Source organism: Micromonospora sp. NPDC005257 (assembly GCF_042872445.1).
In the GTDB taxonomy this organism is placed as follows: domain Bacteria; phylum Actinomycetota; class Actinomycetes; order Mycobacteriales; family Micromonosporaceae; genus Micromonospora.
In genome coordinates, this window is record NZ_JBIAKL010000001.1 from 172,055 (window position 1) to 229,725 (window position 57,671).

Consider the following 57,671-nt stretch of genomic DNA (forward strand, 5'->3'; position numbering starts at 1 on the left):
TCGTCCGCGAGCGGTGTGATCGAGCAGGTGTACCAGCAGGTGGCGGACGAGATGCGCCTGGTGATCCCACCGGCGCTCATGCATTCACCGTCCCCCCGGGTGCTGGCCGCCTACTGGACCCTCATGCGCGAGCCGGTGCTGGTCAGCGGCGCCGCCGACCGCGCCTCGAAGGAGGCCGCCGCCACCGCGGTCGCGGTCGCCACGATCTGCCCGTACTGCGTCGACATGCATTCGGTCAGCATGTACGACCTGGCCGGCGAGTACGACGCGGACCAGCTCGCCGCCGACCGCGTCGACGACATGCGCGACCCCCGGCTGCGCGAGATCAGCCAATGGGCGCGGGGCGCACAGGAGGCGCCCGACGGGCCCGGGATGCCGGCCTGGCTCACCCCCGCGCAGAGCGCCGAGCTCATCGGCACGGTGACCGCCATGCACTACCTGACCCGCATGGTGAACGTCTTCCTCTCCAACTTCCTGCTTCCGCCCGGCCTCACCGGGCGGGCGCGGCAGCGGATGAAGCAGGGGGTGGCCCGGCTGCTGCGCGAGACGTTGCGCACGCACCGCGAGCCCGGCCGATCCCTCGACCTGCTGCCGGACGCGCCGCTGCCCGCCGACGCCGGCTGGGCGGCGGGCAACCCGTTCATCGGCGGTGCGCTGGCGCGGGCCGCCGCGACGTTCGACGCGGCCGGCGAGCGGTGGTTGTCACCCGCCGTCCGCGCCGTGGTGCGCGAGCACCTCGACGGCTGGCGCGGCGCGGACACCGGAATCTCCACGGCCTGGTGCGAGGACCTGCTCACCCCGCTCGACCCGGCCGACCGCGCGGCCGGACGGCTCGCGCTGCTCACCGCGGTGTCCTCACACCAGGTGGGCGACGGGGTCGTCGCCGAGTTCCGGCGCCACCAGCCCGGAGACGAGGCGCTCGTGGAGGTCACCGGGTGGGCGGCCTTCGAAGCCGCCCGCCGCATCGGGGCCCGGCAGCGTCGTGCGGCACCCCGCACACCAGGAGACGCGCTGGACGGGAATCGCATAACACGATGAAGTCTCACCCACACAAAGCGTGAGGGAGTTTCTCGATGCCTGCAGTCCTAGGTTCGTTGCGCCGGATGGTCCTGACTCCGTCGTTCCGCGACGTGAGTTTCGCCGGGCGCGGATTTCCGGTCGCCCCCACCGACGCCACCCGCGCCCTCGAAGCCATCCCGCAGGCCGTCGTCTGCGGCTTCGAGTGGGGCATCGAACTGCGGGACCAGTGGGGCCTGGAGCGCCGGCTCGACATGGTCGACGCCGAGCTGCGCGGCTTCGCGTACGAGGGCGCGACGATGGCGTTGACCGTGCGGGACGCGATGGCCGGCGGCCGGGGAACCCGGACCCGGGAGCTGCTGCGCGGACCGGGCGTCCCGCACACGTTCCTCACCTACATCGGCATCGGGTTCGCGATGGCCCGGCTGCCCCGCCCGCTGTGGCGCGGCGTCCTGCCCGACCTCACCGGCACGCCCTACTTCCCGACCATGAGCTGGCTCGCCGTCGACGGCTACGGCTTCGACCGGGCCTACTTCGACACCCGCGACGTGGTGGACCGCCAGCGCCGTCCGGCGCCGTACCCGTGGCAGGGCCGCGCCGACTACTTCCCGCGCGCGGTCGACCAGGGCATCGGGCGGGCGCTGTGGTTCATCCACGGTGGAATCCCGCAGCACGTCGACGCCGCGGTGCGCGCCTTCGCCACCGAGCGGCACGCCGACCTGTGGAGCGGTGTCGGTCTCGCGGCCACCTTCGCGGGCGGCTGCGACGAGACCGGTCTGGGGGTGCTGCGACGGGCGTCCGGCGAGCACTGGCGGCACCTGGCACAGGGTGCGGTGTTCGCCGCCAAGGCCCGCGACTTCTCCGGCTTCGTGCCGGAGCACTCGGCGAGCACGCTGCACACGCTGACCGGCCTCACCGTGCCGGCCGCGGCGGCGCTGGCCGACGACATCAGCCTGACCCGACCCGACCCGACCGGCCCGCCCGACTACGAGTCCTGGCGGCAGCAGATCCGCGACCACCTCGATGCGCTCGCCCTCTCCCACCCCCCAGCGGAGGCCGTGACATGACAGCCTGGCACAACCTGCGACGGCGCGTCCTGACGCCGGACATCTCGGAGACCAAGGTCGCCGTCCGTGGCTTCCACGCCAAGTCGGCGGAGGCCGTCGACCGGCTGGAGACCGTCGGCAGGTCCTTCCTCACCGGTTACGGCGCCGCCGCGGCGACCGGCCGGCCGGCCGACGTCGAGGCCGAGCTCACGCAACTGCCCGAGCTCTACCGCGGCTTCGCCTACGAGGGCGCCGGGATGGCCATGGCCGTGCTCGACGGCCTGCCCACCGGACGCGGCGGGCACGTGCGGTCGCTGCTCGAAGGGCCGGGCGCCGACCACGTCTACATGGTGTACGTCGGGGTCGGCTGGGCGATGGCCCGCCTGCCGAGGTTCCGCTGGTCCACGCTGTACGGCCCGGACCCGCTGCTGCGCTGGCTGCTGCTCGACGGCTACGGCTTCCACCAGGCGTACTTCAAGACCCGCCAGTACGTCCACGAGCGGTACCAGGCGCCCCGGGTCCCGACCGTCGTGCCCGGTCCGGCGTGGCACACCAACCAGGTCATCGACCAGGGCATCGGCCGAGCGAGCTGGTTCGTCTGCGGCACCGACCCGGAGCGGCTCGCCGCGCTGTTCGCCACCTTCCCCGAGGAGCGCCGGCCGGACCTCTACAGCGGGGCCGGCCTGGCCGCCACGTACGCGGGCGGCGTCGACCGCGCGGAGCTGGAGTGCCTCGCCGAGGCGGCCGGCCCGTACCGGGGCCAGCTGGCCCAGGGGGCCGCGTTCGCCGCGCAGGCCCGGCTGCGCGCCGGTCTCGTCGTCCCGCACAACGAACTGGCCACCGAGGTCCTCTGCGGCACGGACGTGGCCACTGCCGCCGCCGCCACCGACCACGCCCGCGAGGGCCTGCCCGCCGACGGTGCAGTGCCCGCCTATGCGACCTGGCGTCAACGCATCGCCGACGCGTTCTCGGCACACACCGGGGTGGAACGGCCTCGCTGATCCCGTCTCGTGCGCCCGTCCGCCCGTCCATGTGAGGAGCCCCGATCGCCCATGTCCAGAATCGCGCTGGTGGGAATGGCGTGCCGATATCCCGACGCCACCACCCCCAAGGAACTCTTCGACAACGCCGTCGCCGGTCGCCGGGCGTTCCGCCGGCTGCCGGACGTCCGGATGCGGCTGGAGGACTACTGGGATCCGGATCCCCGTACCCCGGACCGCTTCTACGCCCGCAACGCGGCCGTCATCGACGCGTACGAGTTCGACCGGATCGCGTACAAGGTGGCCGGCAGCACGTACCGGTCCACCGACCTGACCCACTGGCTGGCTCTCGACGTGGCCGCCGGAGCCCTGGCCGACGCCGGCTTTCCGATGGCCGAGGGCCTGCCCCGTGAGCGCACCGGCGTGATCGTCGGCAACACGCTCACCGGCGAGTTCTCCCGCGCCAACCAGCTGCGGCTGCGCTGGCCGTACGTGCAGCGCACGGTGACCGCGGTGCTGCGCGAGCGTGGGTTCGCCGACGACGAACTGGACGCTCTCCTCGACGACCTGGAGCAGACGTACAAGAGCCCGTTCCCGGCGGTCGACGAGGACACCCTGGCCGGCGGCCTGTCCAACACCATCGCCGGGCGCATCTGCAACCACTTCGACCTGCAGGGCGGCGGTTACACGGTGGACGGCGCCTGCTCGTCCTCGTTGCTCTCGGTGGCCACCGCCTGCAAGGCGCTGGCCGACGGCGAGCTCGACGTCGCGGTGGCCGGCGGGGTGGACCTGTCGGTCGACCCGTTCGAGGTCATCGGGTTCGCCAAGACCGGGGCGCTGGCCACCGGCGAGATGCGCGTCTACGACCGCGGCTCGAACGGGTTCTGGCCGGGTGAGGGCTGCGGCATGGTCGTGCTGATGCGCGAGAGTGACGCGCTGCGCGGCAACCACCGCATCTACACCACGGTCGCCGGCTGGGGCATCTCCTCCGACGGGCGTGGCGGCATCACCCGGCCGGAGACCCGCGGCTACCACCTCGCCCTCAACCGGGCGTACGCCCGCGCCGGCTTCGGCATCGAGACCGTGCCGCTGTTCGAGGGGCACGGCACCGGCACGAAGGTGGGCGACTCCAACGAGCTGACCGCACTCAACCAGAACCGGCTGGCCGCCGACCCGGCCGCCGCGCCCGCGGTGATCGGGTCGGTCAAGGCGATGATCGGGCACACCAAGGCGGCGGCCGGTGTGGCCGGTCTGATCAAGGCGTCGATGGCGATGCACAACGAGGTCATCCCGCCCACCGTCGGCTGTGTCGACCCGCACGAGGTCTTCGAGTCGCCCAACGCCGCGCTGCGCGTCGCGCGTCGGGCCGAACCGTGGCCGGACGACCGCCCGGTGCGTGCCGGCGTGACCGCGATGGGCTTCGGCGGCATCAACACCCACCTCGTCCTGGACCGCGGCGAGCCGGTGCGCAAGGTGCGCTACGGCAGCCGTACGCGGGCCATCGCGGCCGGCGCCCAGGACGCCGAGCTGCTGCTGTTCGACGCGCTGACCCCGGCCGAGCTGCGCGAACGGTTGCAGCGGGTGGCCGACTTCGTGCCGTCGATCAGCTACGCCCAGCTCAGCGACCTGGCCGCGACCCTGCACGGCGAACTGCGCGAGCTGCCCTGGCGGGCGGCGGTCGTGGCGCACACCCCGTCCGACGCGACGAACCGGCTGAAAGCAGTGGTCGCCGCCCTGGACGCCGGTGAGCCGCAGCTGTTCGCCGACGGGGGGCGTACCTGCTTCGGGCAGATCGGGGACGGGGAGATCGGCTTCCTGTTCCCCGGGCAGGGCTCCGGCAGGGGCACCAGCGGTGGCGCGCTACGCCGGCGCTTCGCCGAGGCCGAGGAGGTCTACCGCGCCGCCGCGCTGCCCCGCAGCGGCGACATGGTCGCCACCGAGGTGGCCCAGCCGCGCATCGTCACCGGCTCGATCGCCGGCCAGCGCGTGCTGCGGACCCTCGGCCTGGAGGCAGTCGTGGCGGTCGGGCACAGCCTCGGCGAGCTGACCGCTCTCCAGTGGGCCGGGGCGATGGACGACGAGACCGTGCTGCGCCTGGCCGCCCTGCGCGGCCGCACCATGGCCGAGCACAGCTCCTCGGGCACGATGGCCGGCCTGTCCTGCGGGCCCGAGCAGGCCGAGCGGCTGATCGCCGGGCTGTCCGCGGTCGTCGGCGGGCACAACGGCCCCGGACAGACCGTGATCAGCGGCAGCGTCGAGGCCGTCGAGCAGGCCTGCCGGCGGGCCGAGGAGGCAGGTGTCGCGGCGACCCGCCTCGCGGTCTCCCACGCGTTCCACTCGTCGCTGGTCGCCGAGGCCGCGGACGCCTTCGGCGGCCTGTTGCGCCGGGAGTCCTTCGGCACACCCGACCGGCGCGTGGTCTCGACGGTGACCGGTGAGGAACTGCCCACCGAGACCGACCTGGCCGACCTGCTCACCCGGCAGATCACCGAGCCGGTGCTGTTCGCCCAGGCGGTCGCCGTGGCCGCCAAGAACGTCGACCTGCTCATCGAGGTCGGCCCCGGCCGGGTGCTCAGCGGCCTGGCGAGCGGTGTGGTGGACGTACCGGCGGTCGCGCTGGACACCGACGACGAGTCGTCGGTCGGCCTGCTGCGGGTGCTCGGAGCGGCCTTCGTGGTGGGGGCCACCGACGTCGACCCCGCGCTGTTCCACGGGCGGCTGGTGCGCCCGCTGGCGGTGGGCACGGAGTTCCGCTTCTTCGAGAGCCCGTGCGAGGCCGCGCCGCAGGTGCCGGCACGCAACCGCGGCGGGATTCCGGCGGCGCCGTCCGGCACGCCGGAGGCGCAACCCGCGCCCGGCCCGGCCGGTGAGTCGGTCGCCGACCTGCTGCGCCGGATGACCGCGGAACGGGCGGAACTGCCGCCCGAGCTGGTCGACATGAACAGCCGCCTGCTCGACGACCTGCACTTCAGCTCGATCACCGTGGGCCAGATGGTGAACCGGGTGGCGCAGAGCATCGGCATCCCGCCGAGCCGCACGCCCGCCAACTTCGCCACCGCCACCCTCGCCGAGCTGGCCGAGGCCCTCGAAGGGCTGCGCGGGTCGGAGACGGTCGCGGGCGCCACCGAAGCCGCGCCGGTCGTCACCGGCGCCGCCGACTGGGTGCGGTCCTGGCGGGTCGACCTCGACGAGCGCGACGTGCCGGCGGCGGCCGGCGTCGAGCAGCGCGGCAGCTGGCAGGTGCACGCCCCGGCGGAGCACCCGCTGGCCGAGCCGCTGCGGGCCGCGCTCGAGCGCGGCGACGTCGGCGGCGGCGTGCTGGTCCTGCTGCCGACCGACTGCGAGGAGGCGGATCTGGCCGAGGCGCTCGCCGGGGCCCGGGCCGCGGTGACCGGCGCCTCCGGTGGCCGGTTCGTCCTGGTGCAGCACGGGCGGGGCGCGGCAGGTCTGGCCAAGACCCTGCACCTGGAGGCGCCGCACATCCGCACCACGGTCGTGCACATCGCGCCGGAGCCCGACGCGGTGGACCGGATCGTCGCCGAGGTCGCCGGCACCACGAGCTTCACCGAGGCGTGGTACGCGGCCGACGGCACCCGCCGCGTGCCGGTGCTGCGCCCGTTGCCGGTGAGCCCGGCGCGTACCGAGGCGGCGCTCGACGGGTCCGACGTGCTGCTGGTGACCGGCGGCGCCAAGGGCATCACCGCCGAGTGCGCCCTGGCCATGGCCAAGGACAGCGGCGCCCGGCTGGCCCTGCTCGGCCGCTCCGACGCGGCCACCGACCCGGAGATCTCGGCGAACCTGGCCCGCATCGCCGAGCAGGGCGTCACCGTCCGGTACGCGCGGGCCGACGTCACCGACCCGGCCCAGGTACGCGCGGCGGTCGATTCGCTCACCGCGGAACTCGGCGGTCCGGTGACCGCGGTGCTGCACGGCGCCGGGCGTAACGAGCCGACCGCCCTCACCGGCGTGAACGAGGACATGGTCCGCCGCACGCTGGCACCCAAGGTGGACGGCCTGCGCAACGTCCTGGACGCCGTCGGCGGCGATGGGCTCAAGCTGCTGGTCGCGCTCGGCAGCATCATCGGCCGGGCGGGTCTGCGCGGAGAGGCGCACTACTCGATCGCCAACGAGTGGCTCGACGACCTGGTCACCCGCTACGGCACGGACCACCCGGACTGCCGCACCCTGGTGCTGGAGTGGTCGGTCTGGTCGGGCGTGGGCATGGGCGAGCGGTTGTCAGTGGTCGAGACGCTGGCCCGCGAGGGCGTCACCGCCATCACCCCGGACCAGGGGCTGGCGATGCTGCGCCGGCTGCTCGACGACCCGTCGGTGCCGTCCACCGTGGTGATCAGCGGCCGTACCGAGGGCATCCACACGGTCGAGCGGGAGAGCCCTCCGCTGCCGCTGCTGCGCTTCGTGGACCGGCCGCTGGTGCGCTACCACGGCGTCGAGCTGGTGGTGGAGACGGAGCTGAACGCCGGCACCGACCCGTACCTCGCCGACCACCTGCTCGACGGCAACCTGCTGTTCCCGGCAGTGCTGGGCATGGAGGCGATGGCCCAGGTGACTCGGGCCCTGACGGGCTGGACCGGAGCGCCGACGATCACCGACGCCCGGTTCGAGCGGCCGATCGTGGTGCCGCCGGGTGGCAGCACGACGATCCGGATCGCCGCGGTGCGCACCGACGACGACGCGGTCGACGTGGTGATCCAGAGCGAGGAGACCGCGTTCGCGGCCGACCACTTCCGCGCCCGGCTGCTCCGGCGCGACACCGGCCCGGCCGGCGGCGCCCCGGACCAGGTCGGCGAGGGGATGCCGCCGGTGGCCCTCGACCCGGCCGCGGAACTCTACGGCGACGTGCTCTTCCAGGGCGGCCGGTTCCAGCGGCTGCGCGGCTACCGGCGCGCGCAGGCCCGGGACGTGGACGTCGTGGTCGAGGCGCTGCCGCAGACCGACTGGTTCGCCGCCTTCCTGCCCGGCGCGCTCGTGCTCGGCGACCCGGGGGTACGGGACACCCTCATGCACGGCAACCAGGTCTGCGTGCCGGACGCGACGCTGCTGCCGGTACGGGTGGACGAGCTGCACCCCGCCGGTGACCGGCTCGACCGGGCCGGTGAGCTGCGCTACTGCGCCACCGAGCGCAGCCGGGACGGCGACACCTACGTCTACGACATCGCCCTGCGCGACGCGGACGGCTCGGTCATCGAACGCTGGACCGGGCTGCACCTGCGGGCGGTACGCAAGCGCGACGGGCGCGGCCCGTGGGCGCCGGCACTGCTCGGGCCGTACCTGGAGCGCACGATCGGCGACCTGACCGGCATCCGGGCCGCGGTGGTGGTCGAGCCGGACGACCCGGGCGACGACACCGGCGACCACGTCGGCACGCGGCGGGTGCGCACCGGCCGCGCGGCCGGGCGGGCCGTGAACCGCCCGGTGAACGTCCGGTACCGCCCGGACGGGCGGCCGGAGATCGACGGTGACCTGACGCTGACCGCGGCCCACGGCGCCGGTCTCACCCTGTGCGCCGTGGGGGAGGGGCAGCTCGGCTGCGACGTCGAGCCGGTCACCGCCCGGACGGAGGACGACTGGCACGGGCTGCTCGGCCGGCACCTCGACCTGGCCCGCCTGATCGCCGATACGTGCGCCGAGCCGCTGGACGTGGCGGCCACCCGGGTCTGGTCGGCGATCGAGTGCCTGCGCAAGGCGGGCGCCTCGGCCGACGCCCCGATCACGCTCGCCGGAACCGAACGCGCTGGCTGGGTCACCCTCGCCTCCGGCGGCATCCGCATCGGCGCCCTGGCGGCGACGGTACGCGGCGGCGGCGTCGAGCCAGTGGTCTTCGCCGTACTCGCAAAGGAGGGCCAGTGAACTACTTCGAGTATCGCCACACCGTGGGCTTCGAAGAGACCAACCTGGTGGGCAACGTCTACTACGTCAACTACCTGCGGTGGCAGGGCCGGGCGCGCGAGCTGTTCCTCAAGGAGCGCGCCGCGGAGGTGCTCGCCGATCTGCAGGACGACCTGAAGCTGTTCACGCTCAAGGTGGACTGCGAGTTCTTCGCCGAGATCACCGCGTTCGACGAGGTCTCCATCCGGATGCGCCTGGTCGAGCTCGGCCAGACCCAGCTGCAGTTCGGCTTCGACTACGTGCGGCTCAACCCGGGCGGCGGCGAGACGCTCGTCGCCCGGGGGATGCAGCGGGTGGCGTGCATGCGCGGCCCGAACAACCGGACCGTGCCGTCGCGGGTGCCGGAGGCGCTGGTGCGCGCGTTGGAGCCGTACACCCACCAGTTGGCGAGGGCCCGCTGATGGCCGAGCTGCAGACCGAGCGCGAACCCGTGCCGCAGGTGCAGGACACCGCCCTGCTGCGGCGTACCTTCGGCTCGTTCGCGACCGGCGTGACGGTGGTGACGACCGGCGGCGACGAGCCGCACGGCATGACGGCGAACAGCTTCACCGCGGTGTCGCTGGAGCCGCCGTTGGTGCTGGTCTGCGTCGACCGCAACGCCAACATGCACAGCGCCATGGTGCGGGCCGGCACCTTCGGGGTGTCGGTGCTCAGCGCCGGTCAGGAGAGGGTGGCCCGGCACTTCGCAGGACGCCGGCCGATCGGCGCCGCGGAGTTCGCCGACACCGACTGCCTGCGGGGCGCCTGGTGCGACGCCCCACTGATCGCCGGCGCGGCCGCCCACTTCGAGTGCGAGCTGTGGCGCACGTACGACGGTGGCGACCACAGCATCTTCGTCGGCCGGCTGCTCAGCATGGCGGGTAGCAGCGACGAGGACGTACTGGTCTTCCTGCGCGGCCGGTTCGGCCGGATCGAGTGCGACGCGGCCGACCGGAGGGCGGCATGACCGCCGCTGTCACCCCGGCCGACACCCCGTCGCGGGGGCGCGCCCTGCCGGGGCCGTCCCGGCGGGCGGCGCTGCGGCTGCTCGCCCAGATGAACCGCGACCGGCTGGCCATGATGACCGGCGCCGCACGGGAGTACGGCGACGCCGCCCGGCTGCCGGTCGGGCACAAGGCGCTGTACTTCTTCAACCACCCCGAGACAGCGAAGCACGTGCTGGCCGGCAACGCCGCCAACTACCGCAAGGGCATCGGCCTGGTGCACGCCCGGCGTGCGCTCGGCGACGGCCTGCTCACCAGCGAGGGCGAACTCTGGAAGGAACAGCGCAAGGTGATCCAGCCGGCCTTCCAGAGCCGGCGGATCGCCGAGCAGGCCGGGGCCGTCGCGGCCGAGGGAGCCCGGCTGGTCGACCGGTTGCGGAGCCGGATCGGCGCCGGCCCGGTGCAGCTGGTCGACGAACTCACCGGCCTGACCCTGGGTGTGCTCGGCCGCACGCTGCTCGACGCCGACCTGCACGAGTTCGACGGCATCGGCAACGACTTCGCCCGGGTACAGGACCAGGCCATGTTCGAGCTGGAGACGCTCAGCATGGTGCCGATGTGGATCCCGCTGCCGCACCAGATGCGGTTCCGCAAGGCCCGGCAACGCCTGGAGGTCGTCGTCGAACGCCTGGTGGCCGAGCGACGCCGGCGGAGGACCGACGCCGACGACGTGTTGTCCCGGCTCATCGTGTCGGCCGACCGCGAGGCCGACCCCCGCACGGGGCGGATGCGCCTGCGCGACGAGTTGGTGACGCTGCTGCTGGCCGGGCACGAGACCACGGCCAGCACGCTGAGTTGGAGCCTGCACCTGCTGGATCGGCACCCGCAGGTCTGGCAGCGGGTGCACGACGAGGCGGTCGAGGTGTTCGGCGGCCGGGCGCCCGAGTACGACGACCTGCGGCGGCTGACCTACACCTCGGCCGTCATCTCCGAGGCCATGCGGTTGTTCCCGCCCGTCTGGCTGCTTCCCCGGATCGCGATCGAGGACGACGTGGTGGGCGGCTACCGGGTGCCCGCCGGAGCGGACGTGCTCGTCTCGCCGTACACCCTGCACCGCCACCCGGCCTTCTGGCCGGAGCCGGACCGGTTCGACCCGGAGCGTTTCCTCGGCGACGCCGGGACGGACCGGCCGCGGTTCGCCTACATCCCCTTCGGAGCCGGCCCCCGCTTCTGCGTGGGTAACCACCTCGGTCTGCTCGAGGCGGTGCTTGTGCTCGCCCTGCTCTGCCGCGACCTGCGGCTGACCGGGCTTCCCGGCCGACCGGTCGTCGCCGAACCGATGTTGTCGCTGCGCATACGCGGTGGACTGCCGGTGACGGTGCAGGCCGCCTGACCCTGAATGGAGAGCCCCTTGTCAACGCCCACGATCGGACGGCCACGGCGCATGTTGCCGGCCCTGTTCGCGATCCTGCTGGTCGCCGGCCTCTACACCATCGCCCGCGCGCCGTCCGCCTCAGCCTCGGAGCGGGCCGAGGTCTCGTCCCGCTACCAGTTCACCGAACTCCCGATCGCCCTCCCGCCGGGGCTGCCGAACAACAACGTCCGTCGGGTGAACCAGGACTACCAGCACATCCGCTCCTGGATCTCGTCGGTCGGCGCGAGCATCGCCGTCAACGACCTCACCGGGGCGGGCGTCGCCCAGGACCTCTGCCTGGTGGACACCCGCAGCGACTCCGTCATCGTCACTCCCGTACCCGGAACCGGGACTCGGTATGCGCCGTTCGTGCTGGATCCCGCGCCGCTGCCGAGCGGCCCGGGGGTCGCGCCGATGGGCTGCACGCCCGGCGACTTCAACCAGGACGGCCGGATGGACCTGCTGACCTACTACTGGGGCCGCACGCCGATCGTCTTCCTCAACAAGCAGACCGGCGCCTCGACGTCGCTCAGCAAGGCGACCTACCAACCGTCCGAGCTGGTGCCCCAGTCGCCCTCCGCGGACGGCAGCTACCACGGCCCGCTGTGGAACACCAACGCGGTGGCGGTCGCCGACTTCGACGGCGACTCGCATCCGGACATCGGGGTGTTCAACTACTTCCCGGACAGCGGGGTGCTCGACCCCGACTCCCCGCGCAACGTCGAGATGAACCACTCCATGTCCCGGGCGAAGAACGGCGGCGGCGCGCACGTGCTGCGCTGGACCGGCGCCACCGGAGGCGACCAGCCCTCGGTGAGCTACCAGGAGCAGCCCGGCGCCGTGCCGCCGAAGCTCGCCTCCGGCTGGACGCTGGGAGCCGGCTCCGCGGACCTGGACGGCGACCTGCTGCCCGAGCTGTACCTGGCCAACGACTTCGGCAACGACCACCTCCTGCACAACGTGTCCACCCCCGGAAAGATCAAGTTCGCCGGTACGGAGGGACGCCGCGGCGCCATGACACCGAAGTCGATGGTGGTCGGCCACGACTCGTTCAAGGGCATGTCGATCGACTTCGGCGACCTGATGGGCACCGGCCGGTTCGACATGTTCGTCAGCAACATCACGACGCCGTGGGGGATCGAGGAAAGCAACTTCGTGTGGCGTAACAACGCGGCGAACGAGCAGGAGGCGGGCCGGAAGCTCCGCAAGGGCATCGCCCCGTACGACCAGAAGGCCGCCGAGCACCACATGGCCTTCACCGGCTGGGGCTGGGACGCCAAGATGGCCGACTTCGACAACAGCGGGCGCATGGCTGTGGTGCAGGCGGACGGCTTCGTCAAGGGCACCATCAACCGCTGGCCGTGGCTGCAGGAACTGGCCATGAGCAACGACCTCATGCTGCAGAACCCGCACATGTGGCCGAAGGCCGAGCCCGGTGACGACATCGCCGGCCACCAGAAGCTGGCGTTCTGGGCACCGGGCAAGGACGGCAAGTTCCTGAACGTCAGCGAGGACCTCGGCCTCGCGGTGCCGGTGCCGACGCGCGGGATCGCGGTCGGTGACGCCGACAACGACGGCGCCCAGGACTTCGCGGTGGCCCGCCAGTGGGACGCGCCCGTCTACTACCGCAACGCCAAGGCGGGCAACGGGAACTTCCTCGGGCTGCGGCTCTTCCGCCCGGCGCTGGGCGACGACCGGGCCCGTACGCCCGCGTACGGCGCGCAGGTCTGCATCAAGAGGGCCGACGGCCGGATGCAGATCTCGCAGCTCGACGGTGGCAGCGGGCACAGCGGCCGACGCAGTTTCGACGTCTTCTTCGGGCTCGGCGACGCCGGCTCGCAGCCCGTCGAGGCCACCGTCAAGTGGCGTGACGCCAACGGGGTCGCCCGCAGCCAGACGCTCGACCTCACCCACGGGTGGCACGACGTAATGCTCACCGAGCAGGCAACGGAGGTACCAGGACGATGACCGACACCGAGGTTCGGACCGCGACGAGGAGCCGGCCGGCAGAGCCGCTGGTCTCACCATCCGCGGCCTCCGGAGAGGCGGCGCGTGAGCCCGCCCGCGTCGACTCCGCCGACCCCCGCTACAAGGCGCTGCGCAACTTCGCCATCTCGATGAGCGTCTTCAACATCCTCGGCTACACAGTGCTCGGCTTCGAGCAGCCGTGGCTCTGGCCGCTGCTGGCCCTGGCCGTCGGCTACACCGCCGAGATCGCCATCGAGTCGGTGGCGGCGTGGGCCAACGGCCGCCGGCCGGAGTACGCCGGCAACGGCGCGTGGGGTATGTACACCTTCCTGCTACCCACCCACATCACGGCGCTGGCCTGCAACATGCTGCTCTACGCCAACGTGCACTTCTGGCCCATCGCGTTCGCCGTCGTGGTGGCGATCGGGCAGAAATACGTCTTCCGTGCCCCGATCAAGGGCCGGATGCGCCATTTCCTGAACCCGTCGAACTTCGGCATCACGATCACCCTGCTCGCCTTCTCGTGGGTGAACATCGCGCCGCCGTACCACTTCACCGAGTCGGTGCCGGACGCGATCTCGTTCATCGTCCCGTTCGTCATCCTCACGGCGGGCACCGTGCTGAACGCCATGCTCACCAGGAAGGTCCTGCTGATCATGGGCTGGGCGGGCGGCTTCGTCATCCAGGCACTGGTACGGCACTGGATCTGGGACGTCTCGCTGTGGGGCGCGCTGGTGCCGATGACCGGTGTGGCCTTCGTCCTGTTCACCAACTACATGATCACGGACCCGGGCACGACGCCCTCGACCGGCCGCGCGATGTTCATGTTCGGCGCCTCGGTGGCCACCGTCTACGGCATCCTGATGGTCTTCAACGTGGTCTACACGCTGTTCTTCGCGGTCACCATCGTGTGTGTCATCCGCGGCGTGTACTGGTGGGTGCGTTCGTACCGGGAGAGCCGCCGGCCGCAGCTGGCACCGGCCCTGGCCTAGTCGAGCCGCCGCGACGGCCACTGTGGGCGTCGCCGCCGTACCCGTGACGGCGGCGGCGTCCACGCCGTCGTGGGCGAACCCGGCCACCGCCGGGCGCCGAGGTCGCTTTTCAGGAGATGCCCCGGGTTCGGGCGCGAGGCCAGACTGGGCCCGGTCGCGTCGTCCGGGTGATGCCCCGGAGCACGAACTCACCTGGCGTTCGAGCGGGAGGCGTTTATGAGCATCGTCGACGTGAAACGCAAGGCCTTCCACCATCTTCTGGTCAGCACCGTGCTGGTCTCGATCATCAATGTCACCGTCTGGTTCGGGGTCACCTTCTACGTGTACCTGCAGACGCGCTCGGTGTTCGCCACGGGAGTGATCTCCGGGCTCTACCTGGCGATGACCGCGCTGACCGGCATCTGGTTCGGCAGCCTCGTCGACCGCCACCCGAAGAAGACGATGATGCAGCTGTCGTCGGTGGTGTCGCTGGTGCTGTACCTCGTGGCTTTCGTGATCTACCAGACCGCGTCGCCGGCGTCGTTCACCGACCCGACCAGCGTGGTCCTGTGGACGCTGGTCGTGGTGCTGATGTCCGGTGTCGTCGCGGGCAACATCCGTTTGATCGCACTGCCGACGCTGGTGACGGTCCTGATCCCCGAGGAGGCCAGGGACCGTGCCAACGGCCTGATCGGCGCCACCATCGGGGTGGTCGGCGTCGTCACGAACGTGATCAGTGGCGTGCTCGTGGCGATCGACGGCATGTTCTGGGTGCTGGTCCTGGCCCTGGTGGTGCTCGCCGCCTCCGCGGCGCACCTGCGCCTCGTGCCGGTCCCCGAGCGCGCGGCGGCCGCCGACACCCGTCCGGGCGAGCCGGCCGCCAACGGGCCGGCGTCCGACGCGGGCGTGCCGGGCGGCATGGTGGACCTGCGGGGCACCATCCGGTTGATCGGCGAGGCGCCCGGGTTGGGCGCCCTGATCGTCTTCTCGTCGTTCAACAACGTCCTCGGCGGCGTGTTCCTGGCGCTGATCACCCCCTACGGACTGTCGCTGATGTCGGTCCAGGCGTGGGGATTGCTCTGGGGAGTGCTGTCCACCGGCTTCATCGTCGGCGGGCTGATCATCGCCCGGACCGGCCTGAGCAGGAACCCGGTGCGGCTGCTGCTCATCGTGAACCTCTGCCTGTGGACGGTCACCCTGCTGTTCCCACTACGGTCCTCGATCATCCTGCTGTCCGTGGGCATGTTCATCTACACCCTGCTCCAGCCGTACGCCGAGGCCTCCGAGCAGACGATCCTGCAGAAGGTGGTGCCCTACGAGCGGCAGGGGCGCGTCTTCGGCTTCGCGCAGAGCGTCGAGCAGGCTGCCTCACCGCTGGCCACGTTCCTGATCGCGCCGATCGCCCAGTTCCTGTTCGTCCCGTTCATGACCGACGGCGCCGGTGCCCGGACGATCGGCGGCTGGTACGGCACCGGCGCCGACCGGGGCCTCGCGCTCATGTTCATGCTGAGCGGCGTCATCGGCCTGATCGTCACCGTCCTGGCGATGCTGAGCCGCTCGTACCGACGGCTGAGCCGGCGTTACATGCAGTCCCCGGCGGCTTCCGCCGAACTGACTACCACCGGGCAGAGGTGAGACGAACACGCCGCCGGTGCTTTTCCACCGGCGGCGTGTTCGGTTGGCCGAAAGGGACGTCAGGAACGGTCGCGCGGGCAGTTCTGATAGACCGCGAGCACCCAGTCGTCGTTCTCCTTGACGAGGATCCACGACGCCCGGATCGCGTTCTGCGGCGCCAGCTCCTCGGCGCCGGCTTCGATCACCCCGCCCTCGGTCAGCAGCGCCACGGCACCCGGACCGAGCGGCCGGATCGCGATCGGCGTCCCGGTGACCGTCGTACCGCGGTAGGGCCCGGCGTACGCGTTCGTCATGAACTGCCTGATGGCCTCGCGTCCCTGAACGAAGACACCGGGCAGGATCAGCGTCCCGTCCTCGGCGAACAACCGGGCGAAGGCGTCGGCGTCGTGCTCACGCCACGCGTTGACCATGCGCGCCGGGACGGCGGCGATGGCGGCCTGTTCGGTGGATGCGGTAGTCGAAGTCATCGGCTCTCTCTTTCTCGACGAGACGGCGAAACGGCCGTCTCCATCGTGTCCACATCCGTGCCCGCCTAGCGCCTTCACGCGTGCGCAGCATCGTGCCGCAAGCCCAGAGATGACCCCGAACGGCGCAGCGAATGAACATGGGAATTCGATTCGACGTTCGCAGAAAGGCGGTGCAGGGATGCCACCGGAATCCACGCGGTTGACCGATTCCGAGGTGATGACGCTCGAGGCCTTCGCGGACACCATCATCCCCGGAGAGCGGCGGCACGCCACCGACCGAGCCGTCGCCGGCGCGGCCGACGGCGGGGGCGCGGTCGCGTCCGGCGCCGTCGATCTGATGGCGTCCGAGGAGGGCGGCCTCGGCGGGCTGCTGCCGACGCTCGTGATCGGGCTCAACGACCACGCGCAGGCGTACGCCGACAGGCGCGGCCTGACCCTCGACGACAGCGTTCCCGCCTTCGTCGCCCTGGACTTCGACGACCGGACCGCGTTGGCCGCCGAGCTGATGGCGCCACGCACCGACGAGCAGGACCTGTGGGTGCCGCTCGCCATGTTCAGCGTGATGGCCTGGGACACGGGCGCCTCCGTGCACACCACCGAGGCCCTGGCCGCCGGCCATCCGGGCCTGACCACGATGGGCTTCACCGGGCCCGACACCGACGGCCTGTGGCGCTTCCCGGACTTCTCCTACCGCCGGGTGCTCGCCTCCCCGCACCCGCACACCACACCCTCGGGAGATCCCGCATGACACCTATTGAGACCACCGACGTCCTGGTGATCGGCAGCGGCTTCGGTGGCGCGATCCCGGCCTACCGGCTCGCTGCCGGCGGCGCCCGCGTCGTCGTGCTCGAACGCGGTCCCTGGCTCACCGGCGAGGATTTCGAGCACGACTTCAAGTTCGGCAGCTCGAGCACCCGGGCCTTCGAGTTCACCATGGGCGACGGCATGAACATCCTCGGGGGAAACTGCGTCGGAGGTGGCAGCGTCGTCTACTTCGCGGCCATGCCACGGGCGCCCCGGTACGCCTTCGAGCGGCTCGGCGGCGCGGGACGACGGTTGTGGCCGAGCAGCATCAGCCGCGCCGCGCTCGATCCCTGGTACGACATGGTCGCCGAGTCGCTGCCGATCACCCGGCAGGACTGGAACGACGTCACGTACTCCGGGGGCCTGTTCGGGGCGGCGTGCGCGCACGCGGACCGTACGGCCAACCCGGTGCCCGCCGCCATCGACCGGGACAGGTGCACCAACTGCAACTGGATGATGTCCGGCTGCCGGTTCGACGCGAAGCGCTCACTGCTGCTGAACTACCTGCCCGGGGCGCTGGCGCACGGCGCCCGGATCCGGCCCCTGCACGAGGTGCAGCGCATCTCGCGCACCGACGACGGCTACCGGGTGCACTTCAACACCGTGGACGAGGTGGACTACCGCAGCGTCACCGGCAGCGGCGCGATCGACTGCAAGGTCGTGATCGTCGCGGCCGGCGCAGCGGCGACCCCGGCGATCCTGCAACGCTCCGAGGACGACCTCGGCGAGATGCCGGCCGCCGTGGGCCGGTACTTCTCGGGCAACGGCGAGCGGCTCAACACGGCGGTCGTCGACGAGAACCGGGTGCGTGAGGTGCTCGGCCTCTCCCGTCCCGACGGGCGGGCCTACGAGGGGTACCAGATCGGCAAGGGCCCGGTCTGCGCCAGTTGGGACCGGCTCGACGAGAACCTGCCGGAGTTCCACCGCTACTCGCTGGAGCAGCTCTACTTCCCGCCCGGCTTCGGCACGATCCTCGCTCAGGTGCGTGACGCCACCGGGCCCACGTGGTTCGGCCTCGAGAAGAAGGAGATGCTGCGCCGCTGGCAGTCGTGGCTGACCATCTTCATCATGTCCGAGGACGACAACGAGGGCGTCTTCGGCCCGCCGCCCGAGACCGGCAACGCCGACCGGGTCTCGCAGCAGATGCTCAGCCGCGGCCCGCTGCGCTACGACCCGACGGCGAACACCCGGGCCGCCTGGGCGCGGGCCGACGCGGACGTGCGTGACATCCTGGAGCGCGACGGCCTGGCCAAGGTGACGCCGTGGAGCGACGAGGTGATCGGCGCCTACACGGTGCATCCGCTGTCGTCCTGCCGGATCGGCGACGACCCGCAGACGTCCGCCCTGGACGACACGCACGAGCTGCGCAACCACCCCGGCATCTTCGTCACCGACGGCTCGTCGGTGCCCGGTGCGTTGACCGTGAACCCGGCCTTCACCATCGCGGCGCTGGCCGAGCGGGCGGTGCCCCGGATCGTCGAGGCGGTCGCCCGGCGCGGTGTCGGGGTGCGGTACGTGGCCGAGCCCCCGGAGGCGCGCACCAGCAGCCGCCGTCCTCTCCTCGCCCAGGCGTGAAACGGCCGGGTCCGCCTCGACGGACCCGGCCGCTCGCCGGTGTGGCCCCGGCCACTCAGGGCCGGGGCACGTCGAAGAGGGCGGGGAACTTGTTGATCAGACCGAGGTCACCGCGGGCCTTCAGCTTGCCGCGCAGAAAGAGCATGCGGGCGTTGGCGTTGCCGGTGGTCATCTTGACGAAGTTGACCGCGTCGAGGTGCAGCACCAGCCGCGGCGTGCGCGCCGGTCGCGGGGACACCGTGCACCGGCCGCCGGCGATCTCCAGCTCGAAGACGTCGTCCTCGCCGTCGGCGGGGCCGGTCACATGCCAGTGCACCACGGCCTGGAGGGCACCGGCGCGGTCCGGCCGGAATACGTCCGGCATGCCGGCGATCAGGTCGCCGAGAACGGTCTTGCGCCGGTCCCCGGCGACCAGCTCGCGCAATTCGGCGTCCGAGGCCTTCTTGACCTGTCGCGCGAAAGTAGCCGCGCCTTCCGCAGGGTTCACCATGGACACCATTCGTCACTCCATTCGGGTGCAAAGTGGGATTCTTCAATTCTTTTCGCCAGCCTGTACCTCAGGCCAACTCCCAGAATGCGTAGAGGTGCGCCATGACATTTCTGATCACCGGCGGCTCCGGCTTTCTCGGTTCGCACATCGCGGCCGAACTGGTCCGCCGTGGAGTTCCGGTGCGGCTGCTCGTACGGGATCCGCAGCGGGCCCGGAAAGCGCTGGAGCCGCTCGCCGACGGCGCCGCCGGTGTGCCGACGGCACTCGGGGACGTCACCGATCCAGCGGCCGTGGCAGCGGCGCTGCGCGGCTGCGCCGGGGTGCTGCACGCGGCGTCGGTCTACAGCTTCGATCCGCGCCGGCACGCCGAGATGCGCGCGGTAAACCGCCGCGGCACCGAGGTCGTGCTGGCCGCTGCCCGTGACGCCGGGGTGGACCGGGTCGTGCACGTCTCGACGTTCGGTGCGCTGCTGCCCGCGACCGGGCCGATCACCTCGGATGCGCCGGTCGGCGCCCCGCGGGAGCCCTACCTGGCCAGCAAGGCGGCGGCCGATCACGTGGCCCGGCAGTACCGGCGGGACGGGCTGCCGGTGCTCGTCACCTACCCGCCGGCCCTGCTCGGGCCGCACGACCCGCGCCTGGGTGACCAGACCCGGCGGGTGCGCGACGTGCTGCGTGGCCTCATGCCGATCTGGCCGGACGGCGGCTTCCCGATCGGGGACGTCCGCGACGCGGCCGTCTGGCACGCCGACGTCCTGATCCGCGGCGGGCCGGCCCAGCTCGCCGCGCCGGGCCGGTTCGTGCGCACCTCGGAGCTGCTACGGGCGCTGCGTGCGGTCACCGGCCGCCGGCTGCCGGCCGTGCACCTGCCGGCCGCCGCGTTGCTGCCGGTGGGCCGGCTCGCCGGGCTCGCGCAGCGGGTGCTGCCCGTGCACGTCCCGGTCGAGCACGGTGCCATCTACGTCTGCAAGGTGGCCCGCGCGCTCGACGACGCGCCGGCCCCGCGGCCGCTCGTCGACACCCTGGCCGACACCGTTCACTGGTTGCACGAAGCGGGTCACCTGAGCGCCGCCCAGGCTGGCCGGGCGGCCACCGGCAGATTGACCGGAGTCTGAATGCCGCACGGCAGAAGAATGGTGGTCTTCAGTGTGCCGATAACGTGACTCCTCGACGTCGTCACATCGGAGGAGACGAATGATGGGACAGAAATCCGGAGTTCTCGCCCTCGTGAACGGGCGCTACCACCGGGTCACGCTGCGACTCTTTCTCATCGTTGTGGTCGCGCACTGGGCCGAGCATCTCGTGCAGGCCTACCAGATCTGGGTGCTCAACAAGCCGCGCCCCCAGGCCCGCGGGGTGCTGGGACAGTTCTGGCCCTGGCTGGTCAGCTCCGAGTGGCTGCACTACGGCTACGCCATCGTGATGCTGGTCTTCCTGTTCCTGCTGTTCCCCGGCTTCTCCGGGCGCTCGAAGGTGTGGTGGGGGATCGCGCTCGGACTGCAGTTCTGGCACCACATCGAGCACCTGCTGCTGCTGATCCAGGCGCAGACCGGCACCTACTTCTTCGGCGGCACGGTGCCTACGAGCATCGCCCAGCTGGTGATGCCCCGGGTGGAGCTGCACCTGTTCTACAACTCCGTCGTCTTCATCCCGATGGTGATCGCCATGTACCTGCACCTGCGCCCGACCCCGGCCGAGCGGGCGAACGTCACCTGCGACTGTGCGGCTCCGCAGGCCAGCTTCTCGCCGGGCATTCCCCGTCCGACGACGGCCTGACATGCCGCGGCTTCTCCGGAAGGCGGTGCTGCCGCTGCTCGCGGCGTCGGTGCTCCTGCTCGCACCGGCCGCCGCGGTGGCGGCGACGGTCAGCGACCCGGCCGACGGCGCGGCCCTCGCCGCCGCGCCGCGGCAGGTCACGCTGACCTTCACCCACGCCCCGGTCGCCGAGACGTCGCAGGTGAGAGTGCTGTCCGGCGACGGCCGCCCGGTCAACGGGCCGGGCCGGCCGGTCGGCGCCGGGTTCAGCCTGACGCAGCCGGTGGGCATCGAGCGCGCCGGCGACTTCACCATCGTCTATTCGGTGACGTTCGCCGACGGCGGGCAGGAGCAGGGCACCCGCCATTTCCGTGTCCTCACCGATCCGGCCGCCGACGACAGTGGCGCTCATGCCGGGCACGGCGGCCACGACGTCGACCCGGTCAGCGCCACGCTGCTGGTCATCGACGGCCTGGTCGTCCTCGTCGTGGTCTTCCTCCTGGTCGTCCGCCGGCCGGGCGCCGCTCCCGTCGCCTGGCGCCTCCCCGCTACGGAAAGGAACCCCGATGACCGCACTGCCTGACATCTACGTGCAGCTCACCGCCCAGGGCGAGGAAGTCGACCGGCTGGTCGCGGACCTCGACGCCGCGAGCTGGGACCGGCCGACGCCGGCTCCGGGCTGGACCGTCGCCCACCAGATCGCCCACCTGACCGCCACGTTCCGGATGGCGGAGACCGCGGTCTCCGCGCCCGACGACTTCCGCGCGTTCACGGCGTCACTCGGGGGCGACTTCGACGCCAACGTGCAGCGCGCCCTCGGCGCCTACCTCACCGAGCCGCGCGACGTGCTGCTCAAGAAGTGGCGGGCCTGGCGGGTGGCGGTCGACGAGGCGCTGGCCGGGACGCCGCCCATGCAGATCGTGCCGTGGCTGGTGCGCCCCTTGCCGGCCGCGGTGTTGGCGGCGGCGGGCATGATGGAGTTGTTCGCGCACGGGCAGGACATCGCTGACGCGCTGGGCGTGCGTCGCACCTATGACGACGGGCTCCGGCACCTCGTCGACTTCATCTCCCGCACCTGGGATTTCGGATACCAGTCCCGCGCTCTGGAGACGCCCGACGTTCGGCTGCGGTTCGAGGTGGCCGCGCCGTCGGGCGCCCTCTGGACGTACGGCGCGGACGACGCGACCGACGTGATCAGCGGGCCTGCCGTGGACCTGTGCCTGCTCGCCACCCGACGCCGGCACCGCGACGACCTGGCCCTGACCGGAACCGGCGCGGAGGCGGACCGGTGGCTCGACATCGCCCAGGCGTACCGCGGACCGGCCGGCGAGGGCCGCCGGCCAGGCCAGTTCGACCACTGAGGACACGCGCGCCCCGCCGCGACCGTGCAATTACTACAGTCGACATTCCCAGCGTGCAAGATTTCTGCGGTAGCTCTGTCATGACGATCGTGGCAGACTCGCGGCAAGGTCACTCGGCGATGGGGGTGGGTTTGCGCATCTCGGAACTGGCCCGGCGGGCTGGCATGCCGATCCCCACGGTGAAGTTCTACCTCCGTGAAGGTCTGTTGCCGCCGGGGACGCCGACCGCGCGTAACCAGGCGCGGTACGAGGAGTGTCATCTGGAGCGGCTGCGCCTGATCCGGGCGCTCACCACGGTGGGTGGGTTGGAGATCGGGGCGGTGCGTGGTCTGTTGACGGTGCTTGAGGATCCGAGTATGACGTTGGCCGGGGTCTATGCGGGATTGGATCGGGTGGGAGTGACCGCGCCGCCGTATCCGGCTGACTTCGACGGCATGGAGGCGGCGAGATCGGATATCGATGCGCTGGCTGACAGGTTGGGGTGGGACGAGGAGGCCACGCGGTCGGGGCGTGAGTCGTTGGTACAGGTGCTTACCACGTTGCGGGCTCTTGGCTGTGATGCCCATGGTCGATACTTCCTGACGTTCGCGGAGGCGGCGGGCAGCGTGGTGGAGGCCGAGATGGATCTGATCAGGGGGAGCGGTCGCGATGCGAAGGCCGAAGCCATGGTGCGCAGTGTGTTGTTCGACGTGTTGATGTCGGTCATGATGCGGACGGTGCGCCGGAATCAGGTGGCTGCGCGGTTCGGCGACTGACGGCTGTGTGGTAACGGCCGCTTTTCGCCCTTTGCTGCCTGCCCCGGGAGCGCCACCCGGCCGGAATACGTTCTCGGGATGGTGCGGATGACAGTCGTGACGCAGGACGGTTGGATGCGAGCCCGGGCCGCTGTGCTCGAGACCGGCCGACGCTTCGACGCGCTCGTCAGATCCGCACCCGATCCCGCCGCGATGGCGACCGCGGAGTGGTCCATCGCCGACTCTGCCGCCCACGTGCTGTCCATCGGCTCGCTGTGTCTGCTGTTGCTCGACCCCGACGCGCCACCGCTGCCGGTGCCGGGCCTGCGCGAACTGCTGTCGAGCACAAACGTCGACACCGTCGCCGACACGAACTCCCACGTCATGCGGCACCTCACCGAGCGCGACCTGAGGGCCGTCCTGCGCGACCTGCGGACGTCGATCGAGCGCATCCTGCTCGTCACCCGCACCGCCGAACCGGCCTCCACGGTCACCTGGCTGGGCAACGCCCAGGTGACCGTGGCCGGGGTGCTCGCGCACCTCGTCAACGAGATGCTCGTGCACGGCTGGGACATCGCGCGCGCGGCCCGCCTGCCGTGGCGGATGCCGGACGCCGACGCGGCACTGTTCTTCGACCTGTTCCTCGTCGACATGATCCGCAACGACTACGGCGCGCTGCTCAACCCCTCGGTCCGTATGCCCCGTCAGCGCATCGCGGTCCAGTTCCGCTCCGCGCACACCACGACGGCGACCTTGGTGCTGCACCGGGGCCGGGTCGTGGTCGCGCCGCCCGACGACCCGTACGACGTCAGCCTGACCTTCCGTCCGGCCCGCTTCAACCTGATGCTCTTCGGCCGCGTCGGCGCGCTGCGCGCCGCGGCCGGCCGGGACGTGATCGTCGGCGGCCCCCGCCCGTGGCGGCTGCGGGCCTTCCTGCGGGTCGTGCACATGCCCAACAACGCCCGTGCCTGAACGGTGGCCCCTGCGGCCTACCCGCGGACAGAGCCGGGCCACGGCAGCGATGCGGTCGGCGCCGCCCACGGGCACGGGCGGAGACGACACGGCGAGCGAACCGCCGCAGGCTTGAGGCGTACACCGATCCGCCCCGTACCCGTTTCGACCGGAGGAATCCACACGTGACCGCACACGACGTGATCGCCGACCTGACCGCCGGTGCCGAGGACTTCGACCGAATGGTCGCCGGTCTCACCGACGAGCAGTGGACACTGCCCACGCCCGCCGAAGGCTGGACCGTCGCCCATCAGGTCGGTCATCTGGCCTTCGTCTTTCGCATCGCCGGCCTCGCCGCCGCCGACCCCGCGGCTTTCACCGCCCTGACCCAGCGCATCGGCACCGGCTTCGGCGCCTTCGACCGGGCTGTCAACGCCGCACTGGCGGAATACCTCGTGCTGCCGCGGGAAGCGCTCCTCGCCCGGTGGCGGGCCGAGCGTGACGCCGGCGTCGCGGCGCTCGCGGTCGTTCCGGACGGGACGCTCGTGCCGTGGCTCGTCCGGCCGATACCGGCGCCCGTCCTGTGCGCGGCCGGCATGACCGAGCTCTTCGCCCACGGTCAGGACATCGCCGACGCGCTCGGCGTTCAACGGCGACACACCGACCGCATCAAGCGGATCGTGGAGTTCGTCGTGCACACCTGGGAGTTCGGCTACCAGGCCAATGACCTGACCCCGCCGGCTGAGCAGTTCCGCTTCCAGGTCACGGCGCCCTCGGGCGAGCAGTGGACGTTCGGCCCGGCCGACGCGGCCCAGTCGGTCACCGGCTCCGCGGTCGACCTGTGCCTGCTCGCGACCCGCCGCCGCCATCACAGCGACCTGGGCCTCGTCGCCACCGGCACCGACGCGCGCACATGGATCGGATTGGCGCAGGCGTACCGTGGCCCGGCCGGCAGGGGACGCGCGGCCGGTCAGTTCGCCAGCTCCCCGTCGCGCGCCTGACGGCGCCGGGTCGGCCGTGGAGCCCTACGGCGCCCGCAGGGACCCGCGCAGGACCCGTAGCACGATGCCTGGCCTGAGCAGAGACGTCGGCGGCCGCACGAGGTTGAGCACCCGCAGGAACGCCGCGCCGAGCACCGCGTCGTGGCTGGCCGCGACATGCAGCCGGTGCACGAACCTGTTGGTGAGCCGCACGCGGGCGCCGCGCCGACCCGGCACCTCGGGGAACCGCAGGTCGGTGCCGACCGCGATTGCCCATGGTCCGTCGATGATCCGGGCCGCGCCGCGGAAGAAGCGAGGCGCGATCCCGGTGCCGTGTTCGGCGAGCAGGCGGCGCAGCAGCAGCGCTTCCAGCGCCGCGACTGTCATGCCCTGCCCGTAGATGGGATTGAAGCTGCACAGCGCGTCGGCGACGACCAGGTATCCGGACGGGAACCGGCGCAGCCGCTCGTACCGGCGGCGGATGCTGGCCGGAAACCGCATCGTCACCGGCTCGCCGGCCGGTGGGGCGGACCGGACGATTGCCGCGATGTGCGGCGCTGCCAGTCCCTCGGCGAATGCCGCCATGCCCGCGTCGTCGGTCGGCGGCTGCTCGCCGAGCATGCCGTTGAGCGCGATCGCCACCCGGTCACCTTCCAGAGCTGCGGCGATCCCGGCGCGGGGCGCACCCGGTACCGCGTTGGTCAGCGCGCCGAGCAGGCCGTCAAGGTGTTCCGGGCAGCGCTGGTACAGGCGGGTGACGTACGTGACGTCGACGCGGACCCGGTCCTCCGGCGGCGGCCGGTAACCGAGCTCAGCCAGCCACCGAGGGCTGCGGGAGGTGCGGCCCCCGGCGTCGACGACGAGGTCCGCCGTGATGGTGTACGGCGCCGCTGTCTGGCCGTGCGAGGCCACGTGGACGCCCGTGACGGTCATGCCGCCGGCATCGGTGAGCAGGCCGGTGACGTCGGTCCGCGGCACCAGCTCGACGCCGGGCAGCTCGGCGACCCGGGTGCGGATGACGTGCTCCAGCAGGGGTCGGCTCACCCCGACGCCGATGAGGTCCGACGGTGCCCGCCGCATGCGGTAACCGTCGTTGTACCAGTGGACCTGCTCGTGCAGGTCGACGATGGGCGCGCCGGCGTCGCGCAGCTGCGCGGTCAGCCCCGGGAACAGTTCCTCGAGCACCGACCTGCCGCGGGCCAGCAGCACGTGCAGCTGCCGGTCCTGCGGCACGTGACGGCGGCTCTCCGGTGCGGCGGGCAGCAGGTCCCGGTCGATCACGACCACCCGCGCGAAATGTTCGCTGAGCGCCCGGGCGGTGAGCAGGCCGCCCATGCTCGCACCGATCACCACCGCTGTCGCGTCGCCAGCCATGACCCGGACAGTATTGACCGAAGGTGGTCGATGTCATATTGGTCCTTGCTCGACTGTCCGGCGGTCAGCTGCCGTAGCCCTCTTCCACGATGCGTGCGGCCATCGGCAGGTAGTCCTCCGGTCGCTGGGGCGCGAAGGTGCCCAGCCCGTCGACATATCGGTTGTACATGCAGAACGCCGCGGCGATGAGCACCGTGTCGTGGATCTCGACGTCGTCGGCGCCTTCCGCCCGGGCGGCGTCGACCAGGTCGACGGTCACCGCCCGGCCGCTCTGCTGGACCGCGCCGGCGATGCGCAGCAACGCTCGCAGCTTCGGTGACACCGGCGCGGAGTCCAGGTCCGCGCGCACCTTGTCCACCACGGTCATGCCGGCGTCGAGTTGGACGGCGGCGAACGCCGAGTGCGACGAGCAGCAGAACGTGCAGTCGTTGAGACCGGAGACGTAGGCCGCGATCAGCTCCCGCTCGCCGGGCGGTATGGAGTGCGGTGCGCGCAGCAGCACTTCGGCGAGCATGTTGAGCGGCTGCGCGGTTTCCGGGCGGAACCGCATCGGGCCCGTGATTCCCGGAAACTCATGCTCGTCCACGCCCAGATCGATGTAAGCCATGTCGTACCGTGGCACGCGGCGGTCGGGGGCACATCTTCCTGCGTGCGCAGTTCTCACATCGACAGTGGCCCGCTCCACGCGCCGACCAGGGCGGGTCAGGCAGCGCGATCCGAGGGCCGCAGGACGTGCCGGAGTTCCGAGACGCACATCATGTACCCGGTCGGCGTCGGCAGCCGGTCGAGGTAGTAGCGCAGGTCGGCGCCGAGCGCGAACACCCGGGTCGGAGTGCCGGTGCGGCGCGCGTCCTCGATCACCCGTCGCAGCCCGTCGAGGACGGCCGGGTGCCGGGTGCGGTAGGAGTCGGCGACAAGGTGGTTGCTGCGGTCGGCGGCGAGATAGAACTGCACCAGGTCCTTGGTGCCGACGAACAGCTCGTCGGCGCCGGCGGCGCAGATGTCCGACGTGGCGTGGACCGCCGCCGGTGTCTCGATGAACGCGGACAGGGGCGTCTCGGTCGACAGGCCGAGGTGCGGTCGCAACTTCGCGAACTCCTCGGCGTCGGTGAGGAACGGCGCCGAGAGGTGCACCAGGCCGGCCTGAGCGCCGAGCTGCGCGCGCAGGGTGTCCAGCATGACGTGCAGCGCCTCGGGATAGGCGGCCGACCGGAGCAGCCACCGGGTGCCGTGCAGGCCCATGTCGGGGTTGGGCTCACTCGGCACCGTGGCCTCACCGGTGATGTGGGCGGCGTCGTTGGAGCGCAGGTCGAGCATCCGCAGGATCAGCCGCTGGCCCGGCCGGAGCGCTTCCACGCAGGCCCGCAACTGGTCGGCGATCGCGCGTCCGTAGGCGTGCACCGCAGCCCCGCCGCGCAGGGCGTCGATCGGGCTGAGGCCCGCGGAGAAGCACAGGAACTCCTCCCGGACGAAGAACGACTCGACGGCCGTCGTACCCCGAGCACTCGCGTTGAGGCTGCGGATGTCCCGAAGGTCGGCGATCACCGCGCAGGCCGAGCCGAGAACGTCCGGTGGCGGACCGGCCCGGCCGATGGCCGCCGCGTCGGCGCCGCCGCCGGCGCCGACGACGACTGTCGCCCGCTCCAGGTCGAGCGTCACCACGCCGACGAGCTTGTCGAGGTCGCCGGGGTCGACGCGCAGGACGGGGATGCCCTTGGCGCGACAGACGGACTGCATGTGGCCGGTGCGCCCGCCGGAGCCGCAGACGACGGCGCGAGCGGTCGTGAGAGCGTCGTACAGCCTCGGGGTGAGCGTCTGTGCGACGACGACGGAGCCCGCCACCGGTCGTTCGGTGCGGTTGCACGGCCCCTCCACCACGGATGTGGCTCCGCCGATGAGCAGCACGCCACGGATCTGTCGTTCGGTCACGGGTACTCCGCCTCTCCCTCGTTCGTGATGCCGAGCTGCCGCCGCAGCTCGCGTGGCGTCACCGAAATGTCAGTGAGCTTCTCGAGCGCCGCCTGGTTGACCGCGGCGCGCAGCAGCCGGTCACCCTCCTCGGCGCGTACGCCGTGGAAGTGATCGGAGCGCAGGCGACCGGTCAGGGTTGCGTCGAGGCGTTCCCGCTCGGCCCGGGACCGCGCGGCGAGTCGCCTGACCTCCAGGGTGACGGCGTGCGCGAACCCGTCGCGCGTCGCCTCGTCGTCGGTGAGCGTGCGGCGCAGTTCCGCCGCGGCCCGGCGTGCCGCACCGTCGCAGCGCAGTTCGAGCCGTTCGAGAACGTGCGCGGCGACCATGACGGAGTGGTTCTTGATCGCGGCGAGGTTGAACGCGAAGGCGCCGGTACGGCCGTTACGGACGATCTCGTCGCCCTCGCGCATGACCCCGATGGCCGAGAGCGCCTCGACCGGCTCGCCGTCGGGCCGAAGGGGCGTACCCCGGGTGTCGACCTCGATGCCGCGGCCGGTGCGGTGATGGGGAGTGACGACGTTGTCGGCCAGCAGGTTCGTCCACAACGGAGATGCGACGTGCGTGTAGTCGAACTCCCGGCCGAAGTTGCACACCACCAGGTCGGCGGAGAGGACGCGGGTGCCGGCCCGCGTCGCCACGGCGACGTCGAGTCGTCCCGACGCCGCCGGGTCGACGTCCTCGATCCGGCCGACGACGAGCTCGACCGAGCCGTGGTCGGGGGACATGGCCTGCTCCACGATGGCCGTCGTGTAGGGCACCGCGCCGACTCGCAGCGAGGCGATCTGCGTGCTGAACTCCTTGAGCAACTGCCGCAGCTCGTCGGTCGGGATCTGCGCGATGACCCGGGGGAGGTGGGGCTCCCATGCCTTCGCCACCCGTTCGGTGATGATCCGCCGGTGGATGTCGGGGTGCTCCGCGCCGACCGCGGCGCAGGCGGCCTCCCACTCGGCGTGGAGGCGTGCCAGGAAGTCCGACCGGTCCCGGTACGGCTCGAACAGTCGCTCAGGGGCAGGGAGCTGGACCACGCCGTGCTCGTGGTGCTCGGGGTACGCACGCGGCATCGTGCCCGACTTGGAGACCAGCCGGATGGCGCCGGTGTGCCCCTGGCGCAGGAGCAGGGCCACGGAGTCGTACGCGCTCAACACCGATCCGACGACCACGACGCTCGCCTCGGGCGGGGTTGCCAGCAGCCGCCGCACGCCCTCCTCGGAGTACGGGTGCCGAATGAACGCGTCATGTCCCAGCACCTGGCTGGCGAACGCCGGCTCCCGGAGCTCCATGCCGGTCGCGAGGATCACGTGATCGGCCGTCAGGGTCTGCGTGTGCCCGGCGCCGTCGCCGGAGCACAGCCGGATGGAGGCCTCGACGTGGCCGGCTCGGATGTCGAGGTCCACCGCCTCACCCTCGGTCTCGACGAGGTCCACGCCGGGGTACGCCTCCGAGCGTGCTCCGGTGATGCGATCAGTCAGGTAGTCGTGGTAGATCCGGCGTGGAGCGGGGCCGTGTCCGACGAACGTGAAGTCTCCCCACGGCGCGGTCCATCCGCTGCGATCGGCCTCGTGATTGGCCCAGCGGACGAAGTCGTGGACGTCCTCGCGGAACGCGGACATCCGGCCGGCCTGGATGTTGAACACGTGATCCCAGGGGTTGCCGTCCCGGTGGTACGCCACGCCCGCGTAGCGGTAGTCCCGGCGACGCTCAAGCAAGACGATCTCGATGGGCTCGCGGGCGAACTGCAGGAGCCGGATGGCTGTCGCCGTGCCGGCAAGCCCGGCACCGACGATGAGGACCCGAGGACGATGCATTCCTGCCTCCTTTGTGGATACCGGCAGCATGCATCGCCCGACGCCTGTGGATCAATTTCCTCCTCCTGAGCGACGCCGTTCATCATTCCCGAGGATCCGTTCGATGGTGGCGGCCGGACGCGCGACGGTGCCACTTCACCAGTGCTGAAACCGGCGGCGCATCGGACCACACGCCTATCGCCGGGATGAGGGCGGGTTGTCGGAACGTCGACAGGCGCGGCACGATGGGCAGCCGGCGTGGTGGCCTGTTTCGAGGTGCCGATCATGACCTCGCGAAAGGGGAATGCCTACATGGACCAGATGACGGTGGCTCTCACCCAAAGCGGGCATACGGCAACCATTGCCAGCATTCGCGATTACACCATCGTGATGGACCGTCCGTCCTCGAACGGTGGATCGGACGCGGGCCCGATGGGCGGTGAGACGCTGCTCGCCTCGGTCGGTGGCTGCTTCATGAGCACCCTCTACGCCGCCGCCGAGGCCCGGTCCACCCGGGTCGAGGGCGCGGCCTGCCGCGTCACCGGCGTGTTCGAGGCGAACCCCCGGCGATTCGGTGCGATCCACATCGAGGTGTCCTGCGACTCGTGCCCGACTGCGGACCTCGAACACCTCGTCGTGGTCGCCGAACGCGGCTGCCTGGTGGCCGCGACCCTCAGGCAGGGCATGAAGGTGACCGCGTCGGTCGCCGCTGCGCCCGCCGCCGGATGAGCAGCGAGACCGTTGCCGAAGTGCGCACGATGGAAGATGCGCTGGTTGTCGCCTACCGATACCTTCCGGTTTGTGACCATGCCGATGGAGCCGAGCGGTGGCGTTCCGTGTCCGCCGGTGCTGTCGCCCGTCTAGCCCGCACTGCGAAGGAATACACGATGATGGATGACACGCACACCCGGACAGCCCCGTCCACCGGTTCGTCGGTCCCGGCCACCGAGCGACAGTCGATCTGGAAGCACGGGGTCGTCGCGGCCGTCGTCGCCGCGATCGCCACAACCGTCCTCGCGGCGATCGCCTCGGCTGTGGGTGTCTCGTTCAGTGACGGCACCGGTGAGAGCATCCCACTCCCCGTGTTCACGGTGCTGACGCTGATCTTCTCGCTCGTCGGCGTCGGAATCGCCGTTGTCATGGCGCGCAAGGCACGTCGGCCTCGGTCCACATTCCTGCGGACGGTGGTGGCCCTTCTCGTGTTGTCCGTCGTCCCGAGCCTCGCGATCGGGTTCGATGCCGGCTCTGCGGTCACCCTGGTCGCTCTGCACCTGGTCGCCGCTGCGATCGTCGTGCCGGTCCTGCTGAAGCGGCTCCCGCCCACGCGCTGACCCGGCCGCCGCGCCGCTGCGCTTGACCAGTTCCCGCCTCCGTCACCAGCGGGGCACCGACGCCGGTGCCCCGCTGGGTCGTAGCTGATCCACATCGGCCTGGCCCGCTTGCCTGTCACCCCTCGAAGCTCATCGACACGATCGGCCTGTGCTGCCTCTGAGCAGGCTCGGCATCCGCGCAATCTGGGAGACAGCTCCCATGCCCTCGCGTGCGAAGGTAGCCCGGAAGCCTTGGATGGAGCCTCGATTGGAAGGTGAGCGGCTGATGGCTACTGCCGTGATCCAAAGCGTGCGAGATGCCCTGACCGACTACCCCGGGCTCACCGAGGTCGCGGTCCTGGCCCACGAGCACGAAGCCCTCGGCCATGTCCTGGTGGCCTACATCGTGCTGCGTAGCGTCGGCCTCAACCTCGCCGAGCTGTACAAGCACCTCAGGAAGCGGCTGCCGGGCAGCTTGGTGCCGGCCGCCGTCACCGTCGTCGACGCCATTCCGGTCAAATCCGGGGGATCGGCCGACCCGCACGCGTTCCCCCAACCCGACCTACGGGGCCTGATGCCCTACCGGCCGCCGGACACTCCCCGCCAGGAAGCGCTCTGCACGATCTTCGCCGAGGTGCTCGCCCGGCCCCGGTGCGGCATCGACGACAACTTCTTCACCCTCGGCGGCGAGTCGATCGACGCCATGCTGATAGCCAGCCGTGCCAGCGCGGTAACCGGCCGGGACATCTCGATGGATGACCTCTTCGACGCGCCGACCGTCGCGGAGTTCGACCGGCTTCTGGACCTCATGCCGCTCAAGTAGGCCCCCGAGACGCCAGGCCGGCCGAGGCGGGCGATGTTCGTACCGGGGAGGAATCCCGACGTCGCGCGCCGCCGCCACCGACGGCCCAGGGCTCGGTCCGATTCCCGGGTCCGGGGCGTGACCGAGCCGGGCGCGATTCCTGAACCTCGCCTCGTGGCCCGGGCTCCGGCACGGGCGGCCCGCACCCCGTCGGCGCCCGAATCGCATGGGCAACTGTGGAGATGCACCGGAATGAATGGGCCGGGCAGGGTGGTCAGCGAACCGCCCGTCGTAGCGCGGCAGCGATGAGAGTCAATTGGCTGACCGGGTCTGTCAATCGGAATGAGGTTGCCATGGCTAATCCGTTTGAGGACGCTGACGCCCTGTACCTGGTCCTTGTCAATAACGAGGGGCAGCACAGTTTGTGGCCTTCCGGAATTGCCGTCCCAGATGGTTGGGCCACCGCGCACGACACGGATTCCCGATCGAATTGCCTTCGATACGTCGAAGAACATTGGACTGACATGCGCCCGCAGAGCCTGGTCCGGGCGGAACGGGCGTGAGTGCCGTGGAAACGCTGACGGAGGCGCAGCGGGACCTGGTCGTCTCGCGGTGGAACGACACGGCGCGGGACGTGCCGGAAACGGTGTTTCCGGAGTTGTTCGCGGCGCAGGCGGTGCGGACGCCGGACGCGGTGGCTGTGGAGTTCGGTGGTGTGTCGTGGTCGTACGCGGAGTTGGATGCGCGGTCGAACCGGTTGGCGCGGTATCTGGTGGGGTTGGGTGCGGGGCCGGAGCGGGTGGTGGCGGTGGCGTTGCCGCGGTCGTTGGAGATGGTGGCGGCGGTGCTGGGTGTGGTGAAGGCCGGTGCGGCGTATCTGCCGGTCGATCCGGGGTATCCGGCGGACCGGATCGCGTTCATGCTCGCCGACGCCGCCCCGCGTCTGCTCGTCAGCGACCGGGCCACGGCGGTGCGGCTGCCGGACGTGTCCGGCGTCGAGGTGATGAACATCGATGACCCTCGGGTGGCCGAGTCGGTGGCCCGGCAGGACGGCAGCGGTGTGCGGGACGCGGACCGGCTCGCGCCGCTGCGTACCGCCCACCCGGCGTACGTGATCTACACGTCCGGGTCCACCGGGCGGCCCAAGGGCGTGGTGGTCAGCCACCGCGGCCTGGCGAGCCTGTCCGGCTTCCTCATCCGGACCTTCGAGATCGGGCCCGAGTCACGGGTGGGACAGGTGGCCTCGCTGAGTTTCGACGCGGCGGTCATGGAACTGATGATGTCGCTGCCCGCCGGAGCGGCCCTGGTCCTTCCCGAGCAGGGGCAACTGGCCGGGGAGGCGCTCGCGGACACGCTGCGCGAGCTGCGGGCCACTCATGCCCTGGTCGGGCCGGCTTCCCTGGCCGGGGCGACCACGGACCAGATGCCCGGCCTGGAGTGTCTGATGGTCGGCGGCGAGGCGTGCCCGGGCGAGATCGCCGCCGAGTGGTCGAAGGGCCGGCGGATGTTCAACGCCTACGGCCCGACCGAGGCGACGGTGGCCACGACGATGAGTGGGCCGCTGTCGGGAGGGGACGCCCCGCCGATCGGGAGACCGATCTGGAATGCGCGGGCGTACGTGCTGGACGATCGGCTGCGGCCGGTGCCGCCCGGTGGGGCGGGGGAGCTGTACCTGGCCGGGCCGAGCCTGGCGCGGGGTTACCTCGGCCAGCCCGGTCTCACCGCCGGACGATTCGTGGCCTGCCCGTTCGCGTCCGGGGAACGGATGTACCGGACCGGCGACCTGGTGCGCTGGCGCGATGACGGCGAGCTGGAATACCTGGGCCGCGTCGACGAGCAGGTCCAGGTCCGCGGGTTCCGGGTCGAGCCGGGCGAGATCGAGGCCGCGCTGGCCGGGCAGCCCGGGGTGGCCCGAGCTGTGGTGATCATGCGGGAGGACCGCCCCGGCGACCAACGCCTGGTGGGCTACGTCGTGCCGGCTGCCGGAAGCGAGCTGGACCCGGCCGGGATCCGGGCAGCAGTGGCGGAGACGCTGCCTGTCTACATGGTGCCCGCCGCCGTGGTGGTCCTGGACACCCTGCCGTTGACGGTGAACGGGAAGCTGGACCGGCGGGCGCTGCCGGCCCCGACGTTCGTCGGCGGCGGCGGCCGGGCGCCGTCCACGCCCGCCGAGGAGATCCTGTGCGATCTGTTCGCCCAGGTCCTCGGCGTGGACCGGGTCGGCGTGGACGACAACTTCTTCGACCTGGGTGGACACTCGCTCCTGGTGGCCCGGCTGATCAGCCGGGTGCGGTCGGTGCTCGGGGTGGAGCTGGAGATCCGGGCGGTGTTCGACCATCCCACCGTGGAGTCGCTGGCGCGGTCGCTGGACAGCGTCGGGGCGGCCCGGCCACCGCTGGAGCCGGCGGACCGGCCGGCGCGCCTGCCGCTGTCGTTCGCCCAGCAGCGGTTGTGGTTCCTCGCGCAGGTGGAGGGGCCGAGCACCACCTACAACGTGCCGTTCGCGTGGCGGCTGCGGGGGCGGGTCGACACCGCCGCGCTGACCGCCGCCCTGGGCGACGTGGTCCGGCGGCACGAGACGCTGCGGACCGTGTTCCCGACCGTGGACGGGCAGCCGTACCAGCGGGTGGTCCCGGCCGCGCTGGCGGCGCCGGAGGTCACGGTGGTGCCGGCCCAGGAGAGCGAGCTGCCGGCGCTCACCGAGCGGGCGGCGCAGTACGTCTTCGACCTGGCCGGTGAGCTGCCGGTGCGCGCGTGGCTGTTCGTGCTGGGACCGGAGGAGTGCGTGCTGGTGTTGCTCACGCACCACATCGCCAGTGACGGCTGGTCGCTGGGCGTGTTGCTGGGGGACCTGGGGCAGGCGTACGAGGCGCGGCTGGCCGGCCACGCGCCGGAGTGGACCGACCTGCCGGTCCAGTACGCGGACTACACGCTGTGGCAGCGCGGCCTCCTGGGCGGCGACCAGCACGGCGGCGGCGTGCTGGCTCGGCAGGTGGAGTACTGGCAGTCGGCGCTGGCCGGGCTGCCCGAGCGACTTGAGCTGCCGTTCGACCGGCCCCACCCGGCCCACCGCTCCTATCGGGGCGGGCAGGTCGCGGTGGACGTGGACGCGGCCGTGCACCGCGGGCTGGCGGAGCTGGCGCGCCGGCACCAGGTGACGCTGTTCATGGTGCTCCAGGCCGCGCTCGCGGTTGTGCTGTCCCGTTCCGGCGCCGGCGCCGACATCCCGATCGGCGTGCCGGTGGCCGGTCGAGGTGGAGACGAGAGACTGCACAACCTGGTCGGGTTCTTCGTCAACACGCTGGTGTTGCGGACCGACCTGTCGGGTGACCCGAGTTTCGGGGAGCTGCTCCGCCGCGTCAGGGAGCAGGACCTGGCGGCCTACGCGCACCAGGACGTCCCCTTCGAGCGGCTGGTGGAGGTGCTGAACCCGGTCCGGTCGACCACTCATCACCCCCTGTTCCAGGTGACGCTGGCCTCCGACGACGACACCAGCCGGGACTGGCAGGTCCACGGCCTGGAGTCCACGAACCTGCCGCTGCCCGAGCAGTCGGCCAAGTTCGACCTGTCGCTGACGTACCGGTCGCGACATGAGCCGGACGGCGCCCCCGGCGGGATCGGCGTCACGCTGGAGTACGCGGCGGACCTGTTCGACGCGAGCACCGCGCAGGCCCTGGCGGAGCGGCTGGTCCGGCTGCTGGGCCACGTCGCCGCCGACCCGGGTCAGCGGATCAGCGGCGTGGAGCTGCTGTCGGCGGCGGAACGCGAGCTGGTCCTCTCGCGGTGGAACGACACCGCCCGGGACGTGCCTGGTGTGGTGTTGCCGGAGTTGTTCGCGGCGCAGGCGGCGCGGACGCCGGACGCGGTGGCGGTGGAGTTCGGTGGTGTGTCGTGGTCGTACGCGGAGTTGGATGCGCGGTCGAACCGGTTGGCGCGGTATCTGGTGGGGTTGGGTGCGGGGCCGGAGCGGGTGGTGGCGGTGGCGTTGCCGCGGTCGTTGGAGATGGTGGCGGCGGTGCTGGGTGTGGTGAAGGCCGGTGCGGCGTATCTGCCGGTCGATCCGGGGTATCCGGCGGACCGGATCGCGTTCATGCTCGCCGACGCGACGCCGATCGGGATGCTCACGACCCGGCAGCTCGACGCCGACCTGCCCGCCGCGGGCGTGCGGGTCGTCCTCGACGACCCGGCGGTGGCCGCCGCGGTGGCGAGCCAGCCCGACGGCGAGGTCGCCGACGGGGAGCGGATCGCGCCACTGCTGCCCGGTCATCCGGCGTACGTGATCTACACGTCCGGGTCCACCGGGCGGCCCAAGGGCGTCGTCGTCAGCCACCGGGGCCTGCCCAGCCTGGCGGCGTTCCTGGTGCACACCTTCGAGACCAGGCCGGGGTCACGGGTGGCGCAGCTGCTCTCGCTGAGCTTCGACATGTCACTCGTGGAGCTGCTGTTGTCGTTGACCGCCGGAGCGGCGTTGGTGCTTCCCGAGCAGTGGCCGCTGGCCGGGGAGCCGTTGGCCGAGGCGTTCCACGAGCTCGGCATCACCCACGCGATGGTGGCGCCCAGCACGCTCGCCGGTGCGACGCCCGCCAAGGTGCCGGACCTGGAGTGCCTCATCGTCGGGGGCGAGGCCAGCTCCGCCGAGCTGATCGCCGCGTGGTCGGCGGACCGGCGGATCTACAACGGGTACGGCCCGACCGAGGCGACCGTGGGTACGACGATGAGCCGGCGGCTGTCCGGCGGCGGGGAGACACCGCCGATCGGGGTGCCGATGTGGAACGTGCGGGCGTACGTGCTCGACGAGCGGCTGGGTGTGGTGCCGCCGGGGGTGCCCGGGGAGCTGTACCTGGCCGGGCCGTGCCTCGCGCGGGGCTACCTGAACCGGCCCGGGCTGACCGCGGAGCGGTTCGTGGCCTGCCCGTTCGCATCCGGTGAGCGGATGTACCGGACCGGTGACCTGGTGCGCTGGCGCAACGACGGCCAGCTGGAGTTCCTGGGCCGGGTCGACGAGCAGGTCAAGCTTCGGGGCTTCCGGATCGAGCTGGGCGAGATCGAGGCCGTGCTGGCCGGGCAGCCCGGTGTGGCCCGGGCCGTGGTGGCGCTGCGGGAGGACCGCCCGGGCGACCGCCGCCTGGTCGGGTACGTGGTGCCCGAGGCCGGCCGGGCGCACGAGGTGGACCCGGCCGCTGTCCGGGCCGCGGTGGGCCGGGCCCTGCCCGGACACATGGTGCCGTCCGCCGTGGTGGCCATCGACGAGCTGCCCAGGTCGGTGAACGGGAAGCTGGACCGGCGGGCACTGCCCGCCCCGGACTACGCCGCGGGCCCGGCCCGGGGACCGTCCACCCCGGCCGAGCAGGCCCTGTGCGAGTTGTTCGCCGAGGTGCTCGGGGTGGACCGGGTGGGCGTCGACGACAACTTCTTCGACCTGGGCGGGCATTCGCTGCTCGGCGCCGTGCTCGTCGCCCGGTTGGAGAGCCAGCTCGGTATCAGGATCAGCCTGCAGAGCTTCCTCGCCGACCCGTCCGTCGGTGCGGTCGCCGGTCAGGCGCCACCGCAGACGACCGGACAGTCCTGATCGACACGAGACGACCTCCCGGAGGAGGAACGATGGATCTGGCGGCCAGGGGTGTGACCATCTACTCGACATGTCGGTCGAGCATCGGCTACGGCCAGGACTCCCACCTGCGCAAGCTGCTGGAGACCGCTCGGTGGGCCGATGAGGCCGGCTACCGCGGGGCCCTGCTGTACAGCGACAACACCTCGATCGACGCCTGGATGTCGGCACAGGCCGCCATCGCGAACACGGCCGGCTTCGTGCCGCTCATCGCGGTACAGCCGCTGGACAAGAGCCCGTTCGCGCTGGCCCGGGCGATCTCGTCGCTGGCCCACCTGTACGGACGGCAGGTCGACCTCAACTACGTCAGCGGCGGCTTCAGCCGTGACCTCCGGGTCCAGGGTGACGCGCTGCCGCACGACGCCCGGTACGACCGGCTCGTCGAGTACGTGACGATCGTCAGAGCGCTGCTCGACGGCGGCCTGACCAGTCACGAGGGGCGGTACTACAACTTCCGGCGGGCGCGGCTCACGACCCCGGTGCCCGCAGATCTGCTACCCACGGCGTACGTGTCCGGCTCGTCGGCGGCCAGCCTGCAGGCGGGCGAGTCACTCGGCCTCAGCCAGCTCTCCTTCCCGTTGCTGCCCGCCGAGTTCGCCAGTCCGGACACCCGCAAGAACAGGTTCGGCGCAGGCATCAGCATCGGCATCATCGCCCGTGACGACTCGTCCGAGGCGTGGCGGATCGCGCACAAGCGGTTCCCGGCCGATCCGGACGGCGCGGAGCGGATGAAACTGCTCCTCTCGGCCGCAGTGTCGTCCTGGCAGCCGCAGCTCGCCTCCGTGCCGATCGCCGACGAGGGGGAGGGCGGGGCGTACTGGCTCGTTCCCTTCCGGTACCACCACACGTTCTGCCCGTACCTCGTCGGGAGCTATGACGAGGTGGCGCAGGCGGTGGCGACGTACCTGAAGGGCGGTGCCCGCACCTTCGTCTTCGACCTGCCGCAGGAACCCGACGACCTGTATCACACGCGGATCGCGGTGGAGCGCGCCGTCGCGGCCCTGGACGGCGAACCGTCCTGACGCGCGATCGGCCGTTTCGACAGCGCCTGACGAAAGGAAACACCGATGCGCCCCGTCGCCGGCACCGGCCAACTCTGCAGTCAGCTCAGCTCCGGCGACGGGGCGGAGGTGCTGGTCACCGACTTTCAGGCGCTCAACGGGACGCCCCGGCTCAGCCAGTTGCTCGGTAAAATGGCCACCGATCAGCGGATCTACCAGGTGGATCCGCGGGGCGCGCTGTCCGGGGGCCGGCTCTACGCCTCCCTGGCGGAACTGGCGGACGAGGCAGCCGCCCTCTTCCGCGCCGAATCCTCCGCGGCGGGCGACCAGCGGCTGTTCGTGGTGAGCCACTGCAGCGCCGCGGCCCTGTCCCTGCGGATCGCCGGCCACCTGAGCGCCGTCCGGGAGGTCACCGCCATCCTGGTGCAGCCGACCTGGCCGGGTACGGAGCACGTCGTTGAGGGGTTCTCCGAGTTCCAGGCGAAGCTGGGGGCCGGCGGTCAACCGTGTCCCGACCTGGACGGCGATCCCTGGTCCTGTGTCGCGGAGATGGAACAGCTCATGCGGGCGGAGATGACGGAGCTGGCGAAGCGGCACGGCCTCGACAGCGCCCCGCTGGCCTTCTCCGAGCTGCTGGTGTCGTACCGGACCTGGCTCGCCTTTCTGCTGGCCTGCCGCAACGACCGGCCCGCCGAGCCGCCCGCCGAGGCGGTCGAGGTCACGGTGCTGACCGACGACCCCCACTTCGTGCTCCCCGGTACCGGTCCGGGCCGGTACCGGATCACCCCGCCGCCCACCAGGGACCGGCCCGATGACGTGACACCGGAACTGGCCCGGCTGGTGCTCGACCAGATCGAGAGCTGGCCGGCTGCGGGCTCGCGCTGACCAGTGCGTCGGAAGGGCGATCGCCGGCGTGACCGCTGCCCGATTGACCCCGTTGCCGGTCACCCCACCTCGCGACCGGCCGGCCCCGAAACGTCAGAACGGCCGGCGGGGTGCATCCCCGCCGGCCGGCCTCCGAAAGTGGACGGACAGTCTCAGGCCGCTAACCGGCACGGTGGAGAGCCGTCAGCTTCTCCATCTCCGGCACCACGTCGTTGGGCGACGGGACGGCCGCGGCCTCGGCGCGCAGGCGCTCGGCGTTGCGGGCGTACGACGGATCGCCGAGCACCCGCCGCAGGTGGCCGTGCAGGACGTCGGCGCTGAGCCGGCCGGGATCGCTGGCGTAGACGCCGGCGCCCTGCTCCTCCAGGGCAGTGACGACAGCCAGTGGGCCCCAGAACTTGTCCCCGCCGAACTTGCCCGGCACGATCAGCTGCGGCACGCCGTAATGGGTGGCCGAGATGACCGTGCCGTACCCGCCGTGGTGCACGATCGCCGAGCAGGTCGGCAGCAACGCGGTCAGCGGCACGAAGGGAACTGAACGAACGTTGCCCGGCAGGGTCACCCGGGCGTCGTGCTGCTCCTTGCTGAGCGTCACGACGACCTCCGCGTCCAGGTCGGCGACCGCGTCCAGCATGTCGCTCGTCGAAGCGCCCGCGTTCAGCTCGCGGAACGACAGGCCGAGCGTAAGGCAGACACGCGGGCGCTCCGGCTCGGCGTACAGCCATTCCGGAACGATCGACGGGCCGTTGAACGGCACCGCCCGCACCGCCTGGTAGTCGATGCCCTCCGGCTGCCAGGTCCAGGGCGCCATCGCGTTCACCGACCACTGGCCGGTCACCAGGTCCTCGGTGAAGTCCAGGCCGTACCGGGCGAGGATCGGCTCCAGGGCGGCCCGCATGGGGTCGCGCGTCGGGTCCACAGCCCGCGCCGCGTTCCGCAGCTGCATCAGCGCGTCGGTGCAGATCACCAGGCGGGCGTGCGCGGCGCCGCAGGCCCGGGCGGCGACCGGGCCCGCGTAGGCCATCGTCATGCCGTCCCAGAGCACCAGGTCCGGCTTCCAGGCCCGGGCGACGCGCACTGCGGCGTCGATCACGGTGTCCGGGTTGAAGGTGGTGAAGTGCCAGTCGGCCAGGGCGGTGAGTTCGCCCAGCGGGTCGTCTGCGGCGTAGTCGGCCTGCACCGACTTGCGCCCGTTCTCGTATGGCCCGGCTTCCGCGTGCGGAACGGCGGGTTCCCCCTCGGCGGCCTTCTCGGACACCATCGCGGTCAGGTCGATCGGTTCGCCGAGGGGCACCGCGGTCAGGCCGCAGTGCGCGACATCCTGGGCGGTCAGCCCGACCGGGTCCGGCTGGGTGGCCATCCGGACCTCGTGCCCGGCCGTGCGCAGGGCCCAGGCGAGCGGCGTCAGCGCGTACAGGTGGGTCTTGCTCGGACAGTTCAGGACCAGGATGCGCACGGCAACTCCCAGGGGTCGAGGGAAGGCACGTCAGACGGCGCCCGGCGCGGCGGTTCTAGTGCGTCGAGTCCGGGACACCGGCCCTGCTTCTGCTCAGGGCCGCGGCGACGTCGACGATCAGGTCTTCCTGGCCGGCCACCGCCTGGCGTCTGCCCAGCTCGAAGAAGATGTCACGCGGGTCCAGGTTCTCGCGCCCCGCCGCGTCGAGCACCGGGTTCTTGAAGCCGGAGAACACGCCCGCGAGCCCGCTCACGATGCCCACCGAGTCGATGGTCGGCGGCTTGGGCATGAGTTCCCGCTCGGCCAGGTCCGCCGCGTCGAGAAGGCCGTACAGGTCGACGCCCGTGGAGAAGCCGCTCCGTTCGAGGACCGGTACCACCACCTCGAGCTGGGTGTTGCCGGCGCCCGCCCCGAATCCTCTGGCGCACGCGTCGATGATCGTGGCCCCGGCGCGCGCCGCGGCCACGGAGTTGGCCACGGCCATCCCGAGGTTGTTGTGCCCGTGGAAGATGATGGGCACGTCAACGGCCCCGGCTATGGCGGTGATCCGCTCGCTGACGTCCTCGGGCAGGTAGTACCCGGCGGAGTCCATGATCCCTACGGCTGACGCGCCGTAGTCCACGAGCCGGCGGCACTCCTCGGCGAGCCGTCCGGGTGCGGCCATGTGGCTCATCACCAGCACGCTCTGCGCCTCCACTCCGGCGTCCCGCAGGAAACCGAGGTATCGCTCCATGGTGTTGCCCTCGGTGCAGTGGGCACCGACCCGCACCACGTCGACGCCGTGGTTCACCGCTTCCTTGAGATCGTGTGTGGTGGCCCAACCGGGCAGCATGAACACGGCCATCTTGCTGTGCGAGAGCTGCTCCCGAACCACCGTGAGCATCTCGGCGTCGGTCAGCGCGGCCCGGCCCACCTGCAGCGACGACGCACCGAGGCCGTTGCCGTGACCCACCTCCACGACCGGGACGCGGGCCGCATCCGCCGCGGCGGCGTACCGCCGGAGCTGATCGCGACCGAGTTGGTGACGAATCGCGTGCTGGCCGTCGCGCAGTGTCGGGTCGTGGATGGTCACCGGCCGGATCGTCACGGCGTCCTCCTGCGTAGCCTGGTCCATGTTCAGCTCACTGTCCTCTTCTGGTCGACCGGACGGCCCGCTGCGTACTGCTCGGCGACGTAGATGGCGGCGGAGTTGATGATGTCGAGGTTCCCCGCGTGGCGCGGGATCAGATCTCCCGAGGCGCTCACCTCGATCGCGATGAACGCTCTGCCGTCGACGACGCTGCACGCGGCGATGTCGAAGCCCGCGGCGAAGGTCCGGACCTCCTCCGCCGCCGCGGTCACGTGCTTGCGGATCACGTCCAGATCGAAGTCGTCGCCGGTCATCGAGATCGCCACACGGAAGGTGGGAGGCGGCTCGGCGGGGCTGAGGTTCAGCAGGACCTTGACGTCGGGCACCCCGGTGAACGCACGGATGGCGGCCTGCGTCGTCCCGACGTACTCGTCGAGGTTCAACCGGCTGGCCCGGCCCACACTCTGGCTGGCCGCGGTCGTCACCACCTCGATGTAATCGGGCGAGTACCGCTGGGTGAGCGCGTGCAGGATCGGAATCGCCGTCTGGCCGCCGCAGCTGATCAAACTGACGTTGCGGTGCACCAGGGCGTCCGCCCCGTTCACCGTGGGCGCGATCATGTGGCCGATCCTGCTCGGTGTCAGATCGACGACCAACGCACCGAGGCCCTCCAGGTACTCCCAGTGCTCGGCGTGCGAGGCCGCATTGCTGGCGTCGAACACGACATCGAAACTCACCGGGGCGGACGCCAGTGACCTGACCCCGCCGCTGGCCGTCCGGTAGCCCAGTTCCGCCGCGGTGCGCAATCCGCGATTCTGACTGTCGCGCGCCACCACCAATTGGCAGTCCAGGAATCTGGAACGCTTGATCTTTGTCAAGAGATCGAGCCCAATGAGCCCCGCTCCGAGGATGGCAACGTTCAACCGGCTGCCCTTATTCATAGCCCGATTCCCCTCAGAATTGCCCCGAACCATGGCCGGCCCCGTCGTTGCGGCCGGCGCGATTGTGGCGCACGCTCTCGCTCAGCATGCCGTGAGCGGGACGACGAAACTTCTCCACGCGTGCGTCATCAGCCGGCCGGTAACGGCCGGCACCGGATTCCGAGGACCGTCGGGCGCGCACTGCGCACAATGGAACGTTGCCCCCGGTGCGCGATGTCGACAAGCATCACAAATGCTGACGCTGCCGCACTCACACCCAGGGAGGGCGCGTGAAGAGCACGATGATCCGCCGCCGGACGAGGCAACTGGTTGCCGCCGCCGTGGTCGGTGTTCTGATGACCGTCGCCGGAGCGTCCGCGACGGCGGCCGCCACGACCCGGATCGCATGGGGTGGCTGCGCGGACCCGAATCTGGCCGCCCTCGGCGCGCAGTGCGGATTCCTCACCGTTCCGCTCGACTACGCCCGTCCGCGCGGCGCCACCATCCGGCTCGCGGTGTCGAGGATCCTGCACACCACGCCGGATTCGCAGTACCAGGGCGTGATGCTGACCAACCCCGGCGGTCCCGGCGGGGCCGGGCTGGGCCTGGCGGCACTGGGCCAGGCGGTCCCGAACGGCGTCGGCGACGCCTACGACTGGATCGGCCTCGACCCGCGCGGCGTGGGCTCCAGCGTGCCGGCGATCTCGTGTCAGCCGGACTACTTCGCGGCACCGAGGCCGCCGTACGTGCCCGGTACGCCGGCCGTGGAGCGCGCCTGGCTCTCGCGCACGCGTGAATATGCCAGCGCCTGCGCCGCGAAGAACGGGCCGCTGCTGCGACACATGACGACGCTGGACTCCGCGCGCGACCTGGAGAGCCTGCGGATCGCACTGGGCGCACGGCAGATCAACTACCTCGGATACTCCTACGGCACCTACCTCGGCCAGGTCTACGCCACCGTCTACCCGACGCGCGTGCGACGGATGGTGCTGGACAGCACCGTGGACCCCCGCACCGTCTGGTACCGGAACAACCTGGACCAGTCCGTCGCCCTCGAGCGCAACATCACGATCTGGTTCGGTTGGCTCGCCCGGTACGACAGCGTCTACCACCTCGGCAGCACCGCGGCCGCGGTCGAGAAGCTCTACTACCGGAAGCTCCACGAACTCGACCGGCGGCCGGCCGGCGGCGTCGTCGGCGGCGCCGAGTGGAGTGACATCTTCGTGCACGCCGGATACAACCAGTTCTTCTGGACCCAGCTCGCCGACGTGTTCGCCGGTTGGGTGCACGACCCGGACGCCGACACGCTGATCGGCTGGTACCAGGCCGTCGACGGGCCGGGTGACGACAACGCCTACGCCGCCTACAACGCGGTGTCGTGCACCGACGCGCGATGGCCCCGGAGCTGGGCCACGTGGCAGCGCGACCTGAGGTCCACCTTCCGGACGGCGCGGTTCGTCACCTGGCTCAACGGGTGGTACAACGCGCCCTGCCTGTCCTGGCCCGTACCGGCGGGCAGGGCGGTGGACGTCGACGGGCGGCGCGTGGCGAGCGTCCTGCTCGTCAACGAGACGCTGGACGCGGCGACGCCGTTCGGGGGGAGCCTCGAGGTGCGCAGGCGGTTCCCGCACTCCAGCCTGCTCGCCGTACCGGGTGGCACCAGCCACGCCAGCGGCTTCTTCGTCGGGAACGAGTGCGTGAACGGCGTGGTCGCCACCTACCTGGCGACCGGCGCGTTGCCCGCACGCCAGCGGGGCAGCGGCCCGGATGCGACCTGCGCGCCGCTCCCGCAGCCGGTCCCCGACCCGGCGACCGCCGCGCCGGCGGCCGGAATCGACGCCGCGAAGTCCCCGGTGGGCCGCGCGTCGGTCCTCGGGATGCCCCCGGCGGGCCGGCCTCGCTGACACCCCCGGCCCGTCTTCGCCTCACCCGGCCACTGCGAATGCCGGTGGCCGGCTCTGGCGGCAGTAGCCCGTCCGACGTGCGGAGACGGCCGCGCCGCCGCCGTCAGGACCGGCACTCCGATCGCCGGTCACGTGCGTGACCGGACGGCAATTTCACCGTTGAGCACGCCGCAACGGCGCGGTGAGACTCGACATGACGGATGCCCATCTATTCGGGAGGTCACATCCATGCGCGAGTCATTCTGGTATTCGCCACCGGGCGCGGGCGCGACGGTTTCCACCGGGACGACGGTGAGGCCATGATGCAGGAGACCGCAGCGTGGCCGACCGACGATCTCGGGCCCGCGGCCGTGCACTTCTTCGAGTTGACGGCCGGCGCCACGGGCATCGTCGTGCTCGACAATCTTGTGCTCGGCCCGGCCATCGGCGGGGTGCGCATGACCCCGACGGTCACCGTGGGCGAGGTGGCCCGGCTCGCCCGCGCCATGACGATCAAGAACGCGGTGGCCGGTCTGCCACACGGCGGTGGAAAGTCCGGCATCCGGATCAACGGGCCGCTCGACCCCGCGGCGCGGCAGTCCGTGCTCCGCTCCTTCGCGCGCGCGATCCGTCACGTCGTCGACTACATCCCCGGGCCCGACGTGGGGACCGACGAGACGGCGATGGCGTGGATCCGCGACGAGATCGGTCGCGCGGTCGGGCTGCCCGGCGCGCTGGGCGGCATCCCGCTCAACGAGGTCGGCGCCACCGGCTACGGCGTGGCGAAGTGCGCGGAGGCGCTGCACGCCGCGAACCGGCTCGAGCTGGCGGGCGCCCGGGTGGCCGTCCAGGGCTTCGGTGCCGTCGGGCGGGTCGCCGCCCTCGAACTGGCCCGCCTCGGCGCTCGCGTCGTCGCGGTGTCCGACATCACCGGCGCCGTGTACGACCAGGACGGCCTGGACGTCGATGCGCTCGCGGCCTTCCAGCGCACCGGCCCGATCGCGGAGTACCACGACGTGAAACGCATGGAGCGCGACCAGTTGCTCACCGTCGAGTGCGACATCCTGATCCCCGCCGCCCAGGGCGACGCCGTGCACATGGGCAACGTCGATGACGTGCGGGCGCGGACGATCCTGCAGGGCGCGAACCTGCCGGTCACCCCGGAGGCGGAGGCTGTCCTCGCCCGGCGCGGTGTGCTCAGCGTGCCCGACGTGATCGTCAACGCGGGGGGCGTGATCTGCGCGGCCGCCGAGCACCGGGGCCGTACCCGGGCGGAGGCGTTCACCGAGATCGCGGATCGGATCACGGCCAACACGCTCGAACTCCTGGATCGGGTCGCGGCCCGCCCCGGTCTGTTGCCCGCCGACGCAGCCGTCGAGATGGCGCAGACACGGTTGGACGTCGCGCGCGCGTTCCAGCGGACGTTCTGATGTTCGAGCCGGTCCGGGCGACATCGGCCGCCCGGACCGGACCGCCACCGCTGCTCAGGTCCGCAGGTAGGAGGCGCCGTTCAGGTCGAGTACGGCGCCGCTGGCCCACTCGGCCTTCTCCGAGGCCAGATAGAACACGGCCGCGGCGATCTCGTCCGGCTCGCCGACCCGGCCGAACGGGCTCTGGGCCCTGATCGCGTCACCACCGGGTGCCTCGAGGTACTCCTTGGCCATGGGGGTCCGCACGAATCCGGGCGCCACGGTCGCGACCGAGATCCGGTACGGCGCGAGAGCGAGCGCGAGTGACTGGCCGAAGGAGTTCAGGCCGGCCTTGCTGGCCCCGTAGGCCGGCGCCTCGGGTTCGCCGCGGAACGCGCCCCGCGACGAGACGTTGACGATCCGCCCGCCGTGCTCCTTCAGGTGCTGGACCGCGCACCAGGTCACGTTGGCCGCGCCGATCAGGTTGGGCCCCAGGGTGGACTGCCAGTGCTGCTGCCAGACCTCGTAGCTCACCTCGGTGATGGGGTGCAGGGTGAAGACGCCGGCGTTGTTGACCAGGACGTCGAGGCCGCCCAGGCGTTCGGCGGCGGAGTCGACAGCAATCCGCACAGCGGCGCTGTCCATGAGGTCGGCCTGAACGGCGACATGCCCGGTGCCGTCCAGCTCGCCCAGGAGTTCGTCGGCGACGCCGGCCGCCTTGTCGAGGAGAGCCACCCGGTCACCCGCCGCCGCGAATCGCTTCGCGATGGCCCAACCCATGCCGCTCGCCGCCCCCGTGACGAGGACGGCGCGGCCCGCCCCCGGGCCCGCGTCCTGGTCGTGGGCTCGGCGGGGCGGCAGGCCGGATCGATCGCCTTCGTCCGCGACTGGGGGCGTCGCGGCGCCTTCCTCGGGCGTGCCGTGCGCTTCGCTCATGGTCGGGCCCCTTCCTGGTGGGTTCAGCGGTCTCCTGATCGTTGCCAGGCAGTGGGCCGACAGCACCCGCGAAAGTGCGGCGACGGATATCGCCGGTACCCGCTTCTGTGGGCACAGGGCGCCGGGGGCCGGCCGTACCGCCCTCGCCGGGACGATCCGCGGGCCGGCTCCGACGCGCCGACCAGTGCGACGGCGCCGACGGCGGTAGCCGTCGGCGCCGTCTCCCGGGCGAGGACGTCGACGGCGGTGTGTGGCCTCGGCGCCGTCACGCGGAGGTGACTGGCTGCGGGGCGCGGGGCCGCCCGGAGGGCGTAGGGAGCGGCCGCGGTGGACAGGGCCCACGATCCGGCATGCCGGATCGTGGGGCATCTCCGGCCGTGCTCGCACGGCGGACAGCGGCGGGCAACTACGAAGGTGCCCGGCGCCGGCGTCCTGACTAGCGTGGCCGGAGGAGTGCCGCAGAGAAATGCGTCGATCTATGACTCATGGGGGTTGCCATGGACCAATCGGAGATCCTCGTGGAACCCGCCACCCGCTATCCGCTGAGTTCCCGACAGCGGGACCCGGGCGGTCTGGCACGCGCACCGCAGCATGTCATCGCCCTGGCTCTCCGTATCAAGGGAGAACTGCGCGTCGATGCCCTCAGAGCCGCCCTCGACGAGGTCGTGGAACGGCAGGAGTCCCTGCGTACGCGGGTTCATTACGACGAGACGGACGGCAACCTCGGGTTCCAGGAGGTGCTGCCGCCGCTGCCGGTGCCGCTCACCGTCCGCGACATCGCGGTGGGCCCCGGCCGCTCGCGCGACGACGTGGCGGTCGATCTGCTCACCGAACTGAGCGAACAGACGATGTCGTTCTCGGTCAAGCCGTCGTTGCGGGCCTCCCTGCACCGGTTCGACGACCGCGACGCGGTGCTCACCATCCAGACCCACCACCTCTTCTGTGACGGCTGGTCGACCGACATACTCCGGCGCGAGATCGCGGCCTGCTACACGGCCCGGGTGACGGGGGTGCCGCACACGCTTCCGACGCCGGCCCCGTACCGGGAGTTCGCCCTTCAGGAACAGGAGTTCCTGCAGGGCGGGAAGGCGGCGGCCGCGCGCCGCTTCTGGTCGGACAAGCTGGCGGGAGCCGAAATGCTGACCCTGCCGGCCGACCGGCCGCACGGCCCCGACACGCTGCAGCCGCAGATGGCGATCGGAAACTTCACGATCGATCCGGGCAGATTCGCGAAGGTCTCGGCGAGTGCAGCCCAGAGTCGTTGCAGCGTCTGGCACGTTTTCCTGGCGGCGTACATGGTGCTCGCGGAGAGAGTGACCGGCCGGTCCGACATCACCCTGTTCACGTCGAGCAGCGGCCGGCCGAGCCCGGATTTCTACGACACCATCGGATTCTTCGTCAACCCGGTTCCCCTTCGTCTGGAGTTCGGCGGCTGCGAGACCTTCCTGGACCTCATGCTGCTCGCGCGCAAGGCCGGCGCCGAGGCCCGGCGGCACCCGTTCCCGTTCCCGACGATCGTCGAGATGACGCCCGGACTGATGAACGGTGCCGCGGATCCGCGGGCCCTCATGCCCATCCTCAACTACATCAACTCACCGGTGGCGCAGGACGACACCGGGTTCGCAGCCAGCGTCGAACCGGTGGTCATGCCGGAGGAACGGACGACGTCCTTCCTCCGTGGCGGGTTCGTCTGGACCTTCCTCGTGGCGCCCCCCGGCGAACTGCGGTGTTGCGTCGAGTACGAGCCCGGCGCGGTCGACGCGAGCACGATCGACCGCTGGGGCTCGGACTTCATCGACCTGATCCTGACGATCGCCGACCGGCCGGGTCAGGCCTGGCGGAAGCCGTAGCGGATGCGGCGCGGCCGCCTGGCCGTCGTGCGGCGCCCGGTGGCTACCCGGCGCCGGCGGCGGCCAGGTAGGCCGCGGTCAGGCGCTCGTGGATGCTCGGCGACCGCGGTGGGGCGCCGGTGCCGAGGTGCGAGTGGCGGAGTTCGTCCATGAACTCCTGCCAGAGCCCGGGGCCGCCCTGTTGGAGCAGTTCGGCGGGGACGCGCAGCGCGGAGTTCGTGGGCCGGTGCCGGAGCCCCCAGCTGCCGAGCCGCGCGAACACGGGTACGAGTTGGATGGCGGATTCGGTCAGGCTGTAGCGCGCCCGCTGGCCCGGTCGAGTGTCCTCCCGGGTGAGCAGTCCCGACTCGACGAGTCGCTTCAGCCGGTCGGCGAGGATGTTCGAGGCGATGCCCTCGACCGAGTTGGCCTGCAGCTCCCGAAAGTAGCGGCGGTCGCCGAAGACGATGTCGCGGAGGACGAGCAGGCTCCAGCGATCGCCGAACACCTCGACGGCGGCGTTGATCGGACACTCCGACCGCGGCTCGTGCGTGTCGCCCATAGTGCTTGCAAACTACCACCGCCGGTACTAGCGTCCCGACGAGCGATAGCAGAATCACAAACGAAGGGGGGCCCCGTGCTGAGGCAGGTCGCGGAGGGTGTGCTGATCCACGAGAGCGAGTTCCTCGAGTGCAACGCCGTCGTCGTGCAAGGCCGGTCCGGCGTGTTGCTCATCGACCCCGGTGTGACGGGTGACGAGATGGCCTGCCTTGCCAACGACCTGTCCGAGCTGGGTCAGAGCGTCGTGGCGGGTTTCTCGACGCACCCGCACTGGGATCATCTGCTGTGGCATGAGAGCCTCGGCGCGGCACCTCGTTACGGCACCGCGGGCTGCGCGGCCACCGTCGAGGCCAAGTTGTCGGACGCGGGCGCGAGGCAACGCGTCGAGGGAATGCTCCCGCCGGAGGTCGTCGGCAAGGTGCCGCTGGATCTCCTCGGCCACATCACCGGCCTCCCGGCTGGGACGAGCCGGATTCCCTGGGACGGTCCCGAGGTCCGGATCATCGAGCATCGGGCGCATGCGCCCGGCCACGCGTCGCTGCTGATCAAGGAGAGTCGGGTGCTGGTGGCCGGCGATGTGCTCTCCGACGTCCTGATTCCGATGCTCGACCTGAACGGCGCCGCGGAGCCGGTCGACGACTACCTGACCGCGCTGCGGCTGCTCGAGGAGGTGGCGGACGACGTCGATGTCGTTGTCCCGGGCCACGGGTCGATCGCCGAGGCCGATCAGGTCCGCGCGCGGATCGAGCGCGACCGGGCGTACGTGCTCGCTCTACCCGAGGGCGATGTCGCCGACGACCCGCGGGTCGGTTCATCGGCCAAGCCCGGCTGGGAGTGGGTGAGCGACATGCACGCCGGGCAGGCCCAGCGCCTCGCCCAGCGCGTGTAGCGACGTCGACGGCGTCGGTCGGACCGGTCGACGCCCTCGGGGAGGCCGGCGAAGCTCCGGCGTCCTGGGCGGCTGCCTGAGCGCTCCGGACGCCGGGGCTCCGCCGGCTGATCACGTTGCTGTCACTCGGACGGTGGCGGTAGCCGAAGAGGTGTCGGCGCGCGGGGTGCCGGCGCCCGAAGGAGACGCATGGCGAAGCTCATCTACTCGATGGTCACCTCGCTCGACGGCTACGTCGAGGCGGCTGAGGGCAGCCTCGGCACCGGAGCCGAGGATCCGGAGGTGCACACCTTCGTCAACGACCTCTTCCGCCCCGTCGGCACATATCTCTACGGCCGCCGGATCTACGAGACGATGGTCTACTGGGAGACCGCGCACACCAAGCCCGGCCAGCCGCCGCACAAACTCCAGTACGCCAGCGACTGGCAGGCGGCGGAGAAGATCGTGTACTCCACGACGCTGCAGTCGGTGTCCAGCGCGAAGACCAGGATCGAGCGAACCTTCGACCCGGACGCGGTGCGCAGGCTCAAGGCCGAGGCCGACCGGGACCTCACCATTGACGGCCCGAACCTCGCGGCCCAGGCGATCGCGGCCGGCCTGGTGGACGAGTACCACCTGTTCATCACCACGACTGTGGTCGGCGGTGGCAAGCGGTTCTTCCCCGAAGGTCTACGCCTCGACCTCGAACTGGTGGAGGAGCGTGCCTTCGCCACCGGCCTCATCTACGCGCGCTACCGGACCCGCTGAGCCACCCCGGAGCCGAGCGGGCCGCCCGCGTCCCCCGCTTCCTCTGGATTGCGGTGTCGTCGCCTTCGGTGAAACGGTCGAAAGCATGGCCGCCGATAGAGTGACGATTCATGGCGAGAATGCTGGTCACCGGCGGTGCGGGGTTCATCGGGTCGAACTTCGTCCACCACACCCTGCGGCACCACCCCGAGTACCGGGTCCGCGTCCTTGACGCCCTGACCTACGCGGGCAACCGCGCGAGCCTCGGCCCGGTCGAGGATCGGGTGGAGTTCGTGCACGGCGACATCTGCGACGCCGAGCTGGTGGACACCCTGGTCGCCGGCTCCGACGTGGTCGTCCACTTCGCCGCCGAGTCACACGTCGACAACTCGTTGCGCGATCCGGAGCCGTTCGTCCGGACCAACCTGATCGGCACGTTCACGTTGTTGGAGGCCGTACGCCGGCACGACGTCCGGTTCCACCACGTCTCCACCGACGAGGTGTTCGGCGACCTTCCGCTGGAGGGGCCCGCGAAGTTCACCGAGCAGACCGCGTACGACCCGTCGAGCCCTTACTCCGCCACCAAGGCGGGTTCAGACCTGCTGGTGCGCGCCTGGGTCCGGTCCTATGGCGTGGCGGCGACGCTCTCCAACTGCGCCAACAACTACGGGCCGTTCCAGCACGTGGAGAAGTTCATCCCCCGGCAGGTCACCAACGTGCTGGTCGGCGAGCGCCCGAAGCTGTACGGGACCGGCGTCAACATCCGTGAGTGGACGCACGTGGACGACCACAACGAGGCGGTCCACCTGATCCTGCGGCACGGCCGGCTCGGCGAGACCTACCTCATCGGCTCCGGCGACGAACGCAGCAACAGCGAGATCGTCGAGCTGATCCTCACCCTGATGGACCAGCCGGCCGACGCGTACGATCTGGTGCCCGACCGCCCGGGGCACGACCTGCGCTACGCCAACGACTCCACGAAGCTGCGCACCGAGCTGGGCTGGCGGCCGCGGTTCGGCTCGTTCCGCGACGGGCTCGCGGCCACCATCGACTGGTACCGCGCCAACGAATGGTGGTGGAAGCCGCGGAAGCAGACCGTCGAGGAGCGCTACCGCACCGCCGCTGAGACCGCGGGCTGAGGCCACGCTCGGGCGATCCACGCCACCCGTGCGGCGTTCAGCGTTACCGTCGAACTGATCGTGGAATTGGTCGCTGGTCGCACTCCCTCGTCCCGGTCAACCACGGGCCTCGAGTGCCGCGCCTGATGCGAGGTGGACTTCCTCAACGTGGTCTTTCCGGTCGAACTCGAAGTCGCCCGGCCAGGCCAGGAAGCTGGCGGCCTCGTCGTATTCGACGATTGCCGCACTCAGCGACTGCATGTGCCGCACCTTATCCGCCGGGCCCGCCAGCCGCACGCTGACAGGCGGCAGCGGGCGCCACGGTATTGACAGAACGTTGCCCGACGGCCGAGGCTGCATAAAGCGATGTGTATCGATAAATGTGGGGGGCATGATGCGACGCAGGATATTCGCGCTGGCGACAGCCGCCGCGGTCGTCGTCGGCGGGGCCATGACGATGGTGCTGCAGCCGGCGTACGCCGCGACGGCGTGCACAGTGGATTACAAGATCACCCGGGAGTGGTCCTCCGGCTTCTGGGCCGAGCTCACCCTCACCAACCTGGGCTCTCCCGTCACCGACTGGGGGCTGCGGTTCCGGCAGGCCAACGGTCAGACGATCACCATGGGCCTCGACCGGCTGCCGGACGGATACACGCTGGGCAGCGGCGAGTTGTACCCGATCACCATGCTCCGCCCACCGGCGGGGTCCACGCTGCCGACCGGCGCCTCCGTGACGGTGCGGTTCGGCGGCAACTACCAGGCTGCCGACCCCGTGCCGACCGACTGGATGTTGAGCGGCCAGCCGTGCAACGTGGACGGCTCCAGCCCGACCAGCTCGCCGCCGCCGCCGGCGTCCGGGAGCCCGCGGCCCAGCCCACTGCCGGGCGGCCCGGCGGTGACGCTCACCTCGCCCCTACCCAACGACTTCTTCGCCGCGCCGGGCGTCATCCCGATCCGTGCGGAGGCCATGGCGACGGCCGGCCGGCGGATCGAGCGGGTCGAGTTCCGGGAGCGCGGCACGCTGCTCGCCGTGGACACCACGGCGCCGTACGCCTTCGACTGGCGCGGCGTGCCGCCGAACAGCGGTACCCGCGTCACCGCCACCGCCTACGACAGCGCCGGCGCCCAGGCCACCGCCGAGGTCCGCGGCATCCGGGTGCTCCCGCCGCAGGCACCCGGCGCCGCACCCGCGCTGAAGGCATTCGGCAACCGCATCCTCACCGTCACCACCGACCCGAGGCCGTACCGGCCACGCGGAATCATCCGGTCGGCCGTGCCCGGCGAGTGCGCGTGGGGACCGATCCGCTGGGACGGCCCGGTCGACGACGCGTCCGTCGGCGCGCTGCGGGCCCGCGGCGTCAACGCGGTTCGGGTCGTGCTGAGCGATGCCTGCTACGTCTACACCGGCGGCCCTGCCGATCGGCAGAACCGCGTCGGCTACCTCGACGAGGCGGCCCTGTACGTCGACCGGCTCGTCCGGGCCGGCATCACACCCATCGTGTCGCTGCGCCAGAGCGACGCCCTCGCCGCCCGCTTGTTCTGGAGCGCGGCGGCGGAGGTGCTCGGCGACGACAACGCGGTGGTCTTCGACATCTCGCCCTACGAGTTCCCGGCGGCCGGCGGAACCGATCCCGCAACGGTCTGGACCTGCTGGCGCGACGGCGGTCCCGCGTGCCTGGGCACCAGCCTGCCGGCCTTCGGCGTGCAGGAGCAGATCCGCCTGCTTCGCCTCCGGGGCTCGTTCAACCTGGTCCTCGCCGCCGGGATCGACGGTGGCAACGACCTGCGCCGGTGGCTGGAGTACCGCCCGGCCGACCCGGACGGCCGCAGCGTGGCCGCCGCCTGGCGCGTCGACGACCGCTCGGCCTGCGCCACGCCGGCCTGCTGGCAGGCCACCCTGCTCCCGGTCGCCGCCCGGGTACCGCTGGTCGCCACCGATGTCAGCGCCGGCCCGGCGGCGCCGACGTTCGTGCCTCGGACGGTCGCCTGGCTCGACCAGCACGGCATCGGTCACCTGCGCCGGTGACGACCGGGGAGGGGTGAGCCACGCCGACAGCTGCGGCCCTCAGGGCCCGACGGCCACCGCGCCGCGCGGGCCGCCGAGCAGACGGGAGCTGGCAGGCCACGAGTTCAGGGGCAACCGCTGCCGACGGCAGCGGTTGCCCAGGGGGTCCGCTCGACCCGGCCCGTAGTTCCGGCTGCGGCCCGAGGGCCTGTCAGACGGTCGTACGCGACCACTGCTGGTTGGCGCCGGTGTTGCAGGCGTACTGCTTGAGGACCACACCGTCGGCGGTCGATGCGGCCGGTACGTCCACGCACTTGCCGCTGTGTCGTGCCCGCAGCTGGAAGTAGCTGCCGTTGGCGACCATCTGGAACTGTTGGTTGGTGCCACTGCCACAGGTGTACTGGATCAGCTCGGCGCCGTCGGCGGTGGACGCGCTCACCACGTCGAGGCACTTGCCGCTGTTGCGGCTGACGAGGCGCCAGTAGCCGCTGCCGGCGTCCTGGAACTGCCACTGCTGCCACGCGTTGCCGTTGTACGTGTACTGGCCGACGCGCGAGCCGTTCTCGGTGTTCGGCGCCTGGACATCCATGGCCTTGCCGCTGTGACGCACGACGACCCGGTAGAACGTGTCTGCCGGCGGCGGCGTCGTGGGGCCGCCGCCGATGGTGTCGCCCCAGGCATAGCGGACCTGGTCGGCGCCGGAAGTGTTACGGACGGTCAGATGGAGGTCGGTGCCGCCGCCGCTGAGCGAGTACATCGAGTACCAGTCGTAGCCGATGGTGCCGGGCTTGCCGCCGAGCGCGGGCCAGTAGGTGCCGCCCATCCGGCTGTCGCGCATGACCTGGGCCATGGCGCGGATGTAACGCACGAAGTTGTCGGTGCTGTTCGCGTCGGCGTAGTTGCGGCCGTCGTTCATGGGCGCGCCGAATTCGGTGGCGACGGCCCGGCCGGCGCAGGTGCCGAGGCGGGTCTGGATGTGGCTCCGGAAGGCGTCGTAGGTCATCGGGCTGTAGAAGAAGGCGTAGTAGTGGAACGAGAGCAACGTCGAAGCGAAACGGGTGTCGTTGCAGATGTCCCGCAGGTCCTGGCTGAACCCGGTGCCTCCGATCAGCACCCGGCTGGGCACCGCCGAGTAGTGGTAGCTGAGCCAGTTGGCCGCGACGTTGCGCCACTCCGTCGAGCTGTAACCGTGAGGCTCGTTCATCGGCTCGAAGTAGACGTTGGGGTTCGAGCCGTACGTGTTGGTCACCGTGGACCACATCGTGTTCCACGCGGCGAGGTTCGTGATCCTGCCGCCGGAGGCGGCGCCGTCCTCCCAGTAGGCGAGGATGACCTTGAATCCGCGGGCGGTGGCGGCGTCGATGGCGCCTCGGTAGGCGTCCCACCACGCCGTCCCTACCGTGTGGGTGTTGACGGGTAGCCGGACGGTGTTGATCCCCATGGAGGAGGCCATGTCGTCATAGAGGGCGTTGGCCTTGGCCCGTACCGTCGCGTTGCTGTCGGAGGGACTCAGACCCTGCACGACGAGGGGACCGGTGCTGAAGTTGTCACCCAGCACGGCCCAGTTCATGCCTCGGAACTGGTTCGTGGCGGCGGCGGCCGGCGACGACATGACGACGACGCCGCCAGCCATCGCCGTCATCGCGGCCACCAGCACGATCAGCAGCCGCTGTAACGACCGGGTGCTCCGGGATGGCCCCGCTGCGTGGCCGCGCGGCGACGTGATCCGCGTCAAGAAGTGGTCAATCACGTGATCCAGCCTCTCTGGGTTCGGACATCAGACCGATCGCCGAAGCCGCTGCTGCCTGCCGTGGTCCGGCAGCCATGAAGTCCTTCCGGGACGCCATCGCTGTTAGCGCTAACATCGCTGAACCACACGCAACTCAGGACTTCACGGTCGGGGCGTAGTTGACGTGCCGCCCGGGCGGCTCCGGCGCGTCTCGCCGAGTCAGACACATGTCTTCTGGTTGTTACATGCGTGTTGCAGACAAGTGTTGGCGATCACATCTGGAGTGTCAAGGAATCGACGTGCTTCGCTCCCTGTCCCGGCTCGGCCCACCGGCCAACCGGCTGGGGCGCGGGGACCAGGGGCCCGGAGGGCGACGGCCTCGACTACCTCACGTGCCGGGCCGGTGCCGTGCAGTAGATTGACGCTGGTGAGCCAGGCCGAGCCATTGGCGGAAACCGGTCCGTCGGGGGAGGACGCGACGGCGAGGATGCTGGCGGCGGCGCGCGCGGGCGACGGCGCGGCCTTCAGTCGTCTGGTCGAACCCCTGCGGGACGAGCTCCGTGCGCACTGCTACCGGATGCTCGGTTCCTTCCACGACGCGGAGGACGCGGTCCAGGACACCCTGGATCGGGCATGGCGGGCCGTCGACAGGTTCGAGGGCCACACGTCGATCCGCCCGTGGCTCTACCGGATCGCCACCAACCGCGCCCTGTCTCTCCTCGGCGCGCGCGGGCGGCGTGAACTGCCCACCGGTTTCACTGCCCAGGGCACGCCCCGGGCCGAGGTGAGCTGGCTCGAACCGTATCCGGACCGCCTTGCGGTCCGGTCCGTCGAATCGGATCCGGAGACTCACGCGATCGCGCGGGAGACCATGGAACTCGCGTTCGTCGCCGCGTTGCAGCACCTGCCGCCGCGGCAACGTGCCGTTCTGCTGCTGCGTGACGTTCTCGGTTACTCCGCCGAGGAGACCGCCGGGATGCTGGTCACCACCGTCGCCGCGGTCAACAGCGCGATGCAGCGGGCCCGCCGGATCGTCGCCGGGCTGACGCCGTCCGGCAGCCAGCGGCGGATCCTCGCCGAGCTGGGCGACGCGGGGCAGCGGGAGGTGGCCAGGCGGTACGCCGCGGCGTGGGAGTCCGGCGACGTCGAGACGATCGTGGCGATGCTGACGGAGGACGCGCGGTACTCGATGCCGCCGCTGACCGTCTGGTACGAGGGCCACGAACAGCTCCGCGGTTTCCTGGCCGAGGTGACGGCTGGGCGGAGGTGGCGGTTCCTGCCGACGAGGACCAACGGGCAACTCGCCTTCGGGACGTACCTGTGGAACGACGCTGCTGCCGCCTACCTGCCGGCAGGGCTGGACCTGCTCGTGCTGCGGGGGCGCCGGGTGGCCGAGGTCGTCTCGTTCCTCAACGCGCGCCTGCCTGA

The 57,671-nt window shown here is 71.3% G+C and carries 47 protein-coding genes (1 of these 47 cut by a window edge); 34 read left to right on the forward strand and 13 right to left on the reverse strand.

Going from position 1 to position 57,671, the window contains the following annotated elements; genetic code table 11:
- Nucleotides 1–15: 15 nt before the first annotated feature.
- From ACFYO8_RS00725 to ACFYO8_RS00770, 10 genes are all read left to right on the forward strand, one after another.
- Nucleotides 16–1,038, forward strand: coding sequence for a carboxymuconolactone decarboxylase (locus tag ACFYO8_RS00725; RefSeq protein WP_354864333.1), 1,023 nt, complete (start codon nt 16–18; stop codon nt 1,036–1,038).
- A gap of 35 nt (nt 1,039–1,073) precedes the next feature.
- Entirely contained in the window at nt 1,074–2,084 is a 1,011-nt protein-coding gene (locus tag ACFYO8_RS00730) for a DUF1702 family protein (protein ID WP_355047234.1), read from the forward strand.
- A complete protein-coding gene (locus tag ACFYO8_RS00735) occupies nt 2,081–3,064 on the forward strand; it encodes a DUF1702 family protein (protein ID WP_355047233.1) in 984 nt (327 codons plus the stop codon). Before ACFYO8_RS00730 ends, ACFYO8_RS00735 begins: the two co-directional genes overlap by 4 nt.
- A gap of 51 nt (nt 3,065–3,115) precedes the next feature.
- Complete coding sequence (locus ACFYO8_RS00740) at nt 3,116–8,911, forward strand: type I polyketide synthase (RefSeq protein ID WP_357708385.1); 5,796 nt, start codon at nt 3,116–3,118, stop codon at nt 8,909–8,911.
- Nucleotides 8,908–9,351 carry an acyl-CoA thioesterase gene (locus tag ACFYO8_RS00745; protein ID WP_355096182.1) on the forward strand — a complete coding sequence of 148 codons (444 nt, stop codon included), beginning with the start codon at nt 8,908–8,910 and terminating at the stop codon, nt 9,349–9,351. The genes ACFYO8_RS00740 and ACFYO8_RS00745 overlap by 4 nt, the downstream gene beginning before the upstream one ends.
- Nucleotides 9,351–9,896 carry a flavin reductase family protein gene (locus tag ACFYO8_RS00750; protein WP_355096180.1) on the forward strand — a complete coding sequence of 182 codons (546 nt, stop codon included), beginning with the start codon at nt 9,351–9,353 and terminating at the stop codon, nt 9,894–9,896. Before ACFYO8_RS00745 ends, ACFYO8_RS00750 begins: the two co-directional genes overlap by 1 nt.
- The gene (locus ACFYO8_RS00755) at nt 9,893–11,266 is read left to right on the forward strand and encodes a cytochrome P450 (protein ID WP_354864321.1); all 1,374 of its coding nucleotides are present in this window, start codon (nt 9,893–9,895) and stop codon (nt 11,264–11,266) included. Before ACFYO8_RS00750 ends, ACFYO8_RS00755 begins: the two co-directional genes overlap by 4 nt.
- Before the next feature lie 51 nt (nt 11,267–11,317).
- Nucleotides 11,318–13,255: a CRTAC1 family protein gene (locus tag ACFYO8_RS00760; protein WP_355096178.1), complete on the forward strand. Its 1,938-nt coding sequence runs from the start codon at nt 11,318–11,320 to the stop codon at nt 13,253–13,255.
- Nucleotides 13,252–14,247 (forward strand): enediyne biosynthesis protein, encoded by a 996-nt coding sequence (locus ACFYO8_RS00765; RefSeq protein ID WP_354864319.1) that lies wholly within the window; start codon nt 13,252–13,254, stop codon nt 14,245–14,247. The genes ACFYO8_RS00760 and ACFYO8_RS00765 overlap by 4 nt, the downstream gene beginning before the upstream one ends.
- 216 nt (nt 14,248–14,463) lie before the next feature.
- Nucleotides 14,464–15,861 carry an MFS transporter gene (locus tag ACFYO8_RS00770; RefSeq protein WP_354864317.1) on the forward strand — a complete coding sequence of 466 codons (1,398 nt, stop codon included), beginning with the start codon at nt 14,464–14,466 and terminating at the stop codon, nt 15,859–15,861.
- A gap of 59 nt (nt 15,862–15,920) precedes the next feature.
- On the opposite strand, the gene ACFYO8_RS00775 is transcribed toward ACFYO8_RS00770, so the two are convergent.
- A complete protein-coding gene (locus tag ACFYO8_RS00775) occupies nt 15,921–16,328 on the reverse strand; it encodes an SgcJ/EcaC family oxidoreductase (protein WP_354864315.1) in 408 nt (135 codons plus the stop codon).
- Between the two features lie 178 nt (nt 16,329–16,506).
- Between ACFYO8_RS00775 and ACFYO8_RS00780 the strand changes: the two genes are divergently transcribed.
- Both ACFYO8_RS00780 and ACFYO8_RS00785 read left to right on the forward strand, forming a co-directional pair.
- Complete coding sequence (locus tag ACFYO8_RS00780) at nt 16,507–17,076, forward strand: DUF5987 family protein (protein ID WP_387187946.1); 570 nt, start codon at nt 16,507–16,509, stop codon at nt 17,074–17,076.
- Nucleotides 17,073–18,707 (forward strand): FAD-dependent oxidoreductase, encoded by a 1,635-nt coding sequence (locus tag ACFYO8_RS00785; protein ID WP_387256603.1) that lies wholly within the window; start codon nt 17,073–17,075, stop codon nt 18,705–18,707. Before ACFYO8_RS00780 ends, ACFYO8_RS00785 begins: the two co-directional genes overlap by 4 nt.
- Before the next feature lie 55 nt (nt 18,708–18,762).
- Here the strand turns inward: ACFYO8_RS00785 and ACFYO8_RS00790 are convergent, their stop codons facing one another.
- Nucleotides 18,763–19,206: an SCP2 sterol-binding domain-containing protein gene (locus tag ACFYO8_RS00790; protein ID WP_355014871.1), complete on the reverse strand. Its 444-nt coding sequence runs from the start codon at nt 19,204–19,206 to the stop codon at nt 18,763–18,765.
- A gap of 92 nt (nt 19,207–19,298) precedes the next feature.
- Here ACFYO8_RS00790 and ACFYO8_RS00795 point away from each other — a divergent pair, with 92 nt between their 5' ends.
- The 7 genes from ACFYO8_RS00795 (at nt 19,299) to ACFYO8_RS00825 (ending at nt 24,999) form a co-directional block, all read left to right on the forward strand.
- On the forward strand, nt 19,299–20,312 hold the full coding sequence (locus tag ACFYO8_RS00795) for an NAD-dependent epimerase/dehydratase family protein (protein ID WP_387256604.1): 1,014 nt from the start codon (nt 19,299–19,301) through the stop codon (nt 20,310–20,312).
- Between the two features lie 82 nt (nt 20,313–20,394).
- On the forward strand, nt 20,395–20,973 hold the full coding sequence (locus tag ACFYO8_RS00800) for a hypothetical protein (RefSeq protein WP_387256605.1): 579 nt from the start codon (nt 20,395–20,397) through the stop codon (nt 20,971–20,973).
- A 1-nt stretch (nt 20,974) separates the two neighbouring features.
- Complete coding sequence (locus ACFYO8_RS00805) at nt 20,975–21,535, forward strand: copper resistance protein CopC (RefSeq protein ID WP_387256606.1); 561 nt, start codon at nt 20,975–20,977, stop codon at nt 21,533–21,535.
- Entirely contained in the window at nt 21,519–22,313 is a 795-nt protein-coding gene (locus tag ACFYO8_RS00810) for a TIGR03084 family metal-binding protein (RefSeq protein WP_387256607.1), read from the forward strand. Before ACFYO8_RS00805 ends, ACFYO8_RS00810 begins: the two co-directional genes overlap by 17 nt.
- Nucleotides 22,314–22,393: 80 nt before the next feature.
- A complete protein-coding gene (locus tag ACFYO8_RS00815; RefSeq protein WP_387256608.1) occupies nt 22,394–23,068 on the forward strand; it encodes a MerR family transcriptional regulator in 675 nt (224 codons plus the stop codon).
- A gap of 87 nt (nt 23,069–23,155) precedes the next feature.
- A complete protein-coding gene (locus ACFYO8_RS00820) occupies nt 23,156–24,019 on the forward strand; it encodes a maleylpyruvate isomerase N-terminal domain-containing protein (protein ID WP_387256609.1) in 864 nt (287 codons plus the stop codon).
- A gap of 164 nt (nt 24,020–24,183) precedes the next feature.
- Nucleotides 24,184–24,999, forward strand: a complete 816-nt coding sequence (locus ACFYO8_RS00825; protein WP_387256610.1) for a TIGR03084 family metal-binding protein — start codon at nt 24,184–24,186, stop codon at nt 24,997–24,999.
- Between the two features lie 24 nt (nt 25,000–25,023).
- On the opposite strand, the gene ACFYO8_RS00830 is transcribed toward ACFYO8_RS00825, so the two are convergent.
- From ACFYO8_RS00830 to ACFYO8_RS00845, 4 genes are all read right to left on the reverse strand, one after another.
- Nucleotides 25,024–26,352: an FAD-dependent monooxygenase gene (locus ACFYO8_RS00830; RefSeq protein ID WP_387256611.1), complete on the reverse strand. Its 1,329-nt coding sequence runs from the start codon at nt 26,350–26,352 to the stop codon at nt 25,024–25,026.
- 64 nt (nt 26,353–26,416) lie between these two features.
- Nucleotides 26,417–26,959: a carboxymuconolactone decarboxylase family protein gene (locus ACFYO8_RS00835; RefSeq protein WP_387256612.1), complete on the reverse strand. Its 543-nt coding sequence runs from the start codon at nt 26,957–26,959 to the stop codon at nt 26,417–26,419.
- 95 nt (nt 26,960–27,054) lie between these two features.
- Nucleotides 27,055–28,281, reverse strand: a complete 1,227-nt coding sequence (locus ACFYO8_RS00840) for a putative PEP-binding protein (protein WP_387256613.1) — start codon at nt 28,279–28,281, stop codon at nt 27,055–27,057.
- Nucleotides 28,278–30,128, reverse strand: a complete 1,851-nt coding sequence (locus ACFYO8_RS00845; protein ID WP_387256614.1) for an FAD/NAD(P)-binding protein — start codon at nt 30,126–30,128, stop codon at nt 28,278–28,280. The genes ACFYO8_RS00840 and ACFYO8_RS00845 overlap by 4 nt, the downstream gene beginning before the upstream one ends.
- Before the next feature lie 264 nt (nt 30,129–30,392).
- Between ACFYO8_RS00845 and ACFYO8_RS00850 the strand changes: the two genes are divergently transcribed.
- The 7 genes from ACFYO8_RS00850 (at nt 30,393) to ACFYO8_RS00880 (ending at nt 39,713) form a co-directional block, all read left to right on the forward strand.
- Nucleotides 30,393–30,836: an OsmC family protein gene (locus ACFYO8_RS00850; RefSeq protein WP_354864286.1), complete on the forward strand. Its 444-nt coding sequence runs from the start codon at nt 30,393–30,395 to the stop codon at nt 30,834–30,836.
- The gene (locus ACFYO8_RS00855; protein WP_354864284.1) at nt 30,833–31,438 is read left to right on the forward strand and encodes a DUF6069 family protein; all 606 of its coding nucleotides are present in this window, start codon (nt 30,833–30,835) and stop codon (nt 31,436–31,438) included. The genes ACFYO8_RS00850 and ACFYO8_RS00855 overlap by 4 nt, the downstream gene beginning before the upstream one ends.
- 265 nt (nt 31,439–31,703) lie before the next feature.
- Nucleotides 31,704–32,240, forward strand: coding sequence for a phosphopantetheine-binding protein (locus ACFYO8_RS00860; RefSeq protein WP_354864282.1), 537 nt, complete (start codon nt 31,704–31,706; stop codon nt 32,238–32,240).
- Nucleotides 32,241–32,572: 332 nt separating this feature from the next.
- Nucleotides 32,573–32,782, forward strand: a complete 210-nt coding sequence (locus tag ACFYO8_RS00865; protein WP_357708400.1) for an MbtH family protein — start codon at nt 32,573–32,575, stop codon at nt 32,780–32,782.
- A complete protein-coding gene (locus ACFYO8_RS00870; protein ID WP_354864280.1) occupies nt 32,779–37,788 on the forward strand; it encodes an amino acid adenylation domain-containing protein in 5,010 nt (1,669 codons plus the stop codon). Before ACFYO8_RS00865 ends, ACFYO8_RS00870 begins: the two co-directional genes overlap by 4 nt.
- A 32-nt stretch (nt 37,789–37,820) precedes the next feature.
- A complete protein-coding gene (locus ACFYO8_RS00875; protein ID WP_354864278.1) occupies nt 37,821–38,849 on the forward strand; it encodes an LLM class flavin-dependent oxidoreductase in 1,029 nt (342 codons plus the stop codon).
- A 45-nt stretch (nt 38,850–38,894) separates the two neighbouring features.
- Entirely contained in the window at nt 38,895–39,713 is an 819-nt protein-coding gene (locus tag ACFYO8_RS00880; protein WP_354864276.1) for a hypothetical protein, read from the forward strand.
- Nucleotides 39,714–39,873: 160 nt separating this feature from the next.
- On the opposite strand, the gene ACFYO8_RS00885 is transcribed toward ACFYO8_RS00880, so the two are convergent.
- Genes ACFYO8_RS00885 through ACFYO8_RS00895 form a run of 3 tightly spaced genes read right to left on the reverse strand, consistent with a single transcriptional unit; the run spans nt 39,874 to nt 43,161 of the window.
- The gene (locus ACFYO8_RS00885) at nt 39,874–41,169 is read right to left on the reverse strand and encodes a nucleotide disphospho-sugar-binding domain-containing protein (protein ID WP_354864274.1); all 1,296 of its coding nucleotides are present in this window, start codon (nt 41,167–41,169) and stop codon (nt 39,874–39,876) included.
- Nucleotides 41,170–41,224: 55 nt separating this feature from the next.
- Nucleotides 41,225–42,283, reverse strand: a complete 1,059-nt coding sequence (gene dmpG, locus ACFYO8_RS00890; protein ID WP_354864272.1) for a 4-hydroxy-2-oxovalerate aldolase — start codon at nt 42,281–42,283, stop codon at nt 41,225–41,227.
- A 2-nt stretch (nt 42,284–42,285) separates the two neighbouring features.
- Nucleotides 42,286–43,161 (reverse strand): acetaldehyde dehydrogenase (acetylating), encoded by an 876-nt coding sequence (locus tag ACFYO8_RS00895; RefSeq protein WP_354864270.1) that lies wholly within the window; start codon nt 43,159–43,161, stop codon nt 42,286–42,288.
- A 287-nt stretch (nt 43,162–43,448) separates the two neighbouring features.
- Here ACFYO8_RS00895 and ACFYO8_RS00900 point away from each other — a divergent pair, with 287 nt between their 5' ends.
- Both ACFYO8_RS00900 and ACFYO8_RS00905 read left to right on the forward strand, forming a co-directional pair.
- The gene (locus ACFYO8_RS00900; RefSeq protein ID WP_354864268.1) at nt 43,449–45,062 is read left to right on the forward strand and encodes an alpha/beta hydrolase; all 1,614 of its coding nucleotides are present in this window, start codon (nt 43,449–43,451) and stop codon (nt 45,060–45,062) included.
- Between the two features lie 299 nt (nt 45,063–45,361).
- Nucleotides 45,362–46,471: a Glu/Leu/Phe/Val dehydrogenase gene (locus ACFYO8_RS00905; RefSeq protein ID WP_355047226.1), complete on the forward strand. Its 1,110-nt coding sequence runs from the start codon at nt 45,362–45,364 to the stop codon at nt 46,469–46,471.
- Between the two features lie 54 nt (nt 46,472–46,525).
- Here the strand turns inward: ACFYO8_RS00905 and ACFYO8_RS00910 are convergent, their stop codons facing one another.
- Nucleotides 46,526–47,386 carry an SDR family NAD(P)-dependent oxidoreductase gene (locus tag ACFYO8_RS00910; protein WP_387256615.1) on the reverse strand — a complete coding sequence of 287 codons (861 nt, stop codon included), beginning with the start codon at nt 47,384–47,386 and terminating at the stop codon, nt 46,526–46,528.
- Nucleotides 47,387–47,904: 518 nt separating this feature from the next.
- Between ACFYO8_RS00910 and ACFYO8_RS00915 the strand changes: the two genes are divergently transcribed.
- On the forward strand, nt 47,905–49,236 hold the full coding sequence (locus tag ACFYO8_RS00915) for a condensation domain-containing protein (RefSeq protein ID WP_355047583.1): 1,332 nt from the start codon (nt 47,905–47,907) through the stop codon (nt 49,234–49,236).
- A gap of 43 nt (nt 49,237–49,279) precedes the next feature.
- On the opposite strand, the gene ACFYO8_RS00920 is transcribed toward ACFYO8_RS00915, so the two are convergent.
- Nucleotides 49,280–49,777, reverse strand: a complete 498-nt coding sequence (locus ACFYO8_RS00920) for a winged helix-turn-helix transcriptional regulator (protein WP_387256616.1) — start codon at nt 49,775–49,777, stop codon at nt 49,280–49,282.
- Nucleotides 49,778–49,852: 75 nt separating this feature from the next.
- On the opposite strand from ACFYO8_RS00920, the gene ACFYO8_RS00925 reads away from it, so the two are divergent.
- The 3 genes from ACFYO8_RS00925 (at nt 49,853) to rfbB (ending at nt 52,530) form a co-directional block, all read left to right on the forward strand.
- Nucleotides 49,853–50,665: an MBL fold metallo-hydrolase gene (locus ACFYO8_RS00925; RefSeq protein WP_354864258.1), complete on the forward strand. Its 813-nt coding sequence runs from the start codon at nt 49,853–49,855 to the stop codon at nt 50,663–50,665.
- 189 nt (nt 50,666–50,854) lie between these two features.
- Entirely contained in the window at nt 50,855–51,412 is a 558-nt protein-coding gene (locus ACFYO8_RS00930; RefSeq protein ID WP_354864256.1) for a dihydrofolate reductase family protein, read from the forward strand.
- A gap of 119 nt (nt 51,413–51,531) precedes the next feature.
- Nucleotides 51,532–52,530: a dTDP-glucose 4,6-dehydratase gene (rfbB, locus tag ACFYO8_RS00935; protein WP_354864492.1), complete on the forward strand. Its 999-nt coding sequence runs from the start codon at nt 51,532–51,534 to the stop codon at nt 52,528–52,530.
- A 96-nt stretch (nt 52,531–52,626) separates the two neighbouring features.
- Here the strand turns inward: rfbB and ACFYO8_RS00940 are convergent, their stop codons facing one another.
- Nucleotides 52,627–52,770: a hypothetical protein gene (locus tag ACFYO8_RS00940; protein ID WP_354864254.1), complete on the reverse strand. Its 144-nt coding sequence runs from the start codon at nt 52,768–52,770 to the stop codon at nt 52,627–52,629.
- 130 nt (nt 52,771–52,900) lie between these two features.
- Here ACFYO8_RS00940 and ACFYO8_RS00945 point away from each other — a divergent pair, with 130 nt between their 5' ends.
- The gene (locus tag ACFYO8_RS00945; RefSeq protein ID WP_355047581.1) at nt 52,901–54,535 is read left to right on the forward strand and encodes an Ig-like domain-containing protein; all 1,635 of its coding nucleotides are present in this window, start codon (nt 52,901–52,903) and stop codon (nt 54,533–54,535) included.
- A 190-nt stretch (nt 54,536–54,725) separates the two neighbouring features.
- On the opposite strand, the gene ACFYO8_RS00950 is transcribed toward ACFYO8_RS00945, so the two are convergent.
- The gene (locus tag ACFYO8_RS00950; RefSeq protein ID WP_355047580.1) at nt 54,726–56,156 is read right to left on the reverse strand and encodes an RICIN domain-containing protein; all 1,431 of its coding nucleotides are present in this window, start codon (nt 56,154–56,156) and stop codon (nt 54,726–54,728) included.
- A 574-nt stretch (nt 56,157–56,730) separates the two neighbouring features.
- Between ACFYO8_RS00950 and ACFYO8_RS00955 the strand changes: the two genes are divergently transcribed.
- Nucleotides 56,731–57,671, forward strand: the 5' portion of a protein-coding gene (locus tag ACFYO8_RS00955) for a sigma-70 family RNA polymerase sigma factor (RefSeq protein ID WP_355047584.1). It continues 73 nt past the right edge of the window; only the first 941 of its 1,014 coding nucleotides appear in the window; its start codon is at nt 56,731–56,733; its stop codon lies beyond the right edge, outside the window.

Coding starts and splice junctions, on each gene's coding strand:
- ACFYO8_RS00835 (WP_387256612.1), bottom strand. CDS start 26,959: ATGGCTTACATCGATCTGGGCGTGGACGAGCATGAGTTTCCGGGAATC.
- ACFYO8_RS00830 (WP_387256611.1), bottom strand. CDS start 26,352: ATGGCTGGCGACGCGACAGCGGTGGTGATCGGTGCGAGCATGGGCGGC.
- ACFYO8_RS00775 (WP_354864315.1), bottom strand. CDS start 16,328: ATGACTTCGACTACCGCATCCACCGAACAGGCCGCCATCGCCGCCGTC.
- ACFYO8_RS00780 (WP_387187946.1), top strand. CDS start 16,507: ATGCCACCGGAATCCACGCGGTTGACCGATTCCGAGGTGATGACGCTC.
- ACFYO8_RS00730 (WP_355047234.1), top strand. CDS start 1,074: ATGCCTGCAGTCCTAGGTTCGTTGCGCCGGATGGTCCTGACTCCGTCG.
- ACFYO8_RS00945 (WP_355047581.1), top strand. CDS start 52,901: ATGATGCGACGCAGGATATTCGCGCTGGCGACAGCCGCCGCGGTCGTC.
- ACFYO8_RS00875 (WP_354864278.1), top strand. CDS start 37,821: ATGGATCTGGCGGCCAGGGGTGTGACCATCTACTCGACATGTCGGTCG.
- ACFYO8_RS00930 (WP_354864256.1), top strand. CDS start 50,855: ATGGCGAAGCTCATCTACTCGATGGTCACCTCGCTCGACGGCTACGTC.
- ACFYO8_RS00855 (WP_354864284.1), top strand. CDS start 30,833: ATGAGCAGCGAGACCGTTGCCGAAGTGCGCACGATGGAAGATGCGCTG.
- ACFYO8_RS00740 (WP_357708385.1), top strand. CDS start 3,116: ATGTCCAGAATCGCGCTGGTGGGAATGGCGTGCCGATATCCCGACGCC.
- ACFYO8_RS00810 (WP_387256607.1), top strand. CDS start 21,519: ATGACCGCACTGCCTGACATCTACGTGCAGCTCACCGCCCAGGGCGAG.
- ACFYO8_RS00770 (WP_354864317.1), top strand. CDS start 14,464: ATGAGCATCGTCGACGTGAAACGCAAGGCCTTCCACCATCTTCTGGTC.
- ACFYO8_RS00805 (WP_387256606.1), top strand. CDS start 20,975: ATGCCGCGGCTTCTCCGGAAGGCGGTGCTGCCGCTGCTCGCGGCGTCG.
- ACFYO8_RS00760 (WP_355096178.1), top strand. CDS start 11,318: ATGTTGCCGGCCCTGTTCGCGATCCTGCTGGTCGCCGGCCTCTACACC.
- ACFYO8_RS00735 (WP_355047233.1), top strand. CDS start 2,081: ATGACAGCCTGGCACAACCTGCGACGGCGCGTCCTGACGCCGGACATC.
- ACFYO8_RS00920 (WP_387256616.1), bottom strand. CDS start 49,777: ATGGGCGACACGCACGAGCCGCGGTCGGAGTGTCCGATCAACGCCGCC.
- ACFYO8_RS00865 (WP_357708400.1), top strand. CDS start 32,573: ATGGCTAATCCGTTTGAGGACGCTGACGCCCTGTACCTGGTCCTTGTC.
- ACFYO8_RS00860 (WP_354864282.1), top strand. CDS start 31,704: ATGGCTACTGCCGTGATCCAAAGCGTGCGAGATGCCCTGACCGACTAC.
- rfbB (WP_354864492.1), top strand. CDS start 51,532: ATGCTGGTCACCGGCGGTGCGGGGTTCATCGGGTCGAACTTCGTCCAC.
- ACFYO8_RS00880 (WP_354864276.1), top strand. CDS start 38,895: ATGCGCCCCGTCGCCGGCACCGGCCAACTCTGCAGTCAGCTCAGCTCC.
- ACFYO8_RS00800 (WP_387256605.1), top strand. CDS start 20,395: ATGGGACAGAAATCCGGAGTTCTCGCCCTCGTGAACGGGCGCTACCAC.
- ACFYO8_RS00910 (WP_387256615.1), bottom strand. CDS start 47,386: ATGAGCGAAGCGCACGGCACGCCCGAGGAAGGCGCCGCGACGCCCCCA.
- ACFYO8_RS00815 (WP_387256608.1), top strand. CDS start 22,394: ATGACGATCGTGGCAGACTCGCGGCAAGGTCACTCGGCGATGGGGGTG.
- ACFYO8_RS00750 (WP_355096180.1), top strand. CDS start 9,351: ATGGCCGAGCTGCAGACCGAGCGCGAACCCGTGCCGCAGGTGCAGGAC.
- ACFYO8_RS00905 (WP_355047226.1), top strand. CDS start 45,362: ATGATGCAGGAGACCGCAGCGTGGCCGACCGACGATCTCGGGCCCGCG.
- ACFYO8_RS00795 (WP_387256604.1), top strand. CDS start 19,299: ATGACATTTCTGATCACCGGCGGCTCCGGCTTTCTCGGTTCGCACATC.
- ACFYO8_RS00850 (WP_354864286.1), top strand. CDS start 30,393: ATGACCTCGCGAAAGGGGAATGCCTACATGGACCAGATGACGGTGGCT.
- ACFYO8_RS00820 (WP_387256609.1), top strand. CDS start 23,156: ATGACAGTCGTGACGCAGGACGGTTGGATGCGAGCCCGGGCCGCTGTG.
- dmpG (WP_354864272.1), bottom strand. CDS start 42,283: ATGGACCAGGCTACGCAGGAGGACGCCGTGACGATCCGGCCGGTGACC.
- ACFYO8_RS00790 (WP_355014871.1), bottom strand. CDS start 19,206: ATGGTGTCCATGGTGAACCCTGCGGAAGGCGCGGCTACTTTCGCGCGA.
- ACFYO8_RS00765 (WP_354864319.1), top strand. CDS start 13,252: ATGACCGACACCGAGGTTCGGACCGCGACGAGGAGCCGGCCGGCAGAG.
- ACFYO8_RS00785 (WP_387256603.1), top strand. CDS start 17,073: ATGACACCTATTGAGACCACCGACGTCCTGGTGATCGGCAGCGGCTTC.
- ACFYO8_RS00755 (WP_354864321.1), top strand. CDS start 9,893: ATGACCGCCGCTGTCACCCCGGCCGACACCCCGTCGCGGGGGCGCGCC.
- ACFYO8_RS00950 (WP_355047580.1), bottom strand. CDS start 56,156: ATGACGGCGATGGCTGGCGGCGTCGTCGTCATGTCGTCGCCGGCCGCC.
- ACFYO8_RS00845 (WP_387256614.1), bottom strand. CDS start 30,128: ATGCATCGTCCTCGGGTCCTCATCGTCGGTGCCGGGCTTGCCGGCACG.
- ACFYO8_RS00940 (WP_354864254.1), bottom strand. CDS start 52,770: ATGCAGTCGCTGAGTGCGGCAATCGTCGAATACGACGAGGCCGCCAGC.